55 protein-coding genes, 1 tRNA gene, 1 other RNA gene and 1 pseudogene (1 of these 58 running past the window's edge) are annotated in these 57,671 nt (G+C 40.7%); 28 read left to right on the top strand and 30 right to left on the bottom strand.

The genetic code is table 11. The features are described 5' to 3' along the window. Positions 1-1,057, bottom strand: the start of a protein-coding gene (locus V7K61_RS16945; RefSeq protein WP_335054842.1) for a DNA polymerase III subunit alpha. The gene continues 1,574 nt to the left of window position 1, outside the view; 1,057 of the gene's 2,631 nt are visible here — the first part of the coding sequence; the start codon lies at positions 1,055-1,057; its stop codon lies off the left edge, out of view. A gap of 193 nt (positions 1,058-1,250) precedes the next feature. Here V7K61_RS16945 and V7K61_RS16940 point away from each other — a divergent pair, with 193 nt between their 5' ends. After that, on the top strand, positions 1,251-2,543 hold the full coding sequence (locus V7K61_RS16940) for a dicarboxylate/amino acid:cation symporter (RefSeq protein WP_335054840.1): 1,293 nt from the start codon (positions 1,251-1,253) through the stop codon (positions 2,541-2,543). A 20-nt stretch (positions 2,544-2,563) separates the two neighbouring features. Here V7K61_RS16940 and V7K61_RS16935 read toward each other — a convergent pair whose 3' ends face one another. The 4 genes from V7K61_RS16935 to V7K61_RS16920 form a co-directional block, all read right to left on the bottom strand. Next, a complete protein-coding gene (locus V7K61_RS16935) occupies positions 2,564-2,743 on the bottom strand; it encodes a hypothetical protein (RefSeq protein WP_334839362.1) in 180 nt (59 codons plus the stop codon). A 322-nt stretch (positions 2,744-3,065) separates the two neighbouring features. After that, complete coding sequence (locus V7K61_RS16930; protein ID WP_335054838.1) at positions 3,066-3,344, bottom strand: DUF4915 domain-containing protein; 279 nt, start codon at positions 3,342-3,344, stop codon at positions 3,066-3,068. 26 nt (positions 3,345-3,370) lie between these two features. Next, positions 3,371-4,267: a hypothetical protein gene (locus tag V7K61_RS16925; RefSeq protein WP_335054836.1), complete on the bottom strand. Its 897-nt coding sequence runs from the start codon at positions 4,265-4,267 to the stop codon at positions 3,371-3,373. Positions 4,268-4,777: 510 nt separating this feature from the next. After that, positions 4,778-6,490: a diflavin flavoprotein gene (locus V7K61_RS16920; RefSeq protein ID WP_335054834.1), complete on the bottom strand. Its 1,713-nt coding sequence runs from the start codon at positions 6,488-6,490 to the stop codon at positions 4,778-4,780. A 63-nt stretch (positions 6,491-6,553) separates the two neighbouring features. Here V7K61_RS16920 and V7K61_RS16915 point away from each other — a divergent pair, with 63 nt between their 5' ends. After that, positions 6,554-6,883: a hypothetical protein gene (locus V7K61_RS16915; protein WP_335054832.1), complete on the top strand. Its 330-nt coding sequence runs from the start codon at positions 6,554-6,556 to the stop codon at positions 6,881-6,883. Between the two features lie 192 nt (positions 6,884-7,075). On the opposite strand, the gene V7K61_RS16910 is transcribed toward V7K61_RS16915, so the two are convergent. Further along, positions 7,076-8,815, bottom strand: a complete 1,740-nt coding sequence (locus V7K61_RS16910; RefSeq protein ID WP_335054830.1) for a diflavin flavoprotein — start codon at positions 8,813-8,815, stop codon at positions 7,076-7,078. Between the two features lie 1,090 nt (positions 8,816-9,905). On the opposite strand from V7K61_RS16910, the gene V7K61_RS16905 reads away from it, so the two are divergent. After that, complete coding sequence (locus tag V7K61_RS16905) at positions 9,906-10,361, top strand: helix-turn-helix domain-containing protein (protein WP_335054827.1); 456 nt, start codon at positions 9,906-9,908, stop codon at positions 10,359-10,361. A gap of 354 nt (positions 10,362-10,715) precedes the next feature. Here V7K61_RS16905 and ssrA read toward each other — a convergent pair. The 10 genes from ssrA to petL form a co-directional block, all read right to left on the bottom strand. Continuing rightward, positions 10,716-11,105, bottom strand: a transfer-messenger RNA (tmRNA) gene (ssrA, locus tag V7K61_RS16900). 157 nt (positions 11,106-11,262) lie between these two features. Then, positions 11,263-12,210 (bottom strand): F0F1 ATP synthase subunit gamma, encoded by a 948-nt coding sequence (locus tag V7K61_RS16895; protein ID WP_094351165.1) that lies wholly within the window; start codon positions 12,208-12,210, stop codon positions 11,263-11,265. 96 nt (positions 12,211-12,306) lie between these two features. Then, on the bottom strand, positions 12,307-13,827 hold the full coding sequence (atpA, locus tag V7K61_RS16890) for a F0F1 ATP synthase subunit alpha (RefSeq protein ID WP_335054824.1): 1,521 nt from the start codon (positions 13,825-13,827) through the stop codon (positions 12,307-12,309). A 190-nt stretch (positions 13,828-14,017) separates the two neighbouring features. Further along, a complete protein-coding gene (atpH, locus tag V7K61_RS16885) occupies positions 14,018-14,572 on the bottom strand; it encodes an ATP synthase F1 subunit delta (RefSeq protein WP_289795033.1) in 555 nt (184 codons plus the stop codon). Beyond that, positions 14,569-15,141 carry a F0F1 ATP synthase subunit B gene (locus V7K61_RS16880; RefSeq protein ID WP_335054822.1) on the bottom strand — a complete coding sequence of 191 codons (573 nt, stop codon included), beginning with the start codon at positions 15,139-15,141 and terminating at the stop codon, positions 14,569-14,571. Before V7K61_RS16880 ends, atpH begins: the two co-directional genes overlap by 4 nt. A 189-nt stretch (positions 15,142-15,330) precedes the next feature. Continuing rightward, positions 15,331-15,762 (bottom strand): F0F1 ATP synthase subunit B', encoded by a 432-nt coding sequence (locus tag V7K61_RS16875; protein WP_094351161.1) that lies wholly within the window; start codon positions 15,760-15,762, stop codon positions 15,331-15,333. Positions 15,763-15,944: 182 nt separating this feature from the next. Then, the gene (atpE, locus tag V7K61_RS16870; RefSeq protein WP_013192016.1) at positions 15,945-16,190 is read right to left on the bottom strand and encodes an ATP synthase F0 subunit C; all 246 of its coding nucleotides are present in this window, start codon (positions 16,188-16,190) and stop codon (positions 15,945-15,947) included. 149 nt (positions 16,191-16,339) lie between these two features. Next, on the bottom strand, positions 16,340-17,101 hold the full coding sequence (gene atpB / locus V7K61_RS16865) for a F0F1 ATP synthase subunit A (RefSeq protein WP_012411161.1): 762 nt from the start codon (positions 17,099-17,101) through the stop codon (positions 16,340-16,342). Positions 17,102-17,162: 61 nt separating this feature from the next. After that, positions 17,163-17,603: an ATP synthase subunit I gene (locus V7K61_RS16860; RefSeq protein WP_334719948.1), complete on the bottom strand. Its 441-nt coding sequence runs from the start codon at positions 17,601-17,603 to the stop codon at positions 17,163-17,165. A gap of 269 nt (positions 17,604-17,872) precedes the next feature. Then, complete coding sequence (gene petL / locus V7K61_RS16855; RefSeq protein ID WP_084227316.1) at positions 17,873-17,968, bottom strand: cytochrome b6-f complex subunit PetL; 96 nt, start codon at positions 17,966-17,968, stop codon at positions 17,873-17,875. A gap of 159 nt (positions 17,969-18,127) precedes the next feature. Here petL and aroB point away from each other — a divergent pair, with 159 nt between their 5' ends. From aroB to V7K61_RS16840, 3 genes are all read left to right on the top strand, one after another. Continuing rightward, the gene (aroB, locus tag V7K61_RS16850; protein ID WP_335054820.1) at positions 18,128-19,285 is read left to right on the top strand and encodes a 3-dehydroquinate synthase; all 1,158 of its coding nucleotides are present in this window, start codon (positions 18,128-18,130) and stop codon (positions 19,283-19,285) included. 73 nt (positions 19,286-19,358) lie between these two features. Further along, a complete protein-coding gene (locus V7K61_RS16845; protein WP_335054818.1) occupies positions 19,359-19,937 on the top strand; it encodes a Uma2 family endonuclease in 579 nt (192 codons plus the stop codon). A 255-nt stretch (positions 19,938-20,192) separates the two neighbouring features. Beyond that, a complete protein-coding gene (locus V7K61_RS16840) occupies positions 20,193-20,513 on the top strand; it encodes a hypothetical protein (RefSeq protein ID WP_335054816.1) in 321 nt (106 codons plus the stop codon). A gap of 157 nt (positions 20,514-20,670) precedes the next feature. On the opposite strand, the gene V7K61_RS16835 is transcribed toward V7K61_RS16840, so the two are convergent. Beyond that, complete coding sequence (locus V7K61_RS16835) at positions 20,671-20,886, bottom strand: hypothetical protein (protein WP_335054814.1); 216 nt, start codon at positions 20,884-20,886, stop codon at positions 20,671-20,673. 413 nt (positions 20,887-21,299) lie between these two features. Here V7K61_RS16835 and V7K61_RS16830 point away from each other — a divergent pair, with 413 nt between their 5' ends. Both V7K61_RS16830 and trxA read left to right on the top strand, forming a co-directional pair. Then, a complete protein-coding gene (locus V7K61_RS16830; RefSeq protein ID WP_442936324.1) occupies positions 21,300-21,611 on the top strand; it encodes a hypothetical protein in 312 nt (103 codons plus the stop codon). A gap of 239 nt (positions 21,612-21,850) precedes the next feature. After that, on the top strand, positions 21,851-22,189 hold the full coding sequence (gene trxA, locus V7K61_RS16825) for a thioredoxin (RefSeq protein ID WP_335054810.1): 339 nt from the start codon (positions 21,851-21,853) through the stop codon (positions 22,187-22,189). A gap of 48 nt (positions 22,190-22,237) precedes the next feature. Here the strand turns inward: trxA and V7K61_RS16820 are convergent, their stop codons facing one another. The 5 genes from V7K61_RS16820 to V7K61_RS16800 form a co-directional block, all read right to left on the bottom strand. After that, positions 22,238-22,783 (bottom strand): dihydrofolate reductase family protein, encoded by a 546-nt coding sequence (locus V7K61_RS16820; protein WP_335054808.1) that lies wholly within the window; start codon positions 22,781-22,783, stop codon positions 22,238-22,240. A gap of 225 nt (positions 22,784-23,008) precedes the next feature. Further along, positions 23,009-23,263 carry a TIGR03643 family protein gene (locus V7K61_RS16815; RefSeq protein ID WP_335054806.1) on the bottom strand — a complete coding sequence of 85 codons (255 nt, stop codon included), beginning with the start codon at positions 23,261-23,263 and terminating at the stop codon, positions 23,009-23,011. 215 nt (positions 23,264-23,478) lie between these two features. Then, on the bottom strand, positions 23,479-25,281 hold the full coding sequence (locus V7K61_RS16810) for an ABC transporter ATP-binding protein (protein WP_335054804.1): 1,803 nt from the start codon (positions 25,279-25,281) through the stop codon (positions 23,479-23,481). Between the two features lie 110 nt (positions 25,282-25,391). Further along, a complete protein-coding gene (locus tag V7K61_RS16805; RefSeq protein WP_335054803.1) occupies positions 25,392-27,170 on the bottom strand; it encodes an ABC transporter ATP-binding protein in 1,779 nt (592 codons plus the stop codon). 89 nt (positions 27,171-27,259) lie between these two features. Then, entirely contained in the window at positions 27,260-28,675 is a 1,416-nt protein-coding gene (locus V7K61_RS16800; RefSeq protein WP_335054801.1) for a WD40 repeat domain-containing protein, read from the bottom strand. Between the two features lie 264 nt (positions 28,676-28,939). On the opposite strand from V7K61_RS16800, the gene V7K61_RS16795 reads away from it, so the two are divergent. Beyond that, positions 28,940-30,001, top strand: coding sequence for an L-histidine N(alpha)-methyltransferase (locus V7K61_RS16795; protein WP_335054799.1), 1,062 nt, complete (start codon positions 28,940-28,942; stop codon positions 29,999-30,001). 357 nt (positions 30,002-30,358) lie between these two features. On the opposite strand, the gene V7K61_RS16790 is transcribed toward V7K61_RS16795, so the two are convergent. Together V7K61_RS16790 and V7K61_RS16785 are read right to left on the bottom strand one after the other, a co-directional pair. Further along, positions 30,359-30,568: a type II toxin-antitoxin system HicB family antitoxin gene (locus V7K61_RS16790; RefSeq protein ID WP_442936321.1), complete on the bottom strand. Its 210-nt coding sequence runs from the start codon at positions 30,566-30,568 to the stop codon at positions 30,359-30,361. Further along, entirely contained in the window at positions 30,555-30,821 is a 267-nt protein-coding gene (locus V7K61_RS16785) for a toxin HicA (protein WP_012411632.1), read from the bottom strand. Before V7K61_RS16785 ends, V7K61_RS16790 begins: the two co-directional genes overlap by 14 nt. 514 nt (positions 30,822-31,335) lie before the next feature. Here V7K61_RS16785 and V7K61_RS16780 point away from each other — a divergent pair. The 3 genes from V7K61_RS16780 (at position 31,336) to V7K61_RS16770 (ending at position 33,136) form a co-directional block, all read left to right on the top strand. Next, positions 31,336-32,106 carry a pentapeptide repeat-containing protein gene (locus V7K61_RS16780; protein ID WP_335054797.1) on the top strand — a complete coding sequence of 257 codons (771 nt, stop codon included), beginning with the start codon at positions 31,336-31,338 and terminating at the stop codon, positions 32,104-32,106. 36 nt (positions 32,107-32,142) lie between these two features. Continuing rightward, positions 32,143-32,766 (top strand): TenA family protein, encoded by a 624-nt coding sequence (locus V7K61_RS16775; protein ID WP_335054795.1) that lies wholly within the window; start codon positions 32,143-32,145, stop codon positions 32,764-32,766. A gap of 226 nt (positions 32,767-32,992) precedes the next feature. Continuing rightward, entirely contained in the window at positions 32,993-33,136 is a 144-nt protein-coding gene (locus V7K61_RS16770; protein ID WP_335054793.1) for a hypothetical protein, read from the top strand. 101 nt (positions 33,137-33,237) lie between these two features. Here the strand turns inward: V7K61_RS16770 and V7K61_RS16765 are convergent, their stop codons facing one another. Continuing rightward, positions 33,238-34,860: an iron uptake porin gene (locus V7K61_RS16765; protein ID WP_335054791.1), complete on the bottom strand. Its 1,623-nt coding sequence runs from the start codon at positions 34,858-34,860 to the stop codon at positions 33,238-33,240. 404 nt (positions 34,861-35,264) lie between these two features. On the opposite strand from V7K61_RS16765, the gene V7K61_RS16760 reads away from it, so the two are divergent. From V7K61_RS16760 to V7K61_RS16730, 7 genes are all read left to right on the top strand, one after another. After that, entirely contained in the window at positions 35,265-36,206 is a 942-nt protein-coding gene (locus tag V7K61_RS16760; protein ID WP_442936323.1) for a metal ABC transporter substrate-binding protein, read from the top strand. A 99-nt stretch (positions 36,207-36,305) separates the two neighbouring features. Next, a complete protein-coding gene (locus tag V7K61_RS16755; protein ID WP_335054789.1) occupies positions 36,306-37,082 on the top strand; it encodes a metal ABC transporter ATP-binding protein in 777 nt (258 codons plus the stop codon). A gap of 11 nt (positions 37,083-37,093) precedes the next feature. Next, the gene (locus tag V7K61_RS16750; RefSeq protein ID WP_335054787.1) at positions 37,094-37,963 is read left to right on the top strand and encodes a metal ABC transporter permease; all 870 of its coding nucleotides are present in this window, start codon (positions 37,094-37,096) and stop codon (positions 37,961-37,963) included. Positions 37,964-38,037: 74 nt separating this feature from the next. Continuing rightward, a tRNA-Phe gene (locus V7K61_RS16745) sits at positions 38,038-38,110 on the top strand. 168 nt (positions 38,111-38,278) lie between these two features. Beyond that, positions 38,279-39,412 carry a tyrosine-type recombinase/integrase gene (locus V7K61_RS16740; RefSeq protein ID WP_335054785.1) on the top strand — a complete coding sequence of 378 codons (1,134 nt, stop codon included), beginning with the start codon at positions 38,279-38,281 and terminating at the stop codon, positions 39,410-39,412. Between the two features lie 655 nt (positions 39,413-40,067). After that, positions 40,068-40,598: a hypothetical protein gene (locus V7K61_RS16735; RefSeq protein ID WP_335054783.1), complete on the top strand. Its 531-nt coding sequence runs from the start codon at positions 40,068-40,070 to the stop codon at positions 40,596-40,598. Between the two features lie 456 nt (positions 40,599-41,054). Further along, complete coding sequence (locus tag V7K61_RS16730; RefSeq protein WP_335054781.1) at positions 41,055-41,270, top strand: hypothetical protein; 216 nt, start codon at positions 41,055-41,057, stop codon at positions 41,268-41,270. Positions 41,271-41,640: 370 nt separating this feature from the next. Here V7K61_RS16730 and V7K61_RS16725 read toward each other — a convergent pair whose 3' ends face one another. Next, positions 41,641-42,018, bottom strand: coding sequence for a hypothetical protein (locus V7K61_RS16725; protein WP_335054779.1), 378 nt, complete (start codon positions 42,016-42,018; stop codon positions 41,641-41,643). 126 nt (positions 42,019-42,144) lie between these two features. Between V7K61_RS16725 and V7K61_RS16720 the strand changes: the two genes are divergently transcribed. The 3 genes from V7K61_RS16720 to V7K61_RS16710 all read left to right on the top strand — a co-directional run bounded on the left by V7K61_RS16720 (position 42,145) and on the right by V7K61_RS16710 (position 43,607). Beyond that, positions 42,145-42,327, top strand: coding sequence for a hypothetical protein (locus V7K61_RS16720; protein WP_334704569.1), 183 nt, complete (start codon positions 42,145-42,147; stop codon positions 42,325-42,327). Between the two features lie 62 nt (positions 42,328-42,389). Then, positions 42,390-43,079, top strand: coding sequence for a Uma2 family endonuclease (locus V7K61_RS16715; RefSeq protein ID WP_335054777.1), 690 nt, complete (start codon positions 42,390-42,392; stop codon positions 43,077-43,079). Positions 43,080-43,220: 141 nt separating this feature from the next. Further along, positions 43,221-43,607, top strand: a complete 387-nt coding sequence (locus V7K61_RS16710) for a hypothetical protein (protein ID WP_335054775.1) — start codon at positions 43,221-43,223, stop codon at positions 43,605-43,607. 70 nt (positions 43,608-43,677) lie between these two features. Here the strand turns inward: V7K61_RS16710 and V7K61_RS16705 are convergent, their stop codons facing one another. Both V7K61_RS16705 and V7K61_RS16700 read right to left on the bottom strand, forming a co-directional pair. After that, positions 43,678-44,019: an ankyrin repeat domain-containing protein gene (locus V7K61_RS16705; protein ID WP_335054980.1), complete on the bottom strand. Its 342-nt coding sequence runs from the start codon at positions 44,017-44,019 to the stop codon at positions 43,678-43,680. Positions 44,020-44,847: 828 nt separating this feature from the next. Continuing rightward, positions 44,848-46,206 (bottom strand): lipid-A-disaccharide synthase, encoded by a 1,359-nt coding sequence (locus V7K61_RS16700; protein WP_335054773.1) that lies wholly within the window; start codon positions 46,204-46,206, stop codon positions 44,848-44,850. Positions 46,207-46,791: 585 nt separating this feature from the next. Between V7K61_RS16700 and V7K61_RS16695 the strand changes: the two are divergent. The 3 genes and pseudogenes from V7K61_RS16695 to V7K61_RS16685 form a co-directional block, all read left to right on the top strand. After that, positions 46,792-48,900, top strand: a pseudogene (locus tag V7K61_RS16695) (ATP-binding protein); the annotation flags it as partial. A gap of 105 nt (positions 48,901-49,005) precedes the next feature. Then, positions 49,006-49,863: a sensor histidine kinase gene (locus V7K61_RS16690; protein WP_335054978.1), complete on the top strand. Its 858-nt coding sequence runs from the start codon at positions 49,006-49,008 to the stop codon at positions 49,861-49,863. Between the two features lie 192 nt (positions 49,864-50,055). Further along, positions 50,056-50,658, top strand: coding sequence for a hypothetical protein (locus tag V7K61_RS16685; RefSeq protein ID WP_335054771.1), 603 nt, complete (start codon positions 50,056-50,058; stop codon positions 50,656-50,658). Positions 50,659-50,749: 91 nt separating this feature from the next. Here the strand turns inward: V7K61_RS16685 and V7K61_RS16680 are convergent, their stop codons facing one another. Then, positions 50,750-50,947, bottom strand: coding sequence for a DUF2283 domain-containing protein (locus tag V7K61_RS16680; RefSeq protein ID WP_335054769.1), 198 nt, complete (start codon positions 50,945-50,947; stop codon positions 50,750-50,752). Between the two features lie 404 nt (positions 50,948-51,351). Between V7K61_RS16680 and V7K61_RS16675 the strand changes: the two genes are divergently transcribed. The 3 genes from V7K61_RS16675 to V7K61_RS16665 all read left to right on the top strand — a co-directional run bounded on the left by V7K61_RS16675 (position 51,352) and on the right by V7K61_RS16665 (position 56,071). Further along, entirely contained in the window at positions 51,352-55,338 is a 3,987-nt protein-coding gene (locus V7K61_RS16675) for a magnesium chelatase subunit H (RefSeq protein WP_335054767.1), read from the top strand. Positions 55,339-55,401: 63 nt separating this feature from the next. Then, the gene (locus V7K61_RS16670; protein WP_335054765.1) at positions 55,402-55,680 is read left to right on the top strand and encodes a type II toxin-antitoxin system RelE/ParE family toxin; all 279 of its coding nucleotides are present in this window, start codon (positions 55,402-55,404) and stop codon (positions 55,678-55,680) included. 79 nt (positions 55,681-55,759) lie between these two features. Next, positions 55,760-56,071 (top strand): HigA family addiction module antitoxin, encoded by a 312-nt coding sequence (locus tag V7K61_RS16665; protein WP_334956694.1) that lies wholly within the window; start codon positions 55,760-55,762, stop codon positions 56,069-56,071. A 39-nt stretch (positions 56,072-56,110) separates the two neighbouring features. Here the strand turns inward: V7K61_RS16665 and V7K61_RS16660 are convergent, their stop codons facing one another. Further along, entirely contained in the window at positions 56,111-57,295 is a 1,185-nt protein-coding gene (locus tag V7K61_RS16660) for a PIN domain-containing protein (RefSeq protein ID WP_335054763.1), read from the bottom strand. Positions 57,296-57,671 lie beyond the last annotated feature (376 nt).

Below are 57,671 nucleotides of genomic sequence, written 5' to 3'. Positions count from 1 at the left end.
AATCCCATACAACTAAAAAGTATTTGGAAAAACCCATTTGCTGAATCATTTTCAGTTCGTATTCCAATCTTTCTTTATAGACGGAATCAACTTCTTGACGAGATTTGCGATTTAACCGTTCTAAAAGTCCATTCCATGCCACATCTTCGGCATAAGTGTCAGCAGTATGACCTGAAGGAATAGGAGGTGTAGGAATTTGAGGCTCACCCATAATATGGTAAGGCTCAACTTTATCAGCCACTTCTTCGGTAGTTGCGATCGCTTCTACAATCACATCATCCGGCAAATGGTCACGAAATAGCTGCTGCATCTCCTCACCAGACTTGAGATACTCTGTGCCGCTATAACGCATCCGCTTATCTTCAATAATTAACTTGCCAGTTTGGATACATAGCAAAGCGTCGTGAGCTTCAACGTCAAAACAAGAAATAAAATGTGAATCATTAGTGGCAATAATTTTAATCCCTAGTTCCCGCGCAATTTTGACTATTTCTACATTCACAATTCGGTCTTCTTGGGAACCGTGGTCTTGAATTTCTAGATAATAATCATCACCAAATACCTCTTTATACCATTGGGCAACTTTGCGGGCGGCATCTGGTCTATTACTGAGAATCGCTTGGGGGACTTCTCCACCCAAACAAGCGCTGGTAACAATCAAGCCTTCATGATATTCTTTTAATAAATCTTTATTAATACAAGGACGAGAAAAAATTCCTTTCCCTTGAACACCTTTGAGGTGAGAAATTGTAGTTAATTTGACTAAATTTTTGTAACCTTTGGTATTTTTAGCTAAAACGACTTGATGATATTTTGGGCGGCGTTCTTGTTTCTCAATATCGCCGTTAATAATATACATTTCATTACCGATAATCGGCTTAATATTTTGACTACGGCAGATTTTGATCAGTTCAACGGCTCCATACATGACACCATGATCGGTAAGGGCGATCGCTTTCATCCCCAGTGCGATCGCTCGATCCACCAACTCTGGAAGCTGACTTGCCCCATCAAGTAGACTGTAGTCACTGTGAATATGTAAAGGCACAAAGGACATAAGCATCTCCAACCACAAGCCAAGGTATCTCCAGGGGCCTACCTTGTGGTATACCCTTTCGAGCTAGATTTTACAAAGCAACGGAATCTTAGAGTAACAGTTTTTAACCAAAATTAAAGCTGTTCTTTTTCGGGAATTATCACTATCATTAGTGTTGCTTTAATAGTTACAGCAGTTAACCAGTATCTAGCCAATGAGTCAAACAGAGAGAACTACTTCGCCTGAAACCAAAGCTAGCCCTTGGTGGCAGCGTATCCCTCTCACGTTGCAAATTCTCATCGCCTTAGTCGCCGCAATCAGCGTCGGAATTGCCCTTGGTGCGGGGAATCCCAACCCCAGCAACGCCACCTTAATCAATAATTTAGCAATTCCGGCTGAATTGGTGCTAAAGGCTCTCCGTGCCTTGGCTACACCCCTGATTTTTGCAGCAGTCCTGCATACCTTGATGACTACTAACATCCCTGGTACAGCCGGACGGCGGCTAGCAGTGCTACTTTTAACTAACACTACCGTAGCTATCTTAGTGGGACTTTTAGTAGCTAATGTGCTACGTCCGGGGACTTGGGGCAATGTAACCACCTCAACAAGTACGGCAATACCTACTCAGAGTCTCGATCCTTGGGGAATACTCAAAGATGCTGTACCAGAAGCCGTCCTCAAGCCATTAGTCGATAATAATGTCATCCAACTAATTGTTATTGCCCTAAGTTTTGGCATCGTCCTACGGGGATTAAAATCTGAACAAATCGCCCAAGGCAAGAACGGATACCAGCCAATTGAGGATGTCATCGGGATTTTATTTGAAGCGGTAGCCCGCATTCTCAACTGGGTAATTGCCTTAGTGCCGTTCGCAGTCTTTGGAATTGTATCTAAAACTATTGCTATACAAGGTTTTGCACCATTTAAATCTTTGGGTGCATTCATCCTCGCCGTATTGTTAGCATTGGTATTGCAAGCGTGCTACTACCTCATCAGAGTAAAATTTGGTTCTTGGGTACACCCGCTAAAATTCCTCGCTGGTGGTTCTGATGCCTTTTTGACAGCTTTCTCAACTTCTTCCTCGGCGGCGGCAATGCCCGTAACCTTTGAGGTTTTGCAAACAAAAGTCGGTTTAAGGGAATCTTCTGCTGCCTTGGGGGCATTAGTCGGGGCAAATTTCAATAATGATGGCACTGCACTCTATGAGGCAATGTCTGCGTTGTATATTTCCCAACTAATTGGCCAACATCTAAGTCTGACACAGCAGTTAATTGTCATCCTGACCTCGATTTTTGCATCTGTAGGTGCGGCAAATATTCCCAATGCTGGACTGGTAACGATGACACTAGTGTTCACTTCTGTCGGCTTACCTACCCAGTACATCGCTTTGCTAGTTACTGTAGACTGGTTTTTGGATCGCTGCCGCACCGCGATTAATGTTATGGGAGATATGACTGTCAGTGCTTTACTTGACGGCAAAAAGCCTCGTTCTGTGGACGAGGCTTAGTTTGCCAGCTTTTCAGATATCTAATGCTGTTGAGGCCCTTTGGCGTCACATTCTTTAGTCCAGCAACGTTCTAAAAGTTGCAGACGCCAGATCAATACAAAGCGTTGGGGATTCAATACTAATTTAGTATCCCGACTAAATAAGGGCTGGTTCAGATACTGCCAAATAGGAAATTTAATTTTGGTGTGTTTTGGAGTCATAGAACAACAAAATAATATAAAAGTTTTGTCTAGCAATTGCCTGATACTGTTTTTCTAGTTAAAGGCTACCCTGCGTTTTTGCGATTGTCCTGGTGGCAATTGCGGAATTTCAGCAAGTGAATTTATGTTGTTTCCGCTTTAATACTGAGAATTGTATGCACCATTTTTCTAATTCCATATCCTGTGAAATATTATGATTTTTCACGAAATTCTTGCTTCAAAGACATTGCTAGGGGCGTACATAATAAGGTTCGCTTAAGGCAAACTGTTACAAAGCCGGAATTAGACATAAATTTTGATTGAATTGCTTTTCATCCCACTGTTACCACCCGCCGAATTTCGCCCTGCGAAACCCGATCGCCATTAGACGACGTACCCCTAAAAGTGCTACCACATCGTATAATTCCAGTACTACACCTTCTATCCGCAAGGAATGGACAATATCACCGCTTTTCAGGTCAATCACTAGTAACCCACAGCGAGGCTGAACGTTTTTCTGATGCAATTTCTCGTCTAAAGCCAAGCCGCTAAATGTCTTGTTATGCCTGGGTTCGGAAATTCCCACTACTGCAAAGTTGCCATAAAATGCACAACCTGGCATAAAAAATCAAAAAAACAGAAAGAGAATTAAGTTAGTCTCTTCAACACAAATTCTCTCTGCACTGGCATTGACAAACGCCATGCATGGGCGTCTACAACAAAATGGGCCATTGTCAAACCAAGTACTCCACCAGCAAAGAACTGTATCCACACAGAATCACCAGCCCACTGGCTACTATATAAAATCGCCCCACCAAAAATCATATATATACTGAAAGGAATTAGGGCTTTCTTACTATCCCCAAGTGCGATTGCCCCCATAAATACGATGTACTGCAAACCATGTGCGATCGCATAAGTAAAAAAACTTATGGCAATATTATTTGAAAGAAAAGCCGGAACAAAAAAGAGTGACATCACAAAAAGAAAAGGATTCGCACCTTTGAAGATTGTCCAAGCTGATAGAAAAAAAGCGCTAACAGCAAGAAACAGTCCAAAATGATACATCATATCAATTAATTGATGTAAGAAAATAGGAGCGATCGCATAACCTGTTATCTTCAATGCTGCAAATGTACCTGCTAATGTTCCTATTGTGATACACTGTCTTTCCAGTTTTTTCAGAGGTCGTTTAACCCAGAAGCTATACACACCAATGTTTTGGCGTCCATAATGATGAGATTGCCAAACCCAATAGAACAGCAGCAGATATATCTTTAAAAAATCCGGTGAGTAAGCATAAATAAATCCTGCTATCAGAAACAGCAGAATAGGTAAGAATATGTATCTCATCTTATTCTTAACTATAATATTTTCTCTAAATTCTCTGCACCAATAAAAATATCCAGTAGTTGCAACATGAGCAGTTCCAAGAAAAAGAAAAGCAACGTTGATAGAAGTTAGTAGTGAATGCGGGAATTGTGAGTAAAGAGGAAAGAAAATAAAAGGTAAAAAAGTAGCAACAGCTAGACAGATTTTAAACATTTGGATATTCAAGGTCTATTTGGATGATTCAGAATAGCCTAATAGTGGATCGGCCGAGATAGATGGAAATTATAACACCTTGTAAAGTTATATTACGCAGATTTACCAAACCCTTGATATAAGGCAATATGATGTCGATGCTTTAGGCAATACGCCAGCAACATCTGTTTCATCAGCAGTTCTGAGCAAGCGCTCTTGATACAGTTCGTAGTCAGTGGTTCTTTATTTCAGAAATTTACCAGAGTATTGTCGGAGTTCTTTTAAAAGAATAGATGGATTTGTAACATAAGAATATGTAGTGTATAATCTAAAACTTAAATAACCCTGAACATCTGTCTAAAGATAGATAACCTTCTAGATAACTAAAATTTACTTGGGCGTATTCTGCATATCGACAAAAAAACTGGGACGGGCAAGATGCCCATCCCACAAGAAAAAAGAGAATTTTTGTCATCAAACGCTTTAGCTCTATAGCCAAGGCGATTTTGTTAAGTTAAACTTCTCACTATATTAATAATGAGTGCCTGTTTTGCGATGGTTGATAGCAGTCACAGCATCAGGCTTGAGTAATTTCCCTTCGTCCACAGTTGCATACACAACCCAATGATCGCCACATTCCAGACGTTGGTTGACTGAACATTCCAAATATGCTAAAGCGTCGGTGAGGACAGTACAGCCATTATCTGCAACTGCTGTACTAAAGTTGGCAAATCGATCTTCCCCAGGGGCGAAAGATTTACGGAAATGCTTCATGTACTCTTGATGGTTGCCTTCAGGTAGAATATTTAAGGCAAACTTACCGCCTGGATACATCAAAGATTCGATCGCTCGCTCTTTAGCGATCGCCACTGTGATTCCAGGTGGGTTGAAGGTGGCTTGAGAAACCCAAGCGCCTAACATTGCGGTAGACACTTCTCCTTGTTTCGCTGTCACCACGCAAACGGAACCAACGATCCGGCCAACAGCCTGTTCTACTGGAGTCGCGGCTTGTTGGGGTACGCGTACCTTTTTAGCCTTTTTCAGTGCTTGGGCAAAGTCTGTACCTAGTTCTTCACAGAATTTGAGAGTGACATCATCTGGTTTAAACTTCACCTTCAGGGTGTCAAAACCGAAACGATACCCAGCATCCCGGAGTTTACCTTCGATTAAGTCAAATGCTTCGCCACTCCAGCCGTAGGAACCAAATACCCCAGCGAGTTTGCTGTTGTCACCACTCGATAACACAATTCCTAAAGCAGTATGAATGGGAGTTGGTGCATGACCACCAATGGTAGGAGAACCGATGATAAAACCCTCTGACTGTGCGAGGTTGATGCGAATTTCATCAGGGGTAGCAAATTCGCAGTTGATTGATTTAACTGCAACTCCACCTTTAGTTAATCCCAGAGCGATCGCTTGTGCTAAAGTCGCCGTATTCCCATAAGCTGAAGCGTAAAGTAGGGCAACGGAAATCTCGCGATCGTTGTGAGAACGGCTCCATTCTCCGTAAGCTTTGGTAAGTTCGATTAAACTGGTGCGTACCAAGGGCCCGTGTCCCACAGCATACATTCTCACCTGCAAATCTGATATTTTCTCCAAAGCTGCTTGCACATGAGGAGTTTGGGGAGCCATCAGGCAGTTAAAGTAGTAACGCTGGTCTTCTTTGAGCGCTTCCCAGTTATCATCAAACACTTCATCACCACAGAGATGAGTTGCAAATAACTTATCTGTGTAGAGAATTTGGGTTTGCTGATCGTAGGTACAAAGTCCTTCCGGCCAGCGCGGACTGGGAGTGGGCAAGAATTTCAAAACATGACCCTTACCTAAATCCAGAGTTTCTTTCCCCCGCATCACCAAGACATTTAAATCTTGCTCTAAGAAAGCAGCACGCAAATTGTTCGCACCAGGAAGAGAACAGACAAAAGTTACCTGTGGCGCTAGTTCTAAAATTGCTTTGAGGGTTGCAACTCGATTGGGGCTAAAATGACCCAGGATTATATAATCCAAACTTTGTAAATCTAAAGTCTGCCGCAATGCCTCTAAATAAATTTCGGTAAAGCTTTCTGGCGGTGGATCGATAAGTGCGGTTTTATCAGCTTCAATTAAATAGCAATTGGAGGTAGTACCTCTTTCAAGTGCGTATTCAATTTCAAACCGCAGACGTGACCAACTACGTGCCCTGATCGCTTTAGTATTTGTAGCAATTGGTAGAACTTGTACGTCGCGTGGCTTGGAATTGGTCATAGCTGTTTAAATTTGGGGAATTGGGCATTGGGCATTGGAGAAGATGAGGGGAATAAGGTTCTGATGCTGAAGCTTGAGCTTTTTAACCTTGAAGTTGAGCCTTTGAACCTCGAAGTTGAGCCTTTTAGCCTCGAAGTTGAGCCTTTGAACCTCGACGTTGCGCCTTTGAACCTCGAAGTTGAGCCTTTTAGCCTCGAAGTTGAGCCTTTTAACTCGGAAGTTGAGCCTTTTAACTCGGAAGTTGAGCCTTTTAACCTCGAAGTTGAGCCTTTTAACCTCGAAGTTGCACCTTTCAACTCGGAAGTTGCACCTTTTAACCTCGAAGTTGAGCCTTTTAACCTCGAAGTTGCACCTTTTAACTCGGAAGTTGCACCTTTGAGCCTGAAACTTTAAGTTCCAACTCTCCCCTTCATCTTTCGATCCAGTTCGGATAAGACTTGATCCCCCCAACCCCCCTTAAAAAGGCTTGCTCAGAATGGATGGCTCTATTTCCCCCTTTTTAAGGGGGACTAAGGGGGATCTTTAAGGACTATGCACCTAACCGAAACGTATTGACTCAGCACTCATTACTCAGCACTGTTTTGGTTAGTAGTAATTACCTACTTTGCGATGACGAACGGCTGTCAATCCATCGTTTTTGGAGACACGACCTTCTTGGACGGTGCAGTATAAAATCCAGTGGTCGCTGCATTCCATGCTGGTCTGTATTTCACATTCCATGTATGCCAAAGCATCTGTCAGAATCGGGGAACCGTTTTTTGCGGTTTGAGTTTTTACTCCTGCAAAGCGGTCAGCACCAGGATGCAAGCGCTTGAGGAAGTGTTTTTTGAGTTCTTGAAAATTGCCTTCTTCCAAAACGTTGAGGACGAAGCGATCGCCTACTTGCATCAAGGAATCAATGGCGCGGTCTTTGGCAACGGCAATTGTGAATCCCAAGGGTTGCAAACTCGCTTGCGTTACCCAGGATGCCAGCATTGCACTTGAGACGTTATCTTTTTTGGTGGTGACTATATATAGTCCGCTGCTAATGCGACCCAGCGCCTTTTCCATGTTGACATCAAGGGACTTAATTTGCTTGATGTTGCGATCGCGCACTAGCAATTGTCCGATGTCTTTACCCGCTTCTTCACACAACTGGAATGTTGATGCTGTGGGAGCCTCTTTAATCCGAATGGGTGGGAAAGCTTCTTTGATGCCAGAGTCAAGAAATTGTCTGCGGAGTGTATCAATGGGTTCATCATCCCCACCGTAACACTCAAACAGCCCAAGAAATTGCTTGTTCTTGGCAACAGCTAGCACCGAACTGATACTAGCTTGGGCGGCGGCGGCGGTAGTCGAGGGCATACCGATAATGATCCCAGCTGCTCTCCCGGCTAGTTCTTGAATTTCTTGGCTCCCAGCAGTACTCAAATCTAGTACTTCTACGCCAACGCCAGTTTTCAGGATACCTTCGGCAATTGCGTGACCAAGGCGTTCGCCATACCCATATTCTGAGACGAAAAACAAGCCAACTGTTGTTTCTGCTTTAGCTTGTTTTTGGCTCCAATTTTCGTAGCACCCGGTCAGAACATCTAAATGGTGGTATAATAATGGGCCGTGACCATTTGCGATAATATTAATCTTTCCGAGATCGCCCATCCGCTTCATCGCATTCAGCAGCGAACGAGCGTTAGGGCCCATCAAGCAGTCGTAGTAAAATCTAAAGTCAGCTTCGATCGCTTCTAAATCTTCGTCAAAGGTGCGATCGTCACAAAAGTGCATCCCAAAAGCATCACAGGTGTAGAGAATTTGGGTTTTGCGGTCAAAGCTAAAGATTGTATCCGGCCAGTGTAGGTTAGGCGCACTCACGAATTCCATTTCGTGGCCTTTGCCGATATCGATGCGATCGCCAGTTTTCACAACCCGCTTGGAAAAAGGATCGTGAACCAAACCTTCCAAAAACTGAAGTGCAACTTTTGAGGCTAAAACTGTAGCTCTAGGAGCTAACTGGAGGACATCTTCTACTAAGCCGCTATGGTCTGGCTCTGTGTGACTGACAATTATGTAATCAATTGTTTTGGGGTTAACAAGACCTTTGAGAGTCTCTAAATACAGATCGCGAAACTTCTGGTGAGAAGTATCGATCAAAACTGTTTGCTCGCCCCTAATTAGATATGAATTATAGGTTGTGCCGTTTTGCAGTCCGAATTCGATATCAAAGCGATCGCGATCCCAGTCAAGAGAGCGAATCGCCGTTGTGTTAGGGGCAATTTCTACAGTTTGTATAGTTAGCCGATGTTGAACGTTCTCTTCGTGGGCCTTGCCGGTCGTAGACATCGATACCATTATTCGTCTCCGAGCGCAAATTAACAGGTTTTTCTTCTGCCCCCATTCTCTCTATTATTTTTATTTGAAGTTGTAATGAATATTAGTTTTTGAAAAATTTAACTTGTATCAAATATTGCTGTTTTTTAGCAAAAAATGTGACTCAAAAAATATACTAAATATTAATTTATTCCTAAGTTTTACTGAGTAATTATTTTTGCTATTTATCTGGTTTTATCTTAATTCAAAAATATCATAGCAATTATATTTTTTAACTAGAACAGCATAATTTAAACAATATTAGATTGCTGGTCTATCTACCAACTATAAATTACTTGTAATGCTTAAGATTGTCAGAGAATATATTTTTCAAGTAGAAAAATATACTTTTGTCAGATACTCCCTTAATTATAAAAAGTAGGAAAGGTGGGAAAGGTAGGAAAGGTAGGAAAAGTAGGACAAACCTTATTAGACTTCCAAAAAGCATCGAATAGGCTGTTAACATTAGTTTATTCAATAGATAAATCTGTTGTTGTCTTAATCAAAAATATGGTATATGGAATATAAACTTTATGTAAAGTTGGTAAAACAGATATTTTTTTGGAGATAATCAAGTCAAATTTCCAGAGACTAGTTGAATAAAAAGGAACTAGGCTTGTATATCTTTTTCCGCTCATCCAAATGGAAACTAGGGTAAAAAGGATTTTTAAAGTTTCGATAAACCTGCGTAAGCATAGGAATAATCTCAGGAATTTAATGATACAGTCCTTTATTATCGACTTTAAACATTAATCAAGATAACGCCAAAAATTTTTCTTGTTATAGCTATAAGCTACAGCTTCAGGCTATCAGATAAGTTTGCCTATATAGGTTAATGTGTAATCTTGATGTGCCGAACTTTTTATAAAAATCCATTGTTGATGAAAAATTGCAAACTTTGATAGTGTTCTCAAGCCAATACTGATCGTGTTGCAGCCTTATAGATGCTGACATCCTTAATACTTGTAGTTCAGTTTCCTCGAATGTATGATGAAATACTTAAGTAATTCAGTATACAGACGTAAATAGATACAAAAATGACAAAAATTGATTTTGTAAAAGGTTATTTTTTATGGGATGCCGATTAAAAGTGTTTCTCACAGAAGAGGAAAAGCTAACTTTAGAAGAGTTGAGAAAAGCCAAAGATGTTCCTCAACGTACTAAGGATCGTGCTCAAGTTTTACTGCTGAATACTCGTGGCTTAAAAAATGAGCAAATTGCAAAAGGCTTGAACTGGGCGATTTCAACAGTGCGTCAAACCCTTCATCGCTGGGAAAAAATGGGTTTAGCAGGTTTATGGGATGCTCCTGGTCGAGGAGGAAAACCCCGATACTCGGAATCGGATTTGGTTTATCTCGAAAATTGTTTAGCTCAAGAGTCAGAGACTTATAACTCTAAACAATTAGCAAAAAAACTGGCGTCTGAACGTCAAGTAAACTTGAGTGCAGATCGACTACGACGGGTACTGAAAAAGAGGGGAAGGAGGTTTGGAAGCACACGCACACAAACCCAGAAACAGCATAATTAGCTAATTAAACCATCTTGGACTCGAATCACTCGTTTTGTTTGAGATGCGATCGCTAAATCGTGAGTTACAATCGCGATTACCTTCTTGACAAGTTCTTGCTTTTTGCAGAGATAGCGCGTATTGTTGCTTTACTTCTACACGGGCTTAATCGATATCTTGTTGACGGGTTCCTGCTTGTTGCAGAGATAGTGCTTGTTGCGCTTCTTTCTATTACTTGGGCTTAACTGAACGGTATTGCTATATTAGCCGTTGAACTCAAGTTAGCTGTGCATTATAGAAAATTGTGATGGGAGTTTTCCATAAAACAAAGTCCACTTACACATTACAGTGTCAAGTGGACTTGTTAACTTTTTTTAGTGGATCCGAGCAGAGTCGAACTGCTGTCCAAATTGGGTATTAACCCCCCGCTCATTCACAGGTTTAGCCTTTCTAATCCTCAAGGCGGGAATCGTTCATTATCCCGAACGTAGGATGCTCTGATTTGATCTTAGCTAGCAAGCCAACCAGAGAACGCTTGCTAGAGCATCCGTTGGGGGTTGGTCTTCAGTCCTTAACGGAGTCAAACTAAAGACGCTCGAACCTATAAGAGGTGTTTAGGCAGCTACTAGAGCATCCTTACGAGCAAAGCTAACGATGTTATTCGCATTTACTTTTTGTTTGAGCCTTTGATTTCCGAGAGGAGACTCACTCTCGACCTGAATCACAGAGCAGCGTTCGCCAACCTGTCGAAACCGTGACGGACCCATGCACTTCATACTTCAATTATAATACGCAATTCTTGAAATGTGTTAATAGACATAATTAAAAGTCCCCAATACTAAAATAGCCAATTGCTAATCTTAAAATAATTAGCAATTGGCTATATATTACAACGCACTACAAATAAATAATTAGCTATACCCTAAGTTAGTGCTTCAGCACCGCCCACAACCTCAAGAAGTTCTTGAGTAATTGCAGCTTGTCGGGCTTTGTTGTAAGACAGAGTGAGGGTGTTAATCAGTTCACCAGCATTTTCACTGGCATTACTCATAGCTGTCATCCGCGCTGCTAGCTCACTAGCCGCCGATTCTTGCAGCGCCCGCAATAGCTGGTTACTCAGATAAAGGGGCAATAGAGAATCGAGAATCTGCACTGGATCTTGCTCGAAGATCATGTCAGGAGCCAACGTGCGGGCTTGGCTAGTCACTTTTTCCCGTTCGACTTCAAATTTACCGCCACGGGTTGTCAAGCGGAAGACTTCATCATCGGCTGCTTCTAGACCTTGTGGATCAAGAGGCAGTAGGGTTTGGATCACAGGACGAGAGCTAACTAAGGAAAGGAATCTGGTATAGATTAATTCGATCCGGTCAACTTCTTCCGAAAGGAACAAGGAAAGTAGTTGATCGGCAATCTGATTAGCTTCCGCTGCGGTGGGAATTTGCTCTAAGCCACTGTAAGTAGCATCAATTGGCTGATCGCGGCGTTGAAAGTATTGTGTAGCTTTGCGCCCAACGATCACAAATTGATAGTTCAAACCTTCTGCCTTAATTTCTTTGGCGCGGTTTTCTGCACGACGGATAACGTTATTATTGTAGCCGCCGCATAGACCGCGATCGCCTGAAATAACCAACAACCCAACTGATTTAACTTGGCGTTTTTTCAGTAGTGGTAGGTTTGCTTCTTCAAAGCGCAGACGGCTTTGCAAACCATACAATACTTGTGCCAAGCGATCGGCAAAGGGGCGAGTTGCTAGCACTTGTTCTTGCGCCCGGCGCACTCTAGCCGCAGCTACGAGACGCATGGCTTCTGTGATTTTTTTGGTGTTTTTGACCGACTGAATGCGATCGCGTATTGCTTTTAAATTGGCCATATTCTTGAGTTAGGAGTTAGGAGTTAGGAGTTAGGAGTTAAGAGCTAGGAGTATTTCATTAACTTTTAACTCTTAACTCTTCACTCCTCACTTTAATTACGCTGTAGCTTTGAAGGTCTTCTTGTATTCGCTGAGTGCTTCCTTCAAAGCAGCTTCTTCGGCGTCACCTAGTGCTTTAGATGCTTGTACTCCTTGAGCATACTGGGTATTGCCAGTTTTTAAGTACTCACGTAAACCCGAAGTGAAGGTGGTTACTTGATTTACAGGTACATCATCTAAGTACCCATTAATTCCAGCGTACAAAATTGCCACTTGTTCGTATACCGAGAGTGGGGAATTTTGTGGCTGCTTGAGGAGTTCGCGCAACCGTTGACCCCGTGCCAACTGGTCTTGAGTGGCTTTATCTAGGTCAGAAGCAAATTGTGCGAAGGCTTGCAGGTCGTCAAATTGGGCTAGTTCCAATTTAATCTTACCGGCAACTTTTTTCATTGCCTTGGTTTGAGCCGCGGAACCCACACGGGATACTGAAATACCGGGGTTTACAGCGGGACGGATACCAGCGTTAAACAAGTCAGAAGACAGGAATATCTGACCATCGGTAATAGAAATTACGTTGGTGGGGATGTATGCTGAAACGTCACCAGCTTGGGTTTCGATAATTGGTAGGGCGGTCATACTGCCTTTACCTAATTCGTCACTCAGCTTTGCGGCTCTTTCTAACAAGCGGGAGTGAATGTAGAATACATCTCCAGGATAAGCTTCGCGTCCTGGTGGACGACGCAGCAGTAGGGACATTTGCCGATAAGCTTGGGCTTGCTTGGAAAGGTCATCATAAATTACCAGGGTAGCTTTGCCTTTGTACATAAAGTATTCGGCAATAGTTGCGCCTGTGTAAGGAGCTAGGTATTGTAGGGTTGCAGGTTCACTGGCGCTAGCAAAGACGACGACGGTGTAATCCATCGCGCCTTTTTCTTGCAATGTTTGCACCACGTTAGCAACTGTGGAAGCCTTTTGACCGATCGCAACGTAGACACAAACTACATCTTCTTCTTTTTGGTTGATGATGGTGTCGATCGCGATCGCAGTTTTACCGGTTTGGCGATCGCCAATAATCAATTCCCGCTGACCACGACCGATAGGAATCATTGAGTCAATAGCTGTAATACCCGTTTGCATGGGTTCGTGTACAGACCGACGGGCAATGATACCTGGTGCTGGAGATTCAATCAAACGGCTTTCTGAGGACTTGATGTCTCCCTTACCATCGATGGGAAGACCCAAAGCGTTTACAACTCGTCCAATTAAGGCTTCTCCTACGGGTACTTGGGCAATTCTACCGGTGGCAGTTACAGAACTACCTTCTTGAATTTCCAGCCCTTCACCCATCAGCACCGCGCCCACGTTGTCTTCTTCTAAGTTCTGGGCGATGCCAATTGTGCCATCTTCAAATTCCAAAAGTTCCCCAGACATAGCCTTTTCCAGACCATAAATCCGGGCAATACCGTCACCAACTTGGAGAACAGTACCAACGTTAGCAACTTTGACCTCTTGATCGTATTGCTCGATTTGTTGTTGGATAATGCTGCTAATTTCGTCAGGTCTAATTGATATGCTCATGTGTCTATCTTTTTTGCTTTCGAGACGGAAAAATTCAAGAGTTAGGAGTTAACAGTTAGGAGTGATGAGTTAAGAGTGATGAGTTAAAAATGCAAAAATTACAAGTTAAAAGTCAAAATAAATTACTATTTACTTAACTCCTAACTTTTAACTTCTAACTACTAACTTCTAACTCCTAACTCCTAACTTTCTAACCACTGGTTAAGCGCAATGAAAGGCGGCGCAACTGACCCCGGATACTAGCGTCAATTACCTGCGAGCCTACTTTAATGATCACACCACCAATTAACTCGCTGTCTACCCTGGTTTCTAGTTCTACCTGACGAGCATTGGAGATGGCGATGACCTTTTGGATGATTGCCTGCTGTTGAGCTTCTGTGAGGGGAACGGCTGAAATTACTTCCGCTAATACGGTTTGATTCAGCTGCCGCAACAGCGCCAGATATTGTTGAAAAATATCTTCCAAGAATGCAATGCGCCGCTTATCTACCAGTATCAGCAAAAAATTGCGTAAGTAGGGATTAGCGCCTTCACCGAGTATTTGTTTGATGAGAGCTTTTTTGTTCTCAGACTGAATAAACGGGTTGCTGAAGAAGTTATGTAGCTGTTTGTCTGCCCTGAGCAGTCCCAGGAAAGTCCGCGCATCTTCCCCAAACTCTTCAGTCAAGTTTTTCGATTGTGCTATTGACAAAAGTGCCTGTGCGTAAGGTTGGGCTACTTCGGCTGAAGCTACCTGACTTGTCATACATTGCCTCCCAGTTGTGCGATGCTGCGGTCAATTAAACCTTGTTGAGCATCGTCGGCAATCCCGCTTTTGAGTTGCGATTCGACTTTTTGCAATGCTAGTGTAGCAACTCGTTGCCGCAGTTGAGCGATCGCTCGATCGGTTTCAGTGTTTAAATCTGCTGCTGCTGTTTGTTTCAAGCGTTCTACGTCTTGCACTGCCTTCGCTAACAAGGCTTCTTTCGCTTTTTGAGCGTTTTCTGTGGCAGATTGGCGGATGCGTTCGGCCTCTGCCTGAGATTGCTTCAATTGCTCTTGCGCTTGGGAAAGGGCAGTCTTTGCCTCTTTTAAGCGCCCTTCTGCTTCCTGAATTGCGGTGGCAATATTGGATTGTCGCTCGTTCAGGATATTGCTTAAAACCTTACGTCCGAAGTAGAATAATATGCCAATCAGAATCGCTAGATTAATCAGATTGGTTTCAAAAATGTCTAGGTTTAGACCGAAACCACCTTCTGCTGCGCCTTCTGCCAATTCAGAGTGAACAGCGTTCGCTTCTGCGGCAAGTAATAAGAATGTCCCCATGATACCCATTTACAAGTGCGCTGCTCGCTGCTAATACGTTGTATTTTCCCCTAGGGAAATTTAAGTATCTTTTCCCCGTAAGGAAATTAAGTATCTTTCCCCAGAAGGGGAAAAAGTGCCTTTTTGTGACACTTAAATTTTGCGCTCTGGACTAGTGGCCAGTTGCGCGTATGCTTTCACAGAACCAGTCTAGTTAGCTTATCTAACTGGAGTTGGCCCCAATAGTTTTTCTAGAATCTGCCGACTTAAAGCATCAACTTGTTGCTCTAAGGTGCGAAAAGCTTCCTGCTTTTGTTGTTCTATTTCAACAGCAGCTTGTTCACGTTGAGTCTGAGCTTCCTTTTGGGCCTCAGCGATTTTCTCAGCAGTAATTTTCTTCGCTTCAAGTTGAGCTGCTTCTACAGTTGCTTGCGATTGTCTGCGAGCGTCTGCTAGTTGCTGTTCATACTCGGTAGCCAAGCGCTCGGCTTTAGCCAAGCTCTCCCGCGCTTCCAGGGTATTCGTTCGGATATAATTATCGCGATCGTCTAGTACCTTGGTCAGTGGCTTATAGAAAATTGCATTCAACAAAGCTGCTAATAGCAGGAATTGCAATGCCATGAAGGGCAAGGTAGCATCGAAATCAAACATTTGTCTCCTCTTTGGCTGGAGTAGCAGTTTTCGTGGCTAGCAACATCATCCAACCTTTCATATTTTAGAGACCCATAGCCAATAAGGGTCAACGGAATATTAGAACTATTAAGATATCCAAAAAGTTCCGATTGTAGAGGCGTGATGGTTCACGTCTCCACACTCAGAAAAACTTTCAGGTATTAGGCGAAGGGGTTAGCAAACAGCAATACCAGGGCAATTACTAGACCATAGATAGTCAAGGATTCCATGAATGCCAAGGTTAATAGCAGAGTACCGCGAATTTTTCCTTCTGCTTCAGGTTGACGAGCAATACCTTCTACTGCTTGTCCAGCAGCGTTACCTTGACCAATACCAGGGCCAATTGCAGCTAAACCAATCGCTAAAGCAGCAGCGAGAACTGAAGCAGCCTGAACTAATGGATCCATGTTGATTTTCCTTGCTTTGATTACAAAACTAACAGACATTACGTTAACGATTAGAAACGTGATTTTCACGCTGCACCGGGTTCTTTAAATCGCGCTTTGCGATGTTTTGAGCGAATATGCTCTGGGAACTGTGCTATCAGCTGAGAAGTTTAATGCTCCTCATGTTCTTCTCCGCCATGCCCCTCCATTGCCTCATGAATGTATGCTCCGGCGAGGGTGGCGAAAACCAGGGCTTGAATGGCACTGGTAAATAAGCCCAAGGCCATTACAGGCAGAGGTACAAATAGAGGAACTAGCAGCACCAGCACCGCTACTACCAATTCATCCGCCAAAATATTACCAAATAGCCGGAAGCTTAGGGAGAGGGGTTTGGTGAAATCTTCTAGAATTGCGATCGGCAACAAAACCGGTGTTGGCTCTATATATTTCTTAAAGTAGCCTAAACCCCGTTTGCTAAAACCTGCGTAAAAGTACGCTAAGGAGGTCAGCAATGCCAATGCGACAGTCGTATTGATGTCATTGGTGGGAGCTGCCAATTCGCCCGAAGGTAGCTTGATGAGCTTCCAGGGAATTAACGCACCTGACCAGTTCGATACGAAAATAAACAAGAACAATGTGCCAATAAATGGCACCCAAGGGCGGTACTCTTTCTCACCAAGTTGGTTTTTGGCCAAATCACGAATAAATTCTAGGGCATATTCCATCAAATTTTGGATGCCCTTGGGAATTCTTTGCGCGTTTCGAGTAGCTGCTATTGAAGCCACTACTAGAATACTAATCACAAACCATGAGGTGAGAAAAACTTGCCCATGAATTTTAAGATTGCCCAACTGCCAGTAGAAATGATGTCCTACTTCTAATTCGGCGAGGGGAAAAGAATTAAAGGCGTTTAAGACACTAAGCATTTGCATTCTTCAAGCATTTTCCCCAACGAGCGAGGATGGGATTACTATCTTTGTGAGCCTGACATTTTTAAGAATCAGGAATGAACGCAATTTGCACCATATAGACGAAGAGCGTGGCTTTGTAAGTTAGAAATCCCAAAAAAATGGGCAGAATCTGTAGCTCACGCCATTGAGTTGCCACGATCATCACTCCCATAAATAGAGCAAAACGAGTTTTGCTCAGACTGGTTTTTTCACTACCAAGCTGCTCAACATCTCTAGCCAACATTTTTAAGTAAACCACACCTGTACACGCCCCAATTAAATAATTTAGGGCAATGTTTAAGGAATAAAAAATCCACACAGAGATAAAAATAACCCCCGTCAAGACAAGCGTGATTACCAACAATCGCTGGAAGAGTTGATGGAACTCTTGCATGGAGTTACCTGATTCTGTGTCTTCAGAACCAGTTTTAGCATCTTGTTGCGTTGTCGGAGTGGGCGCAATTGATTCGTCAGACAAGCTCACGGGACTTGAAACCAGTACAGTTAAATATGATGACTGCACATTCAGTCAGCTGAATCATATCACGATGCGGTAACAATACTTTAGGAAAAAACAATTAACTTCTTGTCAACATCAGGGAGTAAGTGCCGACAGACTAAAGCCTACAGCACTTCTACTAAGTTCGTCGAGGCGAACTTGGTGAAAAAGTAAGGATTTTATAGGATATTGATAAACTGAGGGCAGGCAAGATGCCCGCCCCACAAGAGTCTTGGGTTGAATATACCTCAGGGTTAAATTATCTTGGCAGTCCGCAGACCGAACAGCAAACCTACAGATAAGCCAAAGAATAAACCCAAGAAGACGACATAAGATACAATTGCAAACATTTATTGCTCTCCAGAATACTTCCTAAATCTATTGAATCATTAGTTGTTGGGTATTGGGCATAGGGCAAAACAGTTCCAAGTCCTGAGTCAGATTCCCTACTCCCCATTTCCTAGATTGCGATACAATACAGCCCACGAGCGATTGTTTGGGGTTGGGCAATGACTTCTGTAATTAATGTAAATTTACCAGAGCAGTCTTATGAGATTGCGATAACTTCTCTTCTCCTGTCGGAGACGCTGCGCGAACGAGACGCTACGCGAACGTCGAGCTACGCTAACGCACCTTCGAGTTTAGATCAACTGGGTCAACAGATGTCCAGTCTCAATCTAGGCAAGAAGGTACTGCTAGTTTCTAATCCGACGATTTTTAAGCATTTTGGCGAAAGAGTAATTACATCCTTAAAATCTGCTGGATTTGAAGTTTCTAGCTGCACTCTACCGCCTGGTGAACGCTATAAAACTCTCAATTCCATCCAAAAACTCTACGATGTAGCCTTGGAAAACCGCCTAGAACGTTCTTCTACGATGGTGGCTTTGGGCGGAGGTGTAATTGGCGATATGACTGGGTTTGCAGCCGCAACTTGGCTGCGCGGTATTAATGTTGTCCAAGTGCCTACCTCTTTGTTGGCGATGGTAGATTCAGCAATTGGTGGCAAGACTGGTGTGAATCATCCCCACGGTAAAAACTTAATTGGGGCATTCCATCAACCGCGTTTGGTTTTGATTGACCCAGAAGTGTTAAAAACTTTACCTATGCGTGAGTTTCGAGCAGGGATGGCAGAAGTTATTAAGTACGGTGTGATTTGGGATGCCGAATTGTTTGCCCAGTTGGAAGCAAGTAAACGCCTCGACCAACTCCGCTATGTAAAATCTGACTTAATAACAAACATATTAACGCGCTCTTGTCAAGCTAAAGCTGATGTTGTTAGCAAAGATGAGAAAGAAGGCGGATTACGCGCAATTCTCAACTATGGACACACCATCGGTCATACAGTGGAAAGTTTGACTGGTTATCGTCTAGTAAATCATGGTGAAGCGGTGGCTATTGGTATGGTAGCAGCCGGTCAAATTGCTGTGGATTTAGGACTGTGGCAAAAGGAAGACACAAAACGTCAAAATGCTTTAATTCAAAAAGCGGGTTTACCGACTCAGTTACCAGATGGGGTAGATATTGAAGCAATTATTGAGGCGTTGCAATTAGATAAGAAAGTCAAAGCGGGGAAAGTGCGGTTTGTTTTACCAACAGAGATTGGTGCAGTAACAATTACCGATGAAGTGCCATCAGATATTATTCGGCAAGTATTGCGAGGAATGTGAACAAATTGAAGAAGAATTTAGGAGTCAGAATAAAAGTTAGTTGCTCTGTCCTTCAATTACGAATTAATGAGCCATGATACTCCAAGCCAAAAATCAATTAACTTTGCAAGAGTTCTTGAATCTTCCACCAGGCGAGGGAGATATCACCTACGAACTTGTTGATGGTCAAGCAATTCCTAAAATGTCACCAAAATTTTTTCACGCGAAACTTACCCGCGTTCTTCTCAATTTGATTGAAAAATCGTGTGAGGGGAAAGGAGAAGTTTGCCCGGAATGGGCTGTTGCATTAACTCGTAGGGGACGAGATTGGATGCCAATTCCAGATATTTTATACATTTCTTATGAGCGTTTACCTGCTAACTGGGATGAAAACGAAGCTTGTCCTGTTCCTCCTGATTTGGTGATTGAGATTATTTCCCCAGGGCAAACCTTTGGACAAATGGCGGCTAAAGCCAAAGACTATTTGGATGCTAAGGTGCTGCGGGTATGGGTATTAGATGGTAAAGCTAGAAGCATTACTGTTTTTTATCCAGATGCAGCACCACAAACTTATATGGGAGAAGAACTACTCACAGATTCTTTGTTTGAAGGACTACAATTTACTGTTGAGCAGGTGTTTCAAAAGGCGAAAATACCATTAGCTACTGAATAGCACAATTCTCTTGCTTTAAACATCCATCGAAATTTAAACTGGCGGAAGGTTTGTCTAACTTTAACCAGTTGCTTGAGCAACTTATCTGGTTAATTTAGATAGTAGCTGTATTTACGCTGTACTGTACTAATAGTTTAGCTGATTAATTCATCCATTTGTAGGAGGTAATTAGTAAGGAAATAAGTATACTTTATTTATAATCAGACCAACACTAATATGGTTGGAAGCTGTATTCACGCAACAGATGTATCAACTATGTTAAACCTAATATTCACCGGATGTATAAAAATAAAACCTTTGGTGCTTTCAACAGCTTTTTTACTGGCTGTACAGACTTATGCCAATGCTGAACAAGCAGTTCCTAGTTTAACTCCAAGACAAGCTCAACATTTTTCCCGTGACTTGGTTCCATATAATTCTCAAGAATTTTTTAGACAAGGAAAAGATTCAATTGAGAGAGAAATTCAAATTCTTAATCAAAGGCAACAGCGCCCAATTAAACCTATTCTTAAGATTGATTCAGTACCGCAAAGCAAAAAACCACATACTCAGCAAAAAACCCAACATTTTATCTAAGTAAGAATCATCACTCTTATATGGCTTTTGCTTGCCCTGTTAATTCTTAAGCTGTAGCACATAAGCTACATTCCGAGGCATCACAATCACTATGCTTTGCTTTTAGACAACAGAGGTTTTGTATTTCCAATAAATTTTGCAACGAAATTTTACAATTTTATTCGTCTAGCAAACTCATCAATGCTTGGATTTCAACGTCTTGCTCTTGAGGCTCTGATAATTGAGACTGTAGCTTTAATAATTGACTCTGTAATTCTTCTGCTACATGAAGCATCTCAGACTCTTGGGCAATTTTTAGCTGATTTTCTTTAATTTTGATTTGTTTAAGCAAGTTATTTTCAAGATGAATTGAGTTGTAATGTTGAGCAATCATAGCTTTACATTTATTATCAATTTATGGAGTGCAATTCAATTTTCCACTTATGTATTATTCCACACTTTTGTCATTTTTAAAATATCTGGTGATTTAATCTTGATTGTTCATAGTTTTTAGCCTGTTCTCTTCTCAAAATTTTGGGAATATTGACTTCAGGTACTTCCAGTTAAAAAACATCTCATCTTAGATGCGCCTGGATGTACGCCCGTACTACAAACGTCCAAATAAAGCTAGCTCTGCTAATTTCACTTTGTAACATATCTATATTTTATTTTTATAGGCTTTTACAAAAATGGAAATCATGAGATAAAATTGGTTGACTTAGGGCAAATTTTTAGACAACACACATTAACTTGTCTGTTAATTTTCCAAGTTTTGTAGATATGTTAAATATTATTGTTGTGAACAGTATGGACTTAAAGTTTATCAAGAAAAAGATTTATACATTTGTAAAAATTATATCTACAGTGCTTATAACAAGCGCAATTGGATTGGAATCGTGGAATATTTATGCAGTAATAAATAATATTAATATACCAAGTACCCTTAATCCAATTTTTTGGATTGAGCGTTTTGCTATGATGAGCCATTTTATTGAGAGCATTATAGCAGCTTTTTATGCACCTTCCAGACAAAAGATGCCAATAAAATATGCTACTTATACTTTTTTTGTCGGTACAATTGGGTTGTTAGAATTATTTGGCCAGCAGGATGACTATTGACGCTTCTACGCCTTGAAGGTATGGGTTTTTGGATTAGTTTGGTTGGTAGGGTGCGTTATGCGATCGCACCCTAAGTACAAAGATTAGTAAGTTATTAAATATACCCTATTAAGCAAAAATCAAGTGCGGTAGTTTCCCAATAAATGTAGGTAACTAATGAATCTGGCACTCAGAAGGGAGTATAGTTTGTATAGTTAGCTTTTTGCTGAAATTTTAGTTTGACACTAAGGAATTAAAAAATGTCTACTGATACTGACATAGTTACTTACGTTGAAGAAAGTGAATTTGATGTTGTTTTAAATGGAAGTGAAGAGAAAGTTGTTGTTGTTGATTTTACTGCTACTTGGTGTGGCCCCTGTCGCTTAGTTAGTCCGTTAATGGATCAACTTGCTCAAGAATACAAAGGTCGTGTTAAAGTTGTTAAAGTAGACGTTGACAGCAATAAGCCCATTTTCAAAAAATACGGTCTTCGCAGTATTCCAGCAGTTTTAATTTTCAAAGATGGTATTTTAGCAGAAACCATTGTGGGAGTTTCTCCTTACGAAGACTTTAGCAATGCTGTTCAGAAGCTTCTTTAGATAATTCGTAATTCGTAATTCGTAATTCGTAGATAGCATCATTAAGAATTACGAATTATTTTCAGTATTTATTTTTCTCCTATAATGTGCTTGGAGTAAACCACTAGGATATTGTTTTGAGTTAATTAGTTCCAATTTTTCTTCAGGGGTAGGTGGTGGGAAAAGATATATACCGCCACCTAATATAGTTGGAATAGTTGAAATGATATATTCGTCAATCAAGCTGTGCTGAAGAAACGAATTGATTAATTTTCCGCCACCAACTAGCCAGATATTTTTAAAACCTTGAGCCTCTATATTAGCTAACGCTTGTTTTACTGGGTCAGAGACAAACACAACGTCCTCACGATCGGATTGGAGATGACGCTGGGTGAATACGAAGGATTTTTTTTCTGGATAAGGCCATCGATCAAAACCCAGCCCTACTTCATACGTCTTGCTACCTAAGACGATCGCATCAATCGATTCGTAAAAATCAGTGTAACCGTAGTCTTCATCTTCTGTATCAAGGATTGATAGCCACTCAATTCCGCCATCGCTGCGAGCAATGTAGCCATCCAAACTAGCTGCAATGTAGAGTGTAACTTTCGTCATTGTGCTTGTGAATTTGGTAGTTTTCACTCAATGAGTGCAATCAATGAGTGCAAGCGAACGCAGGCTTACTTCTTTTTACAGTATTTTAGCCTTTGTTGGTTTATATTACAAAACAGCGATGTCTACGACGGGTGGTTCGTGAGCGCAGCCGTTGGCGTGGTCACTGAGCGTAGTCGAAGTGCAGCCTCTCGTAGAGAAGGGCTACGCCTACGCTTACTCAATTACTTACGTTTTTTGATTATGCGATTTAAATCGACCTGCAATAAATTCTCGCTGAGATAAATGCTTCGTATTGCGTTTGGTGACTCGTTCTCGCCACATCTTGAAACTAGATTCTTTCATTTCGCGCCTCATTAAGGCGATTACCTCTTTTTCTAGTAGCCCAAACTGAGCCTCAATAGCATCAAAAGATGTTCTATCTTTCCATGCCATTTCAATGATGCGATCGATGGTTTGTGAATCGAGGTTAGGTAGCTTCATTTTTTTGCTGGAAAATCAAAAAAGAATTCAGGAGTCAGGAGTCAGAATGGGCTGAACGCCCCGCTACCGCTAACAGAATAAATTCTATATTATTAGCGAGTGATAAGTGGGTTTAATAAATCCCCTAAATCTTAAATTTAGTGGGGGATTCAAACCCACCACTAATTAATTCTGAATTCTGAATTCTGGATTCTGACTCCTTCTTCAAATATATTTTACTTTTCGTGTTGAAGAACCATTGTGTCTGCTGCACCCAGTTGGAGGGCATAAAGGTTGGCATAAACGCCTTGCTGATTAACGAGTTGGGCGTGAGTACCTTGTTCTACAATTTGTCCTTGCTGAATTACTAAAACCCGATCTGCCTGCGTAACTGTACTGAGGCGGTGGGCAATTACGAAACTGGTACGACCTTGGAGCAAACGAGCGATCGCACTTTGTACTAGTGCTTCTGTGCGGGTGTCAATACTGCTGGTGGCTTCATCAAGAATCAAAATTTGGGGATTAATTAATACCGCACGAGCAATACTGATTAGTTGTCGCTGTCCTTGGCTCAGAGGCGCTCCCCGTTCGCCTAATTGAGTTGTATAACCCTGTGGTAGTGAGGTAATGAACTCATGCACATTTGACAGTTGTGCAGCCGCTTCGATATCAGCTTGAGTGGCGTAAGGAGCGCCAAAAGCTATATTTTCGGCAACAGTACCGGTGAACAAAATATTATCTTGCAGGACGATGCCAATTTGACGGCGCAGACTTGCTTGAGTCACGCTACGCACATCAATATTATCAATTTTCACTGCACCGCTTGATACATCATAGAAGCGCAAAATCAAGTTAATAATTGTACTTTTTCCCGAACCGGTTGGCCCGACTAATGCAACCATCTGTCCTGGATAGGCGTGTAAATTCACGCCTTTGAGTACCAGTTGATCTGGATTGTAGCCAAATTTGACATTCTCAAATGTCACCTCACCTTGAATAGGCGGCATTTCTGTGGCATCGGGTGCATCTTTGAGTTCTGACGGTTCATCTAATAATAGAAATATTCGCTCTAATCCGGCGAAAGCAGATTGAGCTTGGGTATAAAACTGGCTAAGAATTTGGATCGGGCGGAAGAACTGCTGGACGTAAAGTAAAAAGGATGTCACTACACCCACTGTTGCAGCCCCTGTTACCGCCAGATAACCGCCATAGGCTAGCACGCCTGCGGTTGCTAGTGTATTGAGAAAATCGATGGAGGGTAAAAAGGCTGAAGTAATTGCCACAGCTTCAACGTTGGCATCTCTATTGGCGGCGTTAAGAACGTCGAATTCTGCGATATTCATCTGTACGCGATTAAATGCTTGCGCTTCTCGCACGCTGCCAATATCTTCTTCTAACTTGGCAGAGAGTTCCCCAATGGTTTGTCGGGTGACGCGAAATCTGACTCTTGCCCAACGTGCAAATAAGCTTGTGGTAAAAATCATCAGTGGCACAACTAGATTGCTCAACAAACCAAGTTGCAGGTTGATTGAGAGCATGGCAATCACAATACCAACCAAACTGAAAGTGTTGCCCAGCATTTGGGCGATCGTCAGTCCAAATGCTTGATTCACGGTGTTGACATCATTCAGCAATCGGCTCATTAAATCGCCTGCTTCGCTGCGATCGAAAAAGCTGAGTGGCAGACTTTGGATTTTAATGAAAATATCTTGCCTCAATTGAGCCAGCAATCGCTGCATAATCCAGCCGACTCGAATAATTTGACCCCGAATTGCTAAGACACCAAGTCCATAGTTCAGCCCTAGTAGCCCTAACAATACCAGCAGTCCTTGTAAATCCCCTTGTGCAATCAGATGATCGATCGACCAGCCGATAAAGAATGGCCCAACTGCCTGAGTGATTGCACCAATTAATACTAACGTCAGGGCGACGGGAATTTCTTTGCGATAAAGTAGCACGTATTGTAAAAAGCGCCGCAGGGTGGAAAGTTGCTGACTCGCGTTTTCCTCGGATGCAACAACGGGAATAGTGCCTCTCATAAAAATTTTGGATTTTAGATTTTGGACTTCGGCTACGCTCAGTCGAACGATTTTAGATAAAAAGTCTTTATTACAAGGCTGTAAGCAAAATTAATTATGCTAATTGGAGATCATTTTTTCTCCTTCGGTTTTACCTGAGATTCCAAAATCACACCGTAGAGTGGGCTGGTTTGCATCAATTCCTCGTGAGTGCCTTGTGCTACCAAGTGTCCTTTGTCCATGAGAAAAATGCGATCGGCATTTTTAACGGTGCTAATACGTTGAGCTACTACAAAGGTTGTACAAGCTTTTTGACGCATTAAGCCATCTAGTTCTGCTTGAATTTGGGCAGCAGTTTTGGCATCAACAGCCGAGGTACTATCGTCCAAAATCAGAATGCTGTAATCAGTTAACAAGGTACGAGCGATCGCAATTCGCTGCTTTTGTCCACCAGATAAGCCCACGCCCCGTTCACCCACAATCGTCTCGTAGCCATTGGGTAGACCGCTAATAAAATCGTGCATTTGGGCAGTTTTTGCAACTTCAATCACTTGCTCTAAGGTGGCATCAGGTTTGGCGTAGGCAATATTTTCGCGGATTGTGCCAGAGAAGAGGGTGGTTTCCTGAAAGACAATCCCAATATGCGATCTGAGGCTTTTGAGTGTGAAACTTTTTATATCTCTTCCATCAATGCGAACTGCTCCCTTGGTGACATCGTAAAAGCGGGGAATCAGGTTCATAATTGTGCTTTTTCCCGAACCAGTCATTCCTAAAACGGCGATTAGCTCGTTAGGCTTGGTTTCAAAGGATACTTCTTTCAGAGTTTCGGTTGTCGCTCCGGGATAGCGAAAGGAAACATTCTCAAACGTAATTCTACCACCGCAGGTGTCAAAGGGGACAGCACCGGGACAATCGCGAATTTCTACCTCTGCATCCACAACTTCATAGACTCGTTCGGCGGAAGCAGCTGCTTGAGCGATCGCGGGTGCGGCAAATCCAATTAACAAAATCGGTTGGAGAATCAACGCTAGGTAGGAGTTAAACGCCACCAGTTCGCCAATGGAAAATCTGCGCCCAATCACCTGCGCTCCCCCATAGCCAAAAACTGCCAGTGTTACCAAATTACTCACCAAAAAGATGAACGGGAAGGTATTGCGAATGGCGCTAATGGTCTTCATGTTTGCCTTGACTAGACCATCATTTAAAGTCGTGTAACGCGACCTTTCGGTTGACTCCCGCACAAAGGCTTTAACTACCCGTATTCCTAACAAATTTTCTTGCAATACAGCATTCAAGTTGCTCAGTTGCTCTTGTACTTGCCGAAAAAGTTTGTCATTCCGAGTAACGAATTGTGCCATCAACCATGCAGCTATGGGCACTGACGTTAGCGTAATCAATGCTAGTTGCCAGTTCATCACCAGCAAAACTACCGAAATACTCACCAATGTCACAAGTGAACCGACGACTTGAATTAAGCTAGTGCCAACAAAGGTACGAATCTGCTCAATGTCGCTGGTGACACGGGTTAGTAGTTGGGAAGTCTGCGCCTGGTCATGAAAGCTGAAACTGAGATTTTGAATCTTGCTGAAAATTTTGTTTCGCAGGTCATAAGCAACACCCTGAGACGCTGCTTCTGCTAAATAGCTTTGGCCAAAGTTAAATACACCACGAGCGATCGCGGCAACTACCATCCAGGCGGCACTGTATAGCACAATTTGGAGGTTTTTTTCCGCGATCCCTTGATCGATTCCCCACCGAAATAATTGTGGGGTGACAGCGTTTGCGATCGTCAACAGCAATAAGCTGACCAATGCTCCAAGCGAAGTCCATCGGTAAGTACTCAAACTTTTAAGCACGCGCTGGGTTGACTTGATTGACGAAGTTTCCTGGAGTTCTGCTTGTTGAACCAATGGTATTTACCCCTCTATCTTTGGAAAATTATCTCCTATTTTTGATTGTAAAAAACCAATTGGCTAGTCCATCAAGGGTGTTAGTATTATCACACTCCCCAGACTTTGATAGTAGCATCGTTAGCAAAGTGACTACTAACGTCACTGGAACTGACAATAGTTTGGCCATCTGGGCTGATAGCAATGTCTACAATTCGAGATGAATGACCTTCCAGTATGCAAAGTTTTTCACCCGTTTGTAAATCCCACACAATGATTGTATTGTCTGCGCCTCCACTAACGATAACTTTAGCATCTGTGCTGAAAGCCACAGGTGCGGAGCCTTCAAGCGTATGTATTTTTTCTCCTCTAATTAAATCCCATAAAATGATAGTATTAATTCTATTATCGGCCCCTCCACTTGCAAGAATATTAGCTTGGGGGCTTAGGAAAATAGGTTGATGACCGTGAATAAGTCGATGACCTTGGAAAATATGAATTATCTTCTTTGTTTGTAAATTCCACACTTTTATGCTGGCATCCACACTGCAAGTAACTATAGTTTGTCCATCTTGGCTTAAGATAAGTGAAATAGTTTGATCCGATTTACTAAGAGGCATATTAAAGGTATAAATTCGTTCGCCAGTTTGTAAATTCCACACTTTAACAATTACGTCATAAAAAGCACATAGAGAATTATAGTGAAAATCGATAATGGTGAGAAACTTCTCTCTTGGGTTGATGATCAGGTCACTCTCTTTACCTGTATGCCCGTATATTGTACTAACTAGCTTACCTGTCTGTAAATTCCAGACTTTAACAGGCTTTTCCGGGTCAGAGTAGTCATCAGAATAGATACCATTACGATAGGCGGTTCTTCTATTGAAATTGGTAGCACAAGAGCTAACGTAATTCCCTTTTAAAGTGCGAATTATCTTGTCTGCATGTATATCCCATAAATATATTATACCTTCAGACCCAGTGAGCAGGGTTTGCATATCAGGGGTAAAAACGATAGTAACATCCCTATCTGGTATATCGCGAGTAACATCCATAATGGGTAAATCGATATACAAAGTGCCTATTAGCTGACCTGTTCTAAAATCCCAAAGGTTGCATTCTTCATTATTAGCACTTACTAGAATTTTCCAATCTGAACTTATTGACAAACGCAAAGGTATGTGAGTTTCCTCATTCCATGTATGAAGACATTTAAAAAATTCGTAGGGTATATATTCTTGTAATACCTCTTTTGCTGACAATTCTGTACTTTCTTGAAGTAGAAAATAAGCAGCCTCCCTCACTTTTATTGAAGAGTCATGCAGGGAATGGATAATTATTTCTAAGCCAGCTTGGCCATATTCAAAAGCATCTAGAAGGGCATCAATTTTTTGCTCAACCTTTCCGTGTGCCACCAACTTTTTAATTCTTTCAAGTCCTCCCAAAACTATACCGTCTCCTAAGGCATTAGAATGACCGCCCAGAACTACATCATGCTCTTTTGGCTCTTGGGAATTATCTACCATAATGTAAGTAGGCAGACATAATTAAATCTAATATGTGATTGCGAAGAGGAACGACGTTCGCGGAGCTTTCCCGTTAGCATAGCATCTCTGCCAAAAGAAGAGTAGCAAGGTTTATGTTGTTTTTGATTAAATACTGTATGACTTGCGGCAAATTATTTGTGATAAAAATTTCAAGTTTTGGGACAGTGGTATGGGAGAATACATTTCTAGCAAGCATTGCGGCTAATTAATTTCAAGACCGAAAAAAACCAAAGAACAAGAATAATGGCTCAAAATTTTCATAGCAATTCCCAACTTCCCTTAGATATTTCATCTGCTATCAGTCGCACAGCAAAGCCAAGTTCTGAGTTCTACTCTCTTTTTTCCGAAGAAGAAGTTTTAGGGATAATTCATGCATTAGAAGTCAGACGAGAAATACCTCTCAAGTATTCTTATAAAGGGAGAGGTGCAAAAATTTGGAACGATTTTTATCTGAAATATGCTATTCCTAGATGGTATGGAAGAGCAAATGTAGAAATTGACCTTTTAAAAGATAATTTCAAATACCTGAATGATTATATAAAAATTGGTGTAAGAGTAAATATTATAGACGTTGGTGCAGGTAATTCCCATCCAGTTAAAAAGTTTGTTCGCAGACTAAACAAATTAGAAAAGGTTAATAAATATATTGCTTTAGACATTAGTGAAGAATTGCTTCATGTCTCTAAAAGCAATTTTAAAAAATGGTTTCCACTAGTCGAGTTTATCAGTTCCACAATTGACATAGAAAGTAGTTGTGTACCCAAAAGTTTATTCCAAAATCAAGCTAGCCTTGAAATTGACGACACAGCAAAAATATTTTTACACTTAGGAGTTACCATTGGAAATCATCAAAATAGAGATGAGGTGTTCAAAAACTTTAGAGATAGCATGGGGAAAAATGATCTTTTAGTATTTACTAACGAAACTGGTTCTAACTCTACATGGGACGGAATAGTTAGAGGTGGCTGCAAGTATCATGTAGAAGAAGTATATGGATGGGTTAAAAAGAAGATTGGGATTAAATCGGAAGATTGTGAACTAGTGAGAAAGTACGATTTAAAAACAGATAGTATTGTTGCTAATCTGAAACTACGTCATGATTACACTATAAATTTTAGTCGGATGGGTATAGATAAAAATATTGAAATCTCTAAAGGTGAAGAGATTACTATTTGGCGGCATCACAAGTATGAAATACCTAAACTATTGCAAGAACTAGAACGTTCTGGACTACAACTTATTCACTATACTACTAACAAATACAAATCACATATTATGGTGATTTGTAAAGTTGCTACTAACTAAGTTCTTCACTTAGAGGATGTTTGAAAAGTTATGATTAATGTATAAAATATTCTTTTACCCCACCCTAACCCTCCCCTTATAAAGGGGAGGGAAGCGGATTTTATTGTTTCCCCCCTTTATAAGGGGGGATTAAGGGGGGTAATTAGACTTGTGGTACAAGCGTTTGCGCTGAAGTTGACAATAATGGTCAATACCGTGTACCCATTCAAATGAGAATCGCTATAACTTAGATACTATAATGGCAGCCAGTAGAATTTTTTAGGTATTTTAGCGAAAATTTTTCCGATCCGTATATGATATGCTATTAAATATTTCTGAAGATGCTAAAAAATCAGTTTAACTTGGTTTGTGTATCAATTAAATGTACATCAAACGCGGTCTAGGCTCAGGAATTGGACGCCCCAAATCTTTAGCAGTTTCTATCCATTCCTGCACAACTAATTCTACATTATGCAGGGCTTCTTGATAAGTCTCACCGTCAGCAGCACAGCCTGATAACTCTGGAACTTCAGCAATAAAAGCTTGATCTAATTCACTCCAGTAGAGAATAATTTCATACCGAAACATTATTTTTACTTCCTAGCTTATATTTGAGAATCACTGCCCGAACTTGTTTAATTTGATAGCTTTTGGCTTTTCCTTTTTTATGTTGCAGGTTCAATATCTCCTCAACATCGGCTTTGACAAAAATGCGATGATCGCCACGAATCCGTTCTTCAAAGCCTAGTGTATATAAAAGTTGCCACAGTTGGGCGAAAGGGATATCTGTATCAGAAGTCCCAGAGAGAATTTTGTCTAAGAGTTTGTCTTGCTGACTCACGTTTTTCTGACTGCCTGAATGTTTCTATAGTCTCATATTTATTTAAAATCAGGGTATCCAAAAGCAAATCTATCATTTTGCTCCTGAGTTAGAGCATCCCTGATGACAATGAATAGCCCAGTTATAGGGCAAACTTTAGGCTCGGATACTGCTCTACTAATAAAAAAATACTAATTATTTGGATGTTACAGATGCTTTTTTGGAAGCGATATTTTACAGTGAGTTTAATTTTGTAACACCAGTTTCGCTTCTAGTGGAGTGTATCATTTATCTTGACGAATACTGCTCATTTACCCTTGTTACTGGGGTTTTCAGTCTTAACATCGTCTCAATTTATACTTTCACAACTTTTCTAGAATCCTTTAGCGTAACATTCCATAGAAAAGGTATCGCCAATTCATAGGTGATGTAGGCAACTACAGAGGGCAAATTGTTGAGATTGCTCATATCATAATGCTGAGGTATAAATCCATCTCAGTCAATGCTGCTATTGAGTAAAAAATATTACATAAACATGAAAAACCAACTTCTAAGTGCAGTTGCATTTTTAACTACGATTAGTTTGACAACAACCGTACAAGCAGCAAATTCTGAACATATTAAACAGTTATTAGCAACCAAACAATGTCAAAACTGTGATTTGACGAGTGCAGGTTTAGTAATGGCTGACTTATCTGGAGCCAATTTGAGCGGTGCTAATCTCACAGGTGCTAACCTCAGCCGCGCAAACTTGAGCGGTGCAGATTTGCGGGGTGCAAACTTAAGTGGCGCGAGTTTATTTGGCGTTAACCTGAGCGAAGCTAAATTTAATGGGGCAAATTTGACGGGTGCTGATTTGAGAAATACTTATTTAGCAAATGCAGAACTAACTGGCGCTTACTTGAATGGGACTAACTTTCAAGGTGCAGTTGCGATACCATCACAAATTGCTTCACCAGCAGAATTTTATGCTTTGGGTGTAGCAGAAGGGCAAAAAGGCAACCAACAGCAAGCAATCAGTTATTTTAATCAAGCGATCGCAATTAAACCAGAATATGCGGATGCTTATCTCGCTCGTGGTGTCGCCCGTTACCAAATACTAGATAGACAAGGTGCATTCCAAGATGCTCAAGTTGCAGAAAAATTGTTTACATCCCAAAACAACAGCACTGGAACCCTAACAGCCCAAACTTTTATAAAAGAACTGCAAACACCCGTCAATGAGAAGATAAGTACTGGTAAACCCAGCTTCGTTGACTTTTTGGGAAGTATTGGCTCAGTCTTGCTCCAGTTCTTCCCTTTTTAAAGGAGATAATAACAAATGACAAATGACAAATGACAAATGACTTTATCTAACGAATTATGGGCAGTAAATCAAGACTTAGCCCAAGCTTGCTTAGAGAATCTTTTCGTTCAAGGCATTGGCGATGGTACTCTTGAGCGAGCTAAATTTGCTTACTACGTAGGGCAAGATGCTTTTTTCTTAGAAGCTTTTGCCCGTGCCTACAGTATCGCCGCAGCTAAAGCACCAGACTGGTTAGGTTTCACCACATTTCATAATTTAGCTAGTGGAGTTTTAGAAGAACTACGGCTGCATAGTAGTTATGCTTCTGAGTGGGGAGTCAATTTGTATGCTGTAGAACCCGCATCTGCCACCCGCCGCTATACTGATTTTTTGTTAGCAACTGCTTGGAGCAAAGATGTGGGTTTAACTGCGGCGGCGATGTCTCCTTGTATGCGTTTGTATGCCTTTTTAGGAGAAAAATTGGCTTGTAACGGTATTCCTAATCATCAATATGCAGATTGGATTCGTACTTATAGCAGCGCAGATTTTCAGCCACTAACACAACAATTAGAAAATTTGGTTGACAATTATGCCGCTACCAATTCTGTTGTGCATTCAACTTATCGTTATGCGATGTTTTGTGAACGCGACTTTTTTCAAGCTGCGTGGATGTTCAGTTGAACAAATTCATATCTATAGGAATCCGGTTTGATTTCTGAAAAAAAATAAGTATTTGTAGGGTGCGTTATGACTTTAGTCTAACGCACCAAACCCTTGAAAATGGTGCGTTACGCTTCGCGATAACACACCCTATGTGTTGTTAAAAAATCAAATAGTAATCCTATAAACCTCATCTATGTTGAAACCTAGAGTTTTTTAAAAGATATATTTATGTAGGTTGGGTGGAGTGAAACGCAACCCAACATTACCACCAAATTTTATGTTAGGTTACGCTATCGCTCCACCCAACCTACAAAACTACGGTTCTCAAGGTAGACGAGGTTTAGCAACCTTTTTAACATTTTCTATCTATCGAACTCACGTTGTTTGAAGATATCAAGCCCAGTAAAAATGTTGAGTTATGTTTTTAAACCTATACACAAAAGAAGACGCAAAGGATAAATTTGCGTCTTCTTTTAAGATTTCAAAAAATTAGAAACTGAATGTGGTTCTCAATGCACCAATAACAACATCATCATTAGTGTCGTTATGATCTGGAGATGTTAACCAGATGACTCCAGGAGTAATGGTGATATTGTCACTCAGCTTATACTGGTAGAACGCCTCAAGATGATAGGATGTATCAGGATCGCTATCCAAGCCTGCGATGTCAGAACTTGTCACTTTCGGCTCCACACCAGCGATGATACCTGCTAAGTTACCTTTTTTACCGAGGTCAGGGAAGCCCAAGGTGACAGCATAGTTCCAAATATCAACGTCTCCACGGGTTCCTCTCAAGCTTTGGCTGTTGGTGTATCCAGCCCAACCACCCAAGACGATGTTATCAGTGATGCCAATGGATGCTTGGACGCCGTAAGAATTACTGGAAAATCCTACTTGATCTTCTGGTAAACCCTGGATAGCTGCTATATCCTGGAAAGTGGCGGCATTGCTACCTGTGAGTAGTGGTTGGTTGTAGGAATTGATGTAAGTTAAACCGATAGAAATGCGATCGCTTGGTTTAACTGTCAGCTGTGCCAACGCACCATAAGAACCATTGAACAAACCATTATTGAGTGTAGGGTTATTAGCTGTACCACTCAAATACCCTAGACTTAATGCCAATTTTTCGCTGAACTCGTATGTTACTCCCAACCCCGCACCATTTATTTGGTTATAAATTGGGTTACGTGTACCAAAGGTAGATAAAGCACCAAAAGCGCCATCACCATCAAAGAGATTGACAGTGCTGGTAAGATCGTCTGCTGCACCGGCATTGGCGATCGCGATAACCTGTGTTTTTTCGCCCAGAGGGAATTTGTAATACAAGGCATCTATGTCAGCATCAGTAGTACCATCCTCGCCAGCAAAAAATAAGTTACCTTCTGGTGTACCAACGTTAGGGCTGAGAATATTATTAGCCTGGATTCTGGTAAACAGCGTATCTTTCCCGGTGAAGCTGGTTACTAATTCTATCCGTGCCCGTACCCCTAAAGTTGTATTCTCGTCTGTGATTTCTGTACCGTTGACTGTATTTCCTGACAACACATCGCTGACAACTGCGACAACTTGCCCTTGCAGTTTAGTTGTAGTTGAGAACTGATTTGCTTCCAATTCAGCAGTTTTAGCTTCTACTGCATCCACACGACCTCGGAGTGTCGCCAGTTCTGCGGAAAAATCTTCTTGCAACTTTTGTAATGTGGCTAAATCTTGTTTGTTAACTAAATCGCCAGTGGCTGTAGCAATAAGTTCGTTAACGCGATCGAGACAAGCATTCAAACCAGCAGCAAACTCATATCGCGTTAATGCCCGATTACCGCGATAAGTGCTATTTGGGTATCCTGCAATACAGCCATACCGCTCAACTAGGGATTGCAATGCTTGGAATGCCCAGTCAGTGGGTTGTACATCGGAAAATTGGGACACGGAGGTAACTTGTCCCATTTTCTGATCTGGCGCGATGTTCGTAGCTTTTGCGTCTGGATTAGCTAAAACTTGCGGTTGATTAATTTCAGAATTACCCGATGTTTCACCTGCAAATGTAGCAGTATTAACAAATAGCATGACACCGCAGATTGCTGGACTAACTAGCAGATATTTCCAGAATTTTTGCATTTCTCTCCTCACACTGATCTCCAATTCACACCCAAACCACGTTTTTTTAACGGGTATTTTATGAAAATATTTGTCAGCAATCTTATCAGAAGTAAGCAACCTTTTTAACAAAAAAAGTCAAGAACTCCTAATTATTTAGGGAAAACTAAATCGCAGAGGGCTATACCGTCTGAAAAAGTTTTGTTGTTACTCACTACACAGCAAACCCAGAATGATATTATGTACTTAAAATGAGAATGAGAATTATTATAGTATAAAATTTAGAATACTTCCCATTGTCAATAGCGATGATGACAGAGGTAGAGCAAGCATCCGTTTGGAGGAGAAATATCGTGATTGTGAATTGCAGAGAAATTAGAACAAGTAGGCAAAGAAGCGGCATCTTGCCCATAATTGCTCTGCTAATGTTGTCGATGGCTACTGGGTGTAGCCAATCGAATTCAAATCAGGGAACAACTTCCGAACAGTCGCCGCAAGCACAGGAAGCTGTTTCGACCCCACAGGCGCAGTCGGGAAAAACTAAAGTAGTGGCGACATTTTTGCCGATATATTTGTTTACTAAGGCAGTAGCTGGGGATGCGGCAGATGTAGAAATTCTAGTGCCACCTGGTACGGAGGTACATGAATACCAAGCGACACCAGGAAATGTCAAAGCGATCGCTACTGCTAAGGTGTTAGTAAAAAATGGTTTAGGCTTGGAGCAATTTCTGGAAGGTACTGTCAAAAATGCTCAAAATTCCAAATTAACTGAAATTGATGCAAGTATTGGTATTAAACCCTTAAATGAAATTTCACCTGTCGTAAAAACGACACCAGATGAAAAAGACCACGAACATAGTCAGGGTAATCCGCACGTTTGGTTAGATCCAGTTTTAGCAAAACAGCAGGTAACAAATATTCGAGATGGATTAATTGCTGCCGACCCGGCGAATAAAGCTACTTACGAAGTAAATGCTACAGCTTATATTAAAGAATTAGAAAGTTTAAACAGTGAATTTCAGCAGACTTTGCAGAAAATTCCCACTTGCACCTTTATTACCTTTCATGATGCGTTTCCATATTTAGCGAAACGCTATAACCTCAAGCAAGTTGCTGTGGTGCAAATTCCCGAAGATCAACTTTCACCAACAGATGTCCAAAATGCTGTCAACGCTGTGAAAAAATACAAAGTTAAAGCTTTATTTAGCGAACCAGGAGTAGATAATAAACTGCTGAACAGCCTCTCTCAAGACTTGAAATTAAATTTGCGTACTCTAGATTCTCTAGAAACTGGCGAAACAGATCCGCAGCATTATTTCAAGGCAATGAAAGCGAATTTGCAAACTCTGGAAACATCGTGTAAATAGATTTGTCATTTGTCAGTTGTCCTTTGTCATTTGCAAATGACCAATGACCAATGACCAATGACCAATGACCAATGACCAATGACCAATGACCAATGACCAATGACTAATGACATTCCTATTTTAAAAGTAGAAGGATTAACTGTCTATCAAGGCAGCTACCTAGCTGTTCGAGATGTTTCCTTTGAATTATTACCAGGAACAGATACGGCTATTGTTGGCCCCAATGGTGCTGGTAAAAGTACCCTGGTAAAAGCGGTTTTAGATTTGATACCTCGAAGTGCTGGGACGATTGAAATCTTGGGTCGTCCAATTTCCAGATTGGGGCATTTACGCCACACGTTGGGCTATATGCCACAAAACTTTATTTTTGACCGCAGCTTTCCCATTTCTGTCAGCGAATTAGTCGGACTGGGATGGACTAAGGAAGGGAAAAAAAAGAATTCATTTTTTTCCAAGCTGTGGAAACAAGACCGAGAAAAATCGACAGCAGTAACAGAAGCTTTACGGCGAACTGATGCTTATCATTTACAGCATCAAGCTATTGGTACTCTTAGTGGCGGTCAACTGAAGCGGGTTTTATTGGCTTATTGTTTGGTAATGCCTCGGAAACTCTTGGTACTAGATGAAGCCTTTGCTGGTGTTGATGTGCAAGGTGCAGCAGATTTTTACGCTTTGTTAAATGAATTAAAGCGAGAGGAAGGTTGGACAGTATTACAAGTTTCTCACGATATTGATATGGTAAATCGGCATTGCGATCGCGTGCTTTGTCTGAACCAAAGCATTGTTTGTACTGGTAAGCCAGAAATTGCTCTTTCACCACAAAACCTGTTAGCAACCTACGGCCCAGGTTTCAGTCGCTACCAGCACCAACATTAATCTCCATAAGTATGAATTTCTTCAATGATTGTCAGATAACTTGGCTAGCGATCGCTAGTAGTAATGACTTGCTAGAGTTGTTACAACTTGCTTCGATACAGCGTGCGATCGTCGGTGCTGCCTTGATGGGCATACTTGGCGGGATGTTGGGTAGTTTTGTCACCTTGCGCCAGTTGTCATTTTTTAGCCATGCGGTTGGTCATGCAGCATTGGTAGGTGTGGCGTTAGGTGTGCTGCTACAAATAAATCCTACTTGGATGCTGTTACCTTTTACCTTAGTTTTTGGGGTTATTGTCCTCTACTTCATCGACAAAACCGACTTAGCTAGCGATAGCGTACTTAGCATCGTGCTATCTGGGGCATTAGCGATCGGTTTAATTCTCACGAGCCTAATTAAAGGATATCGTGGCAATTTGATGGCTGTACTGTTCGGGGATATTCTAGCGATCGACACCACAGATTTGATTTTGACACTGCTAGTCCTTGTGGGTGGTAGCATATTTTTACTATCAACTCTGCGACAGCAAATTTTGTTGACCCTTAACCCCGATGTCGCGCAAGTTCAAGGCGTTCCCGTTCAATTGTACCGCTACGCTTTTGTGGTCTTGCTTTCACTCGCCGTTGCTGTGGCGATTAAAGCCGTCGGTGTTTTACTGGTGAACGCCTTTTTGGTCATTCCCGCCTCCACCGCCAAACTGATAAGTCACCACTTTAGCCGCTTTCTAGTCATGTCGGTGATAGTTGGTTCCGTCAGCAGCATTGCTGGCATCATGGTTTCAGGTATTTTCAACCTTGCTTCTGGGCCAAGTATTGTTCTTGTCCAGTTTTTACTATTTGTAGCCGTTTTCGTCTGGTTTAAGTTCAGTTTGAAAGCTGCATAACTATTTTTCTCCAAAGACTTGCTATATTCTTTTATCTTTGCTACATTGATTAATCGTGGCTCACAAAAGCCCCAGCCGGGATAGCTCAGTTGGTAGAGCAGAGGACTGAAAATCCTCGTGTCACCGGTTCAAGTCCGGTTCCTGGCATACTTTAAATAGGTAAAAAGCCTTGATATATCAAGGATTCAAGAAAACCACCCTAGTAACGGTAGAAAACTAGTGGTGGTTTTTACATTTTTTAACTTGACTTTGACTATGAATTGACTATGATGATAGTAGAGCAGAGGTTTTCATAGTCAAGGTAAGAATATGGTAATGAAGGTAGAACATAAAGCATCTAAAGGTTCAGTCGGTGTCGAATCATTTCAAGAAAGACTCAGACTACGTTTACCACGTCACCTATACAATGGGAAGCAAAAATATCTAACTCTGGGAATGGCAGATAATCCAGAGAATCGTAAGTTAGCAGCAGCTAAGGCAAAGCAAATTGAATCAGATATTGCATTTGAACGCTTTAACCCCACATTAGCTAAATATAAACCTCAAACTCATTTAACCCTGGTTGCACCTATAACAGAAGGTCAGCAACAAACAACATTGATCGAGTTATGGGATAAGTACACAGATTATAAATCTAAAACTTTGAGTGTAACCACTATTAACAAGGATTATAAAAAAACTAAAAACCACATTGCTAGTTTACCAACACAGAAGCTTTCAGAAGCTGTAATAATCAGAGACTTCTTACTCAAGACATTAACACCTAATGCAACAAAGCGTGTCCTGACTCAATTAAAAGCTTGTTGTGATTGGGCAATAGATTCTGAGTTGATTAGTAGTAACCCTTTTGTGGGGATGTCACAGAAGGTAAAAGTAGCTACAAATGATGAAACTATCAACCTATTTAACAAAAGTGAGCAAGAACAAATTATCACGGCTTTTGAGATAAATACATACTACAGTCATTACACAAACTACGTTAGATTTTTGTTCATGACAGGTTGTAGAACTTCTGAAGCTATAGGTTTAACTTGGGGTCACATCAATAGTAATCTAACTCTAATTACCTTCTGTGAAGCTGTAGTAGAAGGGAATCGTAAAGATACTAAAACTCATAAAAGTCGCAAGTTTCCTGTTAATCAATCACTTAAAGAGTTGTTAGTTTCCATTAAACCAAGTAATCCTAATGCAGATACACCAGTCTTTAAAGCACCCAAAGGTGGTTTAATTGATGCTCACAATTTCCTTAATCGAGCCTGGAAAACTGTACTATCTGAGTTAAATATTCCTTACCGTCCCCAGTACCATACACGACATACCTTTATCACAAATTGCTTAGAAGCTGGTGTAAGTGTGGTACAAGTTGCTAAATGGGTAGGTAATTCACCAGAGATAATCATGAAACACTATGCAGGCACAATAAGACAAGTACAAGTACCAGAGTTCTAACTGTATTCATCATACTCGCACTTGCCAGCACTCATAATACATACAGTAGCAAGGGATAGCAAACACACAATACTATCCTTTTTTCTTACCTCATGTAATAGCTAATAGTTATTTCATCTAACGGCGCTCTAAACATTAACTAAGTTACTATAAATAACTTACTGAATCTAGAATAACTAAGCTTAACAGCTAAATGTAAAATATCATATTTCAGTAGACATATACAATGTTACTATTAAGGATACGATAAGTAACCGCACAGAATTATTTACACATGAGTTTCTAGTCTGGATCAGGATTTTATGTTTTAATTGGCTGTAAATAATTTTGTTTAACTACTTAAAAGTAGAGATAAACTAGGTTGAAACCCTCTTCCCGCCTGCCTTCTGCCTCCTGCCTCCTGCCTTATCTCAACGACAAATATTTACGCCTACCTACTTATTTGGAATGAATATATTGTAGGAGAGAGTGTATATAGTAATAAAATATTTGGTGATTATGTGGGAGCAGTTATAATAGATGATTTTATACCTACCCTTAAGAGAAATACTACCGTAGTAAATCTATATCAACATCAACACTTTATACATAATGCATCAGATATAGTCGTTTAAATTATATAATAAAGAAACAAAATTACATGGAGGCAGTTGTAATGACATTTCAATTAATAGCAGAAGAACAACAAATATTAGAACTTCTTCCTGAAGATGTGCGTCCAGGAGTAATAGAATCATTTAAGAAACGATACGATATCGCACAACAGGCTATTGCAGAAGCAGCAGGTACTCGTAGTATTAAAGAATCAATGAACGTAAATCCTCATGATTACGTGACTGCGGTATTAAAGATTACACCAACACTAGGAACTAAATTAGATTTAATAGCGTTGGCGGTGCATTCAATAAAACCAGATTCACTAGAAGAGGGTAAGAAAAAATATGGTGATGATTTCTCTAAATTTAGTGGCATACAATTTATGCAAGCTATTGCGGCTACTGGTATTAGCACTTGGAAATCACAACGAGATGTACAAGGTAAGATGTTAAATGAATTGAAAACTCTATGTCCTGATGAAATAGTGGCAGAAGTAGAGCCCGAACAAGAAATTACCACTTCCACACTATCTCCTCTACCGATGTATATTATTGAAGATTCCGTTTTCTTCAATGAAAATCAGATATAAAATAATTATTTCTTTTAAGATTACCACCTTGCGGTAATCTTAGTAACTTTTGTAAATGTTTATTAATAGAACTAGTACAGCTTGGCGGAAATAAGCAGACCATTAAAAGCTACGAAAATTTTGCTGCTGCCAAGGCTCAAAGATGGTATCGTCTGGGATTTTTCCATTTGAACAAGGAGAGATAGTCAATATTAATAAGGCAACAGATGACCATATCTTCCAGTATCTTCTAATCATTATTTTTCTCTTAGATTTTAAATAAGTAGTTATCTACTTTTATGAAAGCATATCGATTTATACCCTATACTTTACCTGGGTAAATCTAATTAAAATATTGCTTTCTGTATTTGTTTCATCAAAATCTTAATTATTTAAAATAGCTCATACTAAATCGAATTAAACAGTTAGTGTTCTATACTTAGGCTGCTAGTTGCAACGATGTATACGATGTAAGTTATGTCAGATAACGACTGGACACTACAGGAAACTACTATAGCTATTGTTAACGATAAAACTGGGGAATGGTTGTTTCTTACGTTTCTATCATGGGAGGAAGCTAGACAAGCCGTTAATGCAGCTAGGAGTGAAGGTAAAGCAGCAGTTTTCTATGACGGTGCTACTTTACCCGAACCTCCAGAATTACCTATGCCTCCAGAACCACCACAATATTGACTATGGTTTGACTATGAATATGAATGACTATCCATAATTAGCAAGTATTTCAGCAATAAAAACTTCCGACTGAAAATCCTCGTGTCACCAGTTCAAGTCCGGTTCCTGGCATCACTTACAACCAAAAACACTACTTGCATGAGGCATAAATTGGCATAAAGCTGACATATAGCGCCTTATACCAACTATGTATGACTACGGTTTTACGTTGACGACCTATGTTTAACATTGGTTGCTTACCGTCAGTCCATTACATTATTCTTGATTTCAGCGCCTCAGAGATGGATACCTTTATACCAGTTATGCCAATTCAGTAAAAAGCCCCCAGACTTAAGATGCCGGGGACTAGTTGCGTCGGGTTGGAAACTGTTTACTGGCTTAGTAATCCGATCGCTATCTCAAGGTGTATCTTAGCCCTATGCAAGTTGAGTAGGTTCTCCTGATCAAATCTATCAGGGTAGCTCATAGCCTTGCCCTCCATTGTTAGCTTAATCAGTGCGGCTTGCTCGTCAGTAGGTGAGTTCATCTCATCTACTACCCCTTCAAGGAACTGAATAACGCTAAAGCCTGGCGACTTTAACCCTCTGCCTTGTCTTAGTTGAGCCAATGCTATCTGTGGGAATGCCATCAAGGTGACAATCCAACTAGTCTTGTAACCGCGGTTCCCAGTAGGTTTTAATCCGTAACGCCTACACAAGTCTCTCAACTCAGCAGTAGTTTTGATTTCGAGTTCTGACCTTGTGAACATAAAATAGAGTTACCCATTTGTAAAAGTGGTATCGGTGGTGAACTTGTTTTCTAGGCTAGTTTCACCACCAATAAACATTAAACACTTGTACACTAACGTTTCAGCGATTATTTATATTTCTCAACAATGCCTAATCCTAAAGGAAACCCTGAAAGTTTGGAACCGATTAAATCCCATAGAGAGGAGCCGTTAACGACTACTATCAGCTTCAGGGCTACTGAAAAAATGAAAGAAGAGGTTAAGGCAAAAGACAACCCTCCTGAATTCTGTAGAGAAGCTATCCAAGAAAAGCTAGATAGAGAGAAGTAGTAAAACTTCATACCTACGCTCTAGCGCTTATCAAATAAACCGAAACCACCTTGGTAATAGTCATGCTGTCAGAAAATCTTAAAGTCATTGCCCTACCAAACACCGAGGAACTAGCCTGCTCGGACGATATACCTGTGGATAATGAGGATCAAAATTTTTTGCCCAACATTCTACTGTTCCTATTAACCTCGATTTGGGCAACGCGCACCGATTGGTTTTTCGGCGTAGACATGGCAATTTACCACACGACAGGGGTTAATGCGAGAGTCCCCATAGTACCAGATGGGTTTCTGAGTTTGGGAGTCGCTCGCAAAAAAGGTGGTAAATCGCGTAGAAGTTACGCTGTCTGGGAAGAAAATGAGGTAGTACCGATACTAACATTGGAGATGGTATCCCATTCCCCAGGAAGTGAATACGACGAAAAGTTAGAAATTTATCGGAAACTTGGCGTACTTTACTACATTATTTACAACCCCGAATATTGGCAACGCGATCGACACCAACCATTTGAAATTTACAAATTGGTAGATAAAAATTATCAATTACAAATTGGCGAACCCCATTGGATGCCAGAGGTTGGTTTAGGAATTGGACGACATCAAGGTGTTATTGGTGGAATTGATCAGGAATTTCTATCTTGGTATGACGAACAAGGAAATCGGTATTTAACGGCAGAAGAAAAAGCAGAAAAGTTTGCACAGCATTTACGTTCTCTTGGTATCGACCCCGATAATTTACCCAGCAATCCGTAAATTAGGTTTGCTTCAAGCTAAAAAGCGGGAAGTTGTTAAGTAGTTGAAATCTTGTTAGCTTTTATGCTTAAAATTGCACAAGAGGTTTATTTAGCATCTACTGACAGCTAAAGTTAACCGTTTGCAGGACTCACCTAAGCAATGCTGACTGAAATTTTACCTTTCCGTTTTGAGTTAGACACGATCGCGATCGCCGGAGCGAGTTTGTGGTCATTGGCGCTATATCTAGGTTTTTCCAGAGTCAATGAATGGGTAATCGAACAACTCAATCGCTGGTTTAACTTTGCCGAGCGATCGCTCTACACCAGCCAGTCGGAATTTGAAAAGACTCGTAAAGCCAGAGAATCCCAAAACGCTTTCTACGCCTCACTGTTTAGCATTGTGCCTTTTTTGGTAGTCGGCACTTTATGTAACTGGGGTGTAGAACTCAGTTTAGGCCCTAGTTGGGGAATCAGCTTAGGTATACTTGCGTGTATTAGTTGTGGCATTTTTGAACTAGGACGACGCAATGGCGAATCTTCGGATTAGGTGCTGGTCTTTAGAAGTTCACCAAGATTGTTCGAGAAGCTTTTTTAAGGGTGGCTTGATATCATAATACCTATTCTTGTCCTCCATAGCTTTTCAGTAGCCTAATCATTTCTTGAAAATTGATTGATTTTGCATAAGCAAGAGGAGTTTTGCCATTATGATCTTTAGCATTTATATTTGCACCCTTAGATATCAAAAATTCAGATGTTTCTAAAATATCTTTTAAATAAATATGTGCCTTACCTTCTTTAGTATTAGTTTGTGCTTTATAGTGTAGTGCAGTTAAACCTTTATCGTTTGTTGCATTAATATTTGCGCCTTTTGCAATGAGAAGTGCAGCAATATCTTTTTTATATGCAAAATCAAGTGGTCTTAAGCCCTCAGAACTCACATTGTTAACATCTGCGTTCATGGAAATTAGTAGTTCGACGTATACTTTACAACCAAATCCAACTGCTGTATGCAATAAAGGAAATGGCGAACCCCAAGCACCTGGGGCATATTTAGGTATCGGCTCATTAATCATCTGAGGATCTTTTTCAACATCTTTAAATAAAGACTCTATTATTTCCTTCTCTCGACATGTTTCTCTTTTTACAGGAGGAATTAATATTAATACCTTTTCTTCTTTGATAATTTCTTTTTTGGTAGCTTGCTGTTTTGCATAACTTAAATTCTTACTATATTCAGTAATTTTTTTCTGAGCCATCACATAATCTTCGCTATTATCTGGTATAGTTCTCATCAAAATTATTGCTTCTTGCCATTTACTATAAACTAAATTCCAATCATCTTTAGATACAGATGATTGACTGATAGTAGTAGCGCTAGTAGCTGTATCTAGTGCATCTTGAAAAGTATTTTTAGGCGATTCTGATGAAATTTTAGAATTATTTAGAGGCAAAGATGATTCAGCGTTTGGCGAGGAAATGGGTGATTGTACTGTTAATTGCACTTTTTGTGGTGATGAACACCCAGCTAAAAGAGTTACCAATAAAATACTTGTATAAGCGGGTACTAAAAAAAATCGCATCAGGATAATTGTATTTAAAGTATTACTTTCTATAATTCCCAACCGAAAGCGTAAGCCAACACGGCTATACCTTTTCGATTTTTCGATTGGTTGACCATCTATCGTGATGTGTTTGTTACTTATAAAGCCAGTTTGGGCTACATTTGGGCTTAATTTTTGTCTAAGTCCCACTATTCAAAATTCAAATTAAATTCTGCCGATCTGTTTCTACTTCCCAATTTCCTCAGCAACAATCTGTGCTATCTTCTGGGCTGCACCGCTTTCACCGCGAATATTACGGAGTTTAGCGCGCATATCATCCAATTTTTCTGGATTCGCCAAAAAATTTAAAACCATTTCCCCAACTTCTTGCGGTTGAACTTTACCCATAATTTCTGGGACTATCTCTTCCTGTGCCCAGATATTTGGCCATGCTAATAAACCTTTGTGTCTCACAAATCTCAGAAATGACCAATTAATCACCTTAGCGCATAGCGTACCGACTACTGGCAGATTTGCTAACAATCCAGGTAAACCATCCCAAGAACGCATAGCATCAAGTTGCTGCGTTGGTAGTAAAACAATCATTGGCACTCCTAAAGCACCAAGTTCGGCAGTGTTTGCCCCCACGGTAGTCAAGCAGATACAGCACTGGGATAATAAGTGATATGCAGGGTTTTCTTGACACAGTTCCACAGTTAAGCCCGTTGTTGTTTTGAGCAATGCCTTGCCTTTATAATCCTCTGGGACAATTAAGGAAGCACCGCCAAAGCTAAAGGTTTCAGCAATAGAGTTCTTTTGGCGATCGGCAAAACTAGCTAAAGTTTGTAAATCCAAAGTTGGCGCTACAGGAATCACAAATTTAGTTTGGGGTCTTTTTGCATGAACGTATTCGGCAATAGCTAAAGATAATGGTACTCCTTGGGCTAATTTTGCTGCTTTTGAACCAGGGAGTAAACCAATCAATTCAGTCTTTTGTCCTACCTTGTGGGTTCGCCCTTGGCGTTCTCGAAGAGTAGCCGTTGACGCATCTATGTCATTAGTCATTTGTCCTTTGTCGTTTGCTAAGGACAAATGACCAATGACTAATGACGAATGACTACTAGCTTCTAGCATCAAATCACCGACAACAGTGAATTTGTGAGCATATTTCTGGGGGACACGGGCTGCAACTTCGGGTTTCATGATTCCAAAGCGATCGATCCAGTTATGCCACCTGGCTTCCCATTCGGCGTAAACTACTGTGCGATATCCGAGCTTTTTGCCTATAATCACTGGAAAAATTTGATCGCCGCCCAAAAAAACGATAATACCGCGACTTCTCCAATCCCAATTTTCAAATGTTTTGCCCCAAAGCAAAAATTGCCAAAAATGTTCTGCTCCCTGAACTCTATCTACTTCTGGGTAAGAAAGAGCGATCGCTGCTTCTTTCCCACTAGCATTTGAGCATGGTGATAATATCACAGAAATCCTCGCTAAAGAATGGTCGTCCCCTAATTCTTGCCGCAACGCCTTTACTACCGGACGCACCCAGGTTGTTACTTCACCGGGGCCATTTGATAAGATGAGAATATCTACTTGAGTCATTAGTTAATGGTTAGAAGTTAGAGGTCATTAATCAAGAGACAAATATTAATAAATTCGTGCCGATGCTATGGGTATATACTGTACCTTGTTAGTGCAATTTTATAACCTACTCTACATTTAATTTGCATAGAGTTTACAGTCAGGATGCATTCCAATCCTAAATTTTAAATTTTGAATTTGGCACAATTTCGATCGTTGCAGTGCGTCCACATTGTAATTACAGTGGTTTTGTGTTTACACTGAGCGAGCGGCATTTGGTCTGTTACTAATTGCTGTTTCTTTAACACTGGCATTTTAGCAAGGTGACAATACCACGGAAATCCTCACCACAGATAAATAGGCAAAAACATACTTGCAGTGTTTGCCAGACAGATTAGATAGGTTTCCTTCTAAGTATGATTTCGTAGTCTTTATTAAAAAATAAAATCTAATCGCTATATAAATATATTGATTATTTTACTATAGATAAACATTAAAACTGCGATTATCAATAATTTTTTGGGCAATCTAAATATAGCCCTTTTTTGCTTACTAAACACATTGTTTAGAGGGTGAAAACTTTGATAAAAGGCGTCTGATACTAAAATGCATTCCTCACGCAATTTACTGATTCGATTTATTCTTGGCGGCACTACTCTTATTGTGAGTATTTCTGCTTATTTTAGCTATCAGGCTGCTCGGAAAATAACTCTAGAAGACTTGAGAGTAAAGGCTTTTTTAGAGGTACAGAGAGGGGTTGATGAAATTGAGGAGTGGTTACACGTTCGTAAAGTCGAGGTGCAAACCCTTGCTCATACTTCAACTGTACGCTCCTTAGACTGGTCTGTGGCAGAACCTTATTTAAAGTCAGAAGTTGAAAGAATCGATGAATTTTTCTTTTTCCAAATAGTTATCCCGGATGGTTCATTTTCTAATACTAAGGTTGGTCGGTCAAATAAGAATATTAAGGATCGAGATTACTTTCAAAAAGCACTAGCCGGAAAAAGCAACATTTCCGATCCCTTTATCAGCCGTTCCACAGGCATTCCATTAATTGCGATCGCCACCCCAATCTGGTCAAACTCTCCTACCAATCGTTCACCGATTGGCGTCTTCCAAGGCAATGTTAAAGTCGATCGCATTGCAAAGGTGGTAAACTCGCTGCACTACGGCAATAACAGCTATGCCTTCGCTCTCAATTCTCAAGGAGAAGCGATCGTCCATCCCAACTCAACGTTAATGTCAACGGTAGAAAAACCTGCACCTAGTCTGCTGAAAATTCCAGATCGCAATTTAAATGCGATCGCGCAGCGAATGGTAAAAAAACAACAGGGAATTCAGTTGATGGAAATTGACGGCACTAAAAAGTATGTTGCTTATGTGCCCTTGCGAGAAGCTAATTGGTCTGTAGCTTTGGTAATTCCGCGCCAAAATATTGAATCTCGGCTACAATTCCTCGATCTGATCGCCCTAATTGTGGGCGGATTGACAGTGACGATGATTGCTGTATTGTGGCAAGTGCAAGCGTTTGAACAAGCTCAACTGAAAAAATCTAAAGCAGCGGCTGATACCGCAAACCGGGCTAAGAGCGAATTTTTAGCCAACATGAGCCATGAACTGCGAACGCCTTTGAATGGTATTTTGGGTTGCGCTCAAATTTTGCTGCGTTCCAAAGGTTTGCCAGAGTCAGAGCAATATCATGTAAACATTATTGAACAGTGTGGCTCTCATCTACTGACTTTAATTAATGACATTTTGGATCTTTCCAAAATTGAAGCGCGAAAACTGGAACTCCATCCTCAAGATGTTCATTTTCCATCTTTTTTACAGGGTATTGTAGAAATTTGTCAGATTCGGGCAGAACAAAAAGGCATTTTGTTTGTCTATGAACCCGCCAGCAACTTACCCACAGGGGTTCATGTCGATGTCAAAAGGTTACGTCAGATTCTCTTGAATCTGCTGGGAAATGCCATTAAATTTACCGATGAGGGTAAGGTTAGCTTCAAGGTTGAGGTAATCGAGCAACTTCTTGCTGATGGACAGACAGAGAAATATCGCATTCACTTTAGTGTAAAAGACACAGGAATTGGCATAACTCCAACCCAATTAGACAACATTTTTTTGCCATTTGAACAAGTAGGTGAGAAAAAGCATCAGATAGAAGGGACAGGGCTAGGTTTAGCTATTACTCGGCAGTTGGTGCAGATGATGGGTAGCGATATCCAGGTTAAAAGTGAGATTGGTCAGGGTAGTACTTTCTGGTTTGAAATTGCGATCGCCCAAGCCAGGGAATGGGTACAGTCTGCGATGACTGCATCCAAGGGACAAATCATTGGCTTTGAAGGTAGTCCGCGCACCATCCTGATGGTGGACGATCGCTGGGAGAATCGCACAGTAATTACAAACTTATTGCAACCATTGGGTTTCAGTGTGGTTGAAGCCATCAATGGTAAAGAAGGTTTAGAAAAAGCGATCGCTCTGAAACCAGACTTGGTGATTACAGATTTGCTGATGCCAGAAATGGATGGGTTTGAATTGATTAAACACCTGCGTCATACCCCAGATATCCAGGATGTCAAGATTATCGTCTCTTCTGCTAGTGTCTTTGAAGCCGACCAACATCGCAGTCTGCAAGCAGGAGGTGACACCTTTTTGAGTAAACCGATACAGGCAGATGAATTACTGCATCAATTAGAGTGCCATTTAGTTTTGGTATTGAGACTGGGAGCCGTAGATTATATTACTAAACCTTTTCAGTATGAAGAGGTCTTGGTGCGAGTAGAGCATCAACTTAAGCTGAGAAATTTGACGAAAACCTTGATGGCCAAAAATGCCGAATTACAACAGGCGCAAACCCAACTAGTTCAAGCAGAAAAGGTTGCAACCTTGGGTCAAATGACAGCAGGAATTGCCCATGAAGTAAATAATCCTATCAATTTTATTGCTGGTAATTTAAATTTTATTGAACAATATTTCCAAGAAATTGTTAATTTACTTGAACTATATCAAAAGTATCTGCCCGATCCCCCAACTGAAATTAAAAATGCTATTAAAACAAAAGATATAAATTATTTATTGAATGATTTATCCAAAATTATTCAATCTATGCAAGTAGGTACAGATCGCGTTACAGAAATTGTGTCATCATTGAATAAGTTCTCTCGACACGGAGAAGCAGGGAAGAAAAGTGCTAACCTGCATGAGGGGTTAGAAACTACGCTACTCATTCTTGGACATCGACTCAAAGCAAATACTCATCGTCCGGCAATCCAACTAAGTAAAGAATATGGAGAATTGCCGCTTATTGAGTGCTATCCAGGCGAACTAAATCAGGTTTTTATGAATTTGATTGGTAATGCAATAGATGCAATTGAAGAAATACAAAAACATCAATATTTTGATGATAATGTTAGACATATTGGTATGATTTGGATTAAAACTGAAGCAATTGGAGAGCGAGTTATTCTCAGAATTGCAGACAATGGCTCAGGAATCAGTGAAGCAAACCGGACAAAGATATTCGATGCTTTCTACACTACAAAAGTCATCGGTAAAGGAACAGGACTAGGTTTATCTATTGCTTACCAAATTGTAGTTAATAATCATCGCGGTAAGCTAAGTTGCCATTCAACACAAGGTGAGGGTACAGAGTTTGTGATTGAATTACCTATCCGATAAATTAGAATCCCAAATTCTAATTGCGATCGCATTTCCCTGAACTCTATCGATTTCTGAGTAAAAAGAGCGATCGCGGCCTCTTTGACACAGCATTTGGACAAGGCGATCGCTCTTGTTGATTCCATTCCCAACAAAACACCTATAAACGCGATAGGATGAATAATTATAGATTAATATTCAATCATATTTATAATGTCTTATAGTGACTTCTCGCTGTCAAAAGTAAAACGCGACTTTAACTTAACTACGGTTGAAAATGGACGTTTTTTACCCGAAACCCAGTCCATAGAACCTAGTTTATACCTCAAAGAAGCACTAAGCGAAGGACTACCATTAGCAACAGCAACTGGTTCAGAAAAAGCTCGCTCAGAGTTAATTATTAGTCCAATTCTTGTAGAAGTTCGGAAAATTCTCGAACGCAAAGTCAGCTTTTTTTCAGGTGAAGATTTTACCGTCGCACCGGAGCTAGGCTTAAGTGGAGTATGTGATTTTTTAATTAGCCGCTCACCCGAACAAATATTTATTGAAGCTCCTGCGATCGTGATTATTGAAGCCAAAAAAGGTGATTTAAAACCTGGTTTAGGGCAATGTGCAGCAGAGATGATTGCCGCGCAAAAGTTTAATGAAATCAATAATATACCGATTAAAACAATTTATGGCAGCGTCAGCAGTGGTACGGCTTGGCGATTTTTGAAATTAGAAGGGCAAACATTGAGTATTGATTTGAATGATTATACAGTTCCGCCAGTGGAAATATTATTAGGAATGTTGGTTTGGATGGTGCGGGAAGGTTAGATATTTTGATCTTTGTGTCTTAGTGTCTGTGCTTAAAATAGGATCGCTTCAAAGATACGAAAAGCTGTACGCTAACCCTCTCAAACCTCTATTATGTAGAAATCGAATACTCTAGGGAACGTGGATTATCGATTCTTTTGGAAGCGTCTAATATTTCTAGGGCGATAATATTTCCATCTTCGTCGTAATCTAAAATTATCCCTGGTTTTTCTTCGTCACTATCTTCTATGGATACATCACTCAATATAATTCTTAATATATCTACTTCTGGGTCATAGATAATTTTCATATTTCTCTCCAGTATTTTTCGATTTTACTAGTTTTATTCTCTAGGCGATGTCTACGACCACCTACGCCTAAGCATTTCGCCAAATAAAATACCAACTTTACAACCCGCAAAAGCGGGTTTTGTTTTTTAGATAGGATAATATCTTTAAATAACTATTTAACTATTAAATAGTATTACAAAATATTTACATTAATGTGAGCTAACACTTTTATATAAAGTCAACAATTACAAAGAAATATTTCGTTTTTTATATCGAATTGTGTCAGATAGACGATAAAATGCCTACTGGGCAAGCATTTTCTGATAAAAAACAGATATTGCCTAAAAGTTCACAAGTTACTTGTGGCTGATGATGCCGCGAGGAACTTCCTTCAGAGAACACGCATCAAAGGAGCCGAAGAAGCATGTTCACACACGTCAAGTCCACCATTAGACACATTGCGCCTGATAACTTACGCGGACGTAGTTTAATCAAGGTGGTCTATGTCGTGCTTGAGTCCCAGTACCAGAGTGCTTTGTCGCAAGCAGTTCGCACGATTAACGCGAACAATCCCAACTTGGCGATTGAAATCAGCGGGTACTTGATTGAGGAACTCCGCGACCCAGAGAACTACGAAGAGTTCAAACGAGAAATTGAGGGTGCGAATATCTTCATCGCTTCCCTCATTTTCATCGAAGACTTAGCACAGAAAGTAGTAGCAGCAGTAGAACCACACCGCGATCGCCTGGATGTTTCTGTTGTCTTTCCCTCCATGCCAGAGGTAATGCGCCTAAGTAAAATGGGCAGCTTTTCTTTAGCACAGTTGGGTCAGTCAAAAAGTGCGATCGCCCAATTCATGCGGAAACGCAAAGAAAAATCCGGTGCGGGATTCCAAGATGGGATGCTGAAGCTTTTGCGAACCCTCCCGCAAGTGCTGAAGTTTTTACCGATGGATAAGGCACAGGATGCCCGAAATTTCATGCTCAGTTTTCAGTATTGGCTAGGTGGTTCTCCAGAAAATCTGGAAAACTTCTTGCTGATGCTAGCTGATAAATACGTATTTAAAGGTTTAGAGAAACAAAATTTTGCACCTTCTACATACGAACAGCCGGTGGTTTATCCCGATTTAGGGATTTGGCATCCTTTGGCTCCTAGTATGTTTGAAGATGTCAGAGAGTATCTCAATTGGTATACAGCTCGTAAGGATATTTCTAGCGATCTCAAAGATCCCCTAGCTCCTTGTGTCGGGTTGGTATTACAACGCACTCACCTAGTTACAGGGGATGATGCCCATTATGTGGCAATGGTGCAGGAGTTGGAAGCATTAGGCGCACGGGTACTACCTGTGTTTGCTGGTGGTTTGGATTTCTCCAAGCCTGTAGATGCTTACTTCTACGAACCAATTACCAAGATACAGTTAGTAGATGCAGTGATCTCGCTGACTGGTTTTGCTTTAGTAGGTGGCCCAGCTAGACAAGATCATCCCAAGGCAATTGAATCACTCAAACGCTTAAACCGTCCTTACATGGTGGCGTTACCCTTAGTATTCCAAACCACAGAAGAGTGGATGGATAGCGATTTAGGGTTACATCCAATTCAAGTAGCTTTGCAAATTGCAATTCCTGAATTGGATGGAGCAATTGAGCCGATTATATTATCGGGTAGAGATGGAACTACAGGGAAAGCGATCGCACTCCGCGATCGCGTTGAAGCTGTCGCCGAACGCGCCTTAAAATGGGCTAACCTCCGCCGCAAGCCGAAACTGGATAAAAAAGTCGCCATCACCGTTTTCAGTTTTCCGCCAGATAAAGGCAACGTGGGAACCGCCGCTTATTTAGATGTATTCGGTTCCATCTACGAGGTGATGAAAGCCCTCAAAAATAACGGCTACGACTTACCAGAATTGCCAGAATCAGCCCAAGCGTTGATGCAAGAAGTCATTCATGACGCACAGGCGCAGTACAACAGCCCAGAACTGAACGTTGCTTACAAAATGTCGGTTCCTGAGTATGAAGCGCTAACCCCTTACTCTCACCGCTTAGAGGAAAACTGGGGCCCACCTCCTGGACATCTCAACAGTGATGGGCAAAACTTGCTAATTTATGGTAAGCAATTTGGTAACGTCTTCATCGGTGTCCAACCCACATTTGGTTACGAAGGCGACCCGATGCGGCTGTTATTCTCGCGTTCAGCTAGTCCTCACCACGGTTTTGCTGCCTACTACACTTACCTAGAGCAAGTTTGGAAAGCTGATGCTGTACTGCACTTTGGTACACACGGTTCCTTGGAATTCATGCCAGGTAAACAGATGGGGATGTCTGGTGACTGTTATCCAGATAACTTGATTGGCTCAATTCCCAACTTGTATTACTACGCAGCTAATAATCCGAGTGAAGCGACAATTGCCAAACGCCGGAGTTATGCCGAAACAATTTCTTACTTGACACCGCCGGCAGAAAATGCTGGTTTGTATAAAGGTTTGAAGGAACTCAGCGAGTTAATTGCTTCCTACCAAACCTTGAAAGATAGTGGACGCGGTGTTTCCATTGTCAACAGCATCATGGATAAATGCCGGATCGTGAATCTGGATAAGGATATTAATCTGCCAGAAACCGATGCCAGAGACATGAGTACCGAAGAGCGGGATAATATTGTTGGCAACGTCTACCGCAAGTTGATGGAAATTGAGTCACGGTTGTTGCCTTGTGGTTTACACGTCATTGGTAAACCGCCAAGTGCAGAAGAAGCGATCGCAACTCTGGTTAATATTGCTAGTCTAGATCGTCAAGAAGAAGGACTTCAAGGCTTACCGGGAATTATCGCTAACAGCATTGGGCGTAACATTGACGATATATACCAAAATAATGACAGAGGCATTTTAGAAGATGTCCAGTTATTGCAAGATATCACCTTGGCAACCCGTGCAGCAGTTAGCGCCCTTGTTCAAGAGCAAATCGACGCCGAAGGACGAGTTTCTCTGGTTTCCCGGTTGAATTTCTTCAACATGGGTAAAAAGGAACCTTGGGTAGAAGCATTGCATAAAGCAGGTTATCCCAAAGTTGATGGCGCAGCCCTAAAACCCCTATTTGAGTATTTGGAATTCTGCCTGCAACAAGTTTGTGCCGATAACGAACTAGGAGCATTACTCAGAGGCTTGGAAGGTGAATACATCCTACCTGGCCCTGGTGGCGATCCGATCCGCAACCCGGATGTATTGCCCACAGGTAAGAATATCCATGCTTTAGATCCGCAATCCATCCCCACAACAGCAGCAGTCCAATCAGCCAAAATCGTCGTAGATAGGCTTTTGATCCGTAACAAGGCGGAAAATGAAGGAAAATGGCCAGAAACCATTGCCTGCGTCCTCTGGGGAACCGATAACATCAAAACTTACGGTGAATCCCTAGCACAAATTATGTGGATGGTGGGCGTGCGTCCAGTTCCCGATGCCTTGGGACGGGTGAACAAGTTGGAATTGATATCTTTAGAAGAGTTGGGACGACCCAGAATTGATGTGGTAATCAACTGTTCTGGTGTATTCCGCGACTTGTTCATCAACCAAATGAACCTGCTAGACCAAGGCGTGAAGATGGCGGCTGAGGCAGATGAACCCTTAGAAATGAACTTTGTTCGCAAACACGCTTTGCAGCAAGCTGAAGATATGGGGATTAATCTGCGTCAAGCAGCGACGCGCGTTTTCTCCAACGCTTCTGGTTCCTACTCGTCAAATATCAACTTGGCGGTAGAAAACAGCACTTGGGATAGCGAAGCCGAGTTGCAGGAAATGTATCTTAACCGGAAATCCTTCTCCTTCAATTCCGATAACCCCGGAATCATGGACGAATCCCGGCAGATTTTTGAAAGTACATTAAAAACTGCTGATGCAACTTTCCAAAATCTCGATTCTTCCGAGATTAGCTTAACGGATGTTTCCCACTACTTCGATTCAGATCCCACTAAGCTGGTGGCAAGTCTGCGGGGTGATGGTAAAAAACCAGCATCTTATATTGCAGATACAACTACAGCTAACGCCCAAGTGCGGACATTATCAGAAACCGTGCGTTTGGATGCGCGTACCAAATTATTAAATCCCAAATGGTACGAGGGGATGCTGTCTCACGGTTACGAAGGTGTGCGCGAACTCTCCAAGCGGTTGGTGAATACAACGGGTTGGAGTGCGACTGCTGGCGCTGTGGATAACTGGATTTATGAGGATACTAACGAAACCTTCATCAAAGATGAAGAAATGCAGAAACGGTTGCTGAACCTTAATCCCCATTCTTTCCGCAAGATTGTATCAACTTTGTTGGAAGTGAATGGACGCGGTTATTGGGAGACTAGCGAGGATAATTTAGATCGTCTGCGCGAGTTGTACCAAGAAGTTGAAGACCGGATTGAAGGGATAGACTAAGATTACATGGGCAGGCTTTATGCCTGCCTTAATAATTAAATAAGGTTAAAAAATGAAATATAAATGATTCAAACATTTCAAAATAAAGCATTAGAAAATTTATTTAGAGAAAATTTTAATAAAGGAGTTCCTGCAAACTTAGAAAAGAAAATTAGAATCAGACTTGAAGTTATAGACTCAGCGTTAATTGTAGAAGATATTAGATTACCGGGTTATGATTTACATGAATTAAAAGGAGACAGGAAAGGAACTTGGTCAATTAAGGTATCAGCAAACTGGCGTATAACTTTTAAATTTAAAGATGGCGATGCTTATGATGTCAATCTTGAAGATTATCATTAATTCCTGTGTTAATATGATCTTAATTGGCTAGACAATGATACATAAGGTTGACCAAATTATTAAGTAAGAAGTATTAATTATGGATAATTGGCAAGATATTACTGATACTAGATTAGTAAGACCAATACATCCTGGTGAAGTAATTGCAGATATTTTAGATGATTTAGATATTAATACCGCAAATTTTGCAGAAATTTTAGGAGTATCTAATCAAACAATTGAAGAAATTATTAATGGTCAAAGGTCAATTACAGTAGATATAGCAATACGTCTTGGTAAAGCTTTAGGAAATGGCCCAAGACTTTGGCTTAATCTTCAGCAAAAAGTCGATCTTTGGGATGCTTTGCAAAGCCATAAAGAAGAATATGAGCAAGTTATGACATTGGTTTAGAGTAAATTGTTTTGTATAATTATCATTTTCCCTCTAATCTTATTCATATTCCTCTAGATATGGATCATCATCCTCGTAACTTACCTCAAAATTATCGGATTTAAGTTCTATAGTTGGCACAGTATTGTTAGGGTCTAGAATAGCCTCATGAAGAGAATTAAATTGTAAATTATATGATTTATCTCTTGATAGTTGAATTATTACTTCAACAGGTAATATACTTTGCTGCTGTACTTTTCCTTCAATATGTCTCAAATCACCATAATACGTCTCATCTTCTCCAACCCAAACAGCATTTTCAGTACTATTGAAGCTAACATCTGCCGCATAACTAACCTTGACTATTAATTCAAATGTAACTACTGGATTTTCAGCATCTTCATCATCAATATCTACAATATATTTTTCAATGACTTCTATTGCATCTACTTCTACAAAATCTATGTTTTCACTACCAGGCTCAAATAATCCATTATCAAAATAGCTACTAAATGAAAACTCTTTTATAATAAAATTATTTGATATTATTGCTTCAATTTTCGGCAAATTATCTTCAAGTATTTCATTGCATAAATCAATTTCTTCTGATTCTTTTTCTATTGTTATTATTTCTTCTAAGAATTCATCAATATTTTCTTGATATATCAAATTTTCGTTAAGACAAACAGCATCTTTCCAATCTTTATCTCCGCTAATAACGTAAATTATTCTATCTTCAGATTTAGCTTTTATTTCTATTGCTGCTATAGCAAATGCATCTGGAAACTCGTATTTTTTTTCTCCATGTTTAAAAGGAGGAGTGAAATTAAAATATTTATTAAAAATATCTTCTACAGGAACAGTATCTACTGATAATATATTAACTTCTGCTTCTTTTATAAAATTGTTGTATTGCTCTATTAATTCTTTATAGAGATCCTGCTCATTCAAGCGTAAATTTAATAAATGTCTATACCGATTCGAGTTATGTATAATAAAAGCTTTCTTACGAAAATCTTTATGCAAGCTTTTCAAAGCCAAAACAGATTCGTTTGAATATTTTTCTAGCTGAGATAATATTTCTTGCTGATTAATAGTAGTTAAATAAAGAGCAATTTTTTTATCTTTAGCTAATTTAGTCAGTTGTCTAAAACTGGTTGATTGATAGTTAAATTTAGCTTTATTAAAAATCTCTGTATCTAAAGCAACTAAACGAGTAGGTTGTTTGAGTGCTTGTGTTTCCATAAGTTTTAACCTAAAATGAATGAAAGTATCTTAACCTTCATATATAGTTCCCAAAAAATTACTCGGATTAACAAAGATATATAAAAAATTTTGCACCTGACTTTTCACGATAAGTCCTCAATCCACAATAGGCGGAGCGTCTCCTGTTACGTATCTACGCTTTGTTTTTGAGATTTTCTGTAAGGCGAGCGCTCACTCTTCCACAATAGGCGATCGCTTTACTTTTGAGGTTTTCTGCAAGGCGATCGCACTCACTCTTACACAACTGACAATTACCTTATTTTTGAGGTTTTCTGCAAGGCGATCGCACTCACTCTTACACAACTGACAATTACCTTATTTTTGAGGTTTTCTGCAAGGCGATCGCACTCACTCT

The organism is Nostoc sp., from assembly GCF_036918015.1.
Taxonomy (GTDB): domain Bacteria; phylum Cyanobacteriota; class Cyanobacteriia; order Cyanobacteriales; family Nostocaceae; genus Nostoc.
The sequence above is the reverse complement of the archived record's forward strand: the minus strand, read 5'-3'. Positions and strand labels throughout refer to the sequence as shown.

What these genes read in the sequence shown, in the direction of transcription:
- V7K61_RS16940 (WP_335054840.1), top strand. Translation starts at nt 1,251, where the DNA reads ATGAGTCAAACAGAGAGAACTACTTCGCCTGAAACCAAAGCTAGCCCT.
- V7K61_RS16935 (WP_334839362.1), bottom strand. Translation starts at nt 2,743, where the DNA reads ATGACTCCAAAACACACCAAAATTAAATTTCCTATTTGGCAGTATCTG.
- V7K61_RS16930 (WP_335054838.1), bottom strand. Translation starts at nt 3,344, where the DNA reads ATGCCAGGTTGTGCATTTTATGGCAACTTTGCAGTAGTGGGAATTTCC.
- V7K61_RS16925 (WP_335054836.1), bottom strand. Translation starts at nt 4,267, where the DNA reads ATGTTTAAAATCTGTCTAGCTGTTGCTACTTTTTTACCTTTTATTTTC.
- V7K61_RS16920 (WP_335054834.1), bottom strand. Translation starts at nt 6,490, where the DNA reads ATGACCAATTCCAAGCCACGCGACGTACAAGTTCTACCAATTGCTACA.
- V7K61_RS16915 (WP_335054832.1), top strand. Translation starts at nt 6,554, where the DNA reads ATGCTGAAGCTTGAGCTTTTTAACCTTGAAGTTGAGCCTTTGAACCTC.
- V7K61_RS16910 (WP_335054830.1), bottom strand. Translation starts at nt 8,815, where the DNA reads ATGGTATCGATGTCTACGACCGGCAAGGCCCACGAAGAGAACGTTCAA.
- V7K61_RS16905 (WP_335054827.1), top strand. Translation starts at nt 9,906, where the DNA reads ATGGGATGCCGATTAAAAGTGTTTCTCACAGAAGAGGAAAAGCTAACT.
- V7K61_RS16895 (WP_094351165.1), bottom strand. Translation starts at nt 12,210, where the DNA reads ATGGCCAATTTAAAAGCAATACGCGATCGCATTCAGTCGGTCAAAAAC.
- atpA (WP_335054824.1), bottom strand. Translation starts at nt 13,827, where the DNA reads ATGAGCATATCAATTAGACCTGACGAAATTAGCAGCATTATCCAACAA.
- atpH (WP_289795033.1), bottom strand. Translation starts at nt 14,572, where the DNA reads ATGACAAGTCAGGTAGCTTCAGCCGAAGTAGCCCAACCTTACGCACAG.
- V7K61_RS16880 (WP_335054822.1), bottom strand. Translation starts at nt 15,141, where the DNA reads ATGGGTATCATGGGGACATTCTTATTACTTGCCGCAGAAGCGAACGCT.
- V7K61_RS16875 (WP_094351161.1), bottom strand. Translation starts at nt 15,762, where the DNA reads ATGTTTGATTTCGATGCTACCTTGCCCTTCATGGCATTGCAATTCCTG.
- atpE (WP_013192016.1), bottom strand. Translation starts at nt 16,190, where the DNA reads ATGGATCCATTAGTTCAGGCTGCTTCAGTTCTCGCTGCTGCTTTAGCG.
- atpB (WP_012411161.1), bottom strand. Translation starts at nt 17,101, where the DNA reads ATGCAAATGCTTAGTGTCTTAAACGCCTTTAATTCTTTTCCCCTCGCC.
- petL (WP_084227316.1), bottom strand. Translation starts at nt 17,968, where the DNA reads ATGTTTGCAATTGTATCTTATGTCGTCTTCTTGGGTTTATTCTTTGGC.
- aroB (WP_335054820.1), top strand. Translation starts at nt 18,128, where the DNA reads ATGACTTCTGTAATTAATGTAAATTTACCAGAGCAGTCTTATGAGATT.
- V7K61_RS16845 (WP_335054818.1), top strand. Translation starts at nt 19,359, where the DNA reads ATGATACTCCAAGCCAAAAATCAATTAACTTTGCAAGAGTTCTTGAAT.
- V7K61_RS16840 (WP_335054816.1), top strand. Translation starts at nt 20,193, where the DNA reads ATGTTAAACCTAATATTCACCGGATGTATAAAAATAAAACCTTTGGTG.
- V7K61_RS16835 (WP_335054814.1), bottom strand. Translation starts at nt 20,886, where the DNA reads ATGATTGCTCAACATTACAACTCAATTCATCTTGAAAATAACTTGCTT.
- V7K61_RS16830 (WP_442936324.1), top strand. Translation starts at nt 21,300, where the DNA reads ATGGACTTAAAGTTTATCAAGAAAAAGATTTATACATTTGTAAAAATT.
- trxA (WP_335054810.1), top strand. Translation starts at nt 21,851, where the DNA reads ATGTCTACTGATACTGACATAGTTACTTACGTTGAAGAAAGTGAATTT.
- V7K61_RS16820 (WP_335054808.1), bottom strand. Translation starts at nt 22,783, where the DNA reads ATGACGAAAGTTACACTCTACATTGCAGCTAGTTTGGATGGCTACATT.
- V7K61_RS16815 (WP_335054806.1), bottom strand. Translation starts at nt 23,263, where the DNA reads ATGAAGCTACCTAACCTCGATTCACAAACCATCGATCGCATCATTGAA.
- V7K61_RS16810 (WP_335054804.1), bottom strand. Translation starts at nt 25,281, where the DNA reads ATGAGAGGCACTATTCCCGTTGTTGCATCCGAGGAAAACGCGAGTCAG.
- V7K61_RS16800 (WP_335054801.1), bottom strand. Translation starts at nt 28,675, where the DNA reads ATGGTAGATAATTCCCAAGAGCCAAAAGAGCATGATGTAGTTCTGGGC.
- V7K61_RS16795 (WP_335054799.1), top strand. Translation starts at nt 28,940, where the DNA reads ATGGCTCAAAATTTTCATAGCAATTCCCAACTTCCCTTAGATATTTCA.
- V7K61_RS16790 (WP_442936321.1), bottom strand. Translation starts at nt 30,568, where the DNA reads ATGTTTCGGTATGAAATTATTCTCTACTGGAGTGAATTAGATCAAGCT.
- V7K61_RS16780 (WP_335054797.1), top strand. Translation starts at nt 31,336, where the DNA reads ATGAAAAACCAACTTCTAAGTGCAGTTGCATTTTTAACTACGATTAGT.
- V7K61_RS16775 (WP_335054795.1), top strand. Translation starts at nt 32,143, where the DNA reads ATGACTTTATCTAACGAATTATGGGCAGTAAATCAAGACTTAGCCCAA.
- V7K61_RS16765 (WP_335054791.1), bottom strand. Translation starts at nt 34,860, where the DNA reads ATGCAAAAATTCTGGAAATATCTGCTAGTTAGTCCAGCAATCTGCGGT.
- V7K61_RS16760 (WP_442936323.1), top strand. Translation starts at nt 35,265, where the DNA reads ATGTTGTCGATGGCTACTGGGTGTAGCCAATCGAATTCAAATCAGGGA.
- V7K61_RS16755 (WP_335054789.1), top strand. Translation starts at nt 36,306, where the DNA reads ATGACTAATGACATTCCTATTTTAAAAGTAGAAGGATTAACTGTCTAT.
- V7K61_RS16750 (WP_335054787.1), top strand. Translation starts at nt 37,094, where the DNA reads ATGAATTTCTTCAATGATTGTCAGATAACTTGGCTAGCGATCGCTAGT.
- V7K61_RS16740 (WP_335054785.1), top strand. Translation starts at nt 38,279, where the DNA reads ATGAAGGTAGAACATAAAGCATCTAAAGGTTCAGTCGGTGTCGAATCA.
- V7K61_RS16735 (WP_335054783.1), top strand. Translation starts at nt 40,068, where the DNA reads ATGACATTTCAATTAATAGCAGAAGAACAACAAATATTAGAACTTCTT.
- V7K61_RS16730 (WP_335054781.1), top strand. Translation starts at nt 41,055, where the DNA reads ATGTCAGATAACGACTGGACACTACAGGAAACTACTATAGCTATTGTT.
- V7K61_RS16725 (WP_335054779.1), bottom strand. Translation starts at nt 42,018, where the DNA reads ATGTTCACAAGGTCAGAACTCGAAATCAAAACTACTGCTGAGTTGAGA.
- V7K61_RS16720 (WP_334704569.1), top strand. Translation starts at nt 42,145, where the DNA reads ATGCCTAATCCTAAAGGAAACCCTGAAAGTTTGGAACCGATTAAATCC.
- V7K61_RS16715 (WP_335054777.1), top strand. Translation starts at nt 42,390, where the DNA reads ATGCTGTCAGAAAATCTTAAAGTCATTGCCCTACCAAACACCGAGGAA.
- V7K61_RS16710 (WP_335054775.1), top strand. Translation starts at nt 43,221, where the DNA reads ATGCTGACTGAAATTTTACCTTTCCGTTTTGAGTTAGACACGATCGCG.
- V7K61_RS16705 (WP_335054980.1), bottom strand. Translation starts at nt 44,019, where the DNA reads ATGAACGCAGATGTTAACAATGTGAGTTCTGAGGGCTTAAGACCACTT.
- V7K61_RS16700 (WP_335054773.1), bottom strand. Translation starts at nt 46,206, where the DNA reads ATGACTCAAGTAGATATTCTCATCTTATCAAATGGCCCCGGTGAAGTA.
- V7K61_RS16690 (WP_335054978.1), top strand. Translation starts at nt 49,006, where the DNA reads ATGGCCAAAAATGCCGAATTACAACAGGCGCAAACCCAACTAGTTCAA.
- V7K61_RS16685 (WP_335054771.1), top strand. Translation starts at nt 50,056, where the DNA reads ATGTCTTATAGTGACTTCTCGCTGTCAAAAGTAAAACGCGACTTTAAC.
- V7K61_RS16680 (WP_335054769.1), bottom strand. Translation starts at nt 50,947, where the DNA reads ATGAAAATTATCTATGACCCAGAAGTAGATATATTAAGAATTATATTG.
- V7K61_RS16675 (WP_335054767.1), top strand. Translation starts at nt 51,352, where the DNA reads ATGTTCACACACGTCAAGTCCACCATTAGACACATTGCGCCTGATAAC.
- V7K61_RS16670 (WP_335054765.1), top strand. Translation starts at nt 55,402, where the DNA reads ATGATTCAAACATTTCAAAATAAAGCATTAGAAAATTTATTTAGAGAA.
- V7K61_RS16665 (WP_334956694.1), top strand. Translation starts at nt 55,760, where the DNA reads ATGGATAATTGGCAAGATATTACTGATACTAGATTAGTAAGACCAATA.
- V7K61_RS16660 (WP_335054763.1), bottom strand. Translation starts at nt 57,295, where the DNA reads ATGGAAACACAAGCACTCAAACAACCTACTCGTTTAGTTGCTTTAGAT.